This window comes from Neobacillus sp. S1227, assembly GCF_055385255.1.
The window spans coordinates 182,501-240,171 of the sequence record NZ_AP038276.1 but is presented as its reverse complement, the minus strand read 5'-3'; the positions used below and the strand labels follow the sequence as shown (position 1 = coordinate 240,171).

Here is a 57,671-nt window from a genome sequence, read left to right as displayed (position 1 = left end):
CTGCCTCATATTCTGCTTGAAATGCTTCTGATGCAATTCGTAGATTAATCTTTGCCATTTCCATGTATCCACGTCTCATGGATTCGCGAATTTGTCTCGTTTTTCGTTCGCGTAAATACATTTTTGTTGCTTGGTAGATAAACTCACTGCGGTTTACATTTTCCTGTTTTACGAAGCCATCTAATTCAGTTAATAGATGCTGCGGTAATTTTACCAAGATTTCCGTAGTTGCGCTGGATTCAGACACCCAACATACACCTCCACCATCACTACACACCATTTTTTTATCTATACCATATTTTATAATATCACTAAAAGCCCCTCGTGCATAGACTAAATATGATTCCTATTGTATTATAAGCCAACTAAACAAGCTTTTATGCACAAATTACCGCAATATCATAAATATGTTTCCTATGCATGATTTACACCTATATCAGGTAATTTTTTATCTCGACAATTCTTTCATTTTTTTTATAGATGCGCGGCACCCTGCTCGCAATGATACAAGGTATCTCGTAGTTAATGGTGTCAAGCTTTGCGGCAATTTCATTAACCGAAATTAGCTGGTCACCATCGCTGCCAATTAACGTGACGGTTGTGCCAACAGGAAACTCAAAAGGAAGACGAATCATACACTGATCCATACATACCCTGCCGACGATTGGCACGCGAAGTCCAGCGATAAGGACCTCTTGCCCTTGAAGCCTGCGAATCCATCCATCTGCATACCCGATTGGCAAGGTGCCTATCCATTCTTCCTGCTCACTTTCATATGTGGCCCCGTAGCTTACCTTGTTGCCTTTTGGCAGCTTCTTAATATGGACAAGCTTTGTCTTTAACGAAAAAGCCTCTTTTAGTGAAAAGGGAATTTCCTGTTCCATTTCCGGGGATGGGGTTAACCCGTACATCACAATTCCAAGCCTGACAGCATTGAAATAGGCCTTTGGAAACCGGATAGCCGCTGCACTGTTGCTGGCATGAATATACTTTGGCCGTTCATCCAATGTGCCAATCAGTGTTTCGAACTTGCTTAGCTGCTCATTGAAATAAGCAGTTTCCAACTCATCAGCTGTTGCGAAATGCGTAAAAATCCCTTCAAACAAAAATCGACTATCAGCTGCAATGGTTTGTTCAACTGCTTTTAATTCTTCGACAGTGCGGACACCGATCCGTCCCATTCCTGTATCCAGTTTCACATGGACCTTTAGCTGCTCATCTCTATTCAACTGATGCTTTGCTTCCTCGAGCCATTCCTTTTGAAAAACAGTCAGGGTGATATTATTTTGAACAGCCACTGAGGCGTCACATGGACGAGAAGCTCCTAAAACAAGTATGGGTGCTATTATCCCTTTTTTTCGCAGTGCAATTGCTTCATCTATAAAGGCTACCGCCAAATAAACCGCCCCTGCATTCAGTGCCGTTTCAGCCACTTGGATATCCCCGTGGCCATAGGCATTTGCTTTCACAACGGCAAAAAGGTCCACCCCATCAGGCAGTTGTTTTTTGACAGCTATGACATTCTCTGCAACACAATCCAAATCTACTTCTACCCATGTATCCCGATAAAAAGAGTCTTGTTCTCCCATGATTCCACTTCCTAAAAACATTAATGTCAGTTTATTATAGCATATAAATGAAACCTCACTGATTGGCAAGTCCAAAGGTACAGTTCTGAGATTAGTTTAATTTATAATTCCCTATTAGCACAAAAAACAGGCCCCTAAGAGCCTGCTGGTGTAAATTATTGGTCCCAATCAGCGCCAGGCGGAACACCTTCGCAGCTTGAAACCTTATTTATTTTACCGCTTCCCCTTGAACGGACTTAGCGATCTCGACCATCTCTTCTTTCGTCAGGTTTTTCGAGGCAATCATATAATCGACTCCACCCTGTGACCAGGTAATTGAATGGTCAGTAACAGCCCCAATCGTAATGCCTAGGTCCACCAAATCACCTTCTACATAAGTTGGGGTAGTTGAGGCCACCTTCGATTTCACCTTTTCCTGAACAAGGGTGAATGATTTTTTACCGTCATAAGTGAGGACAACTCGTTTTCCATCCTCAATCTTGACTGATTTTTCTTCAATCAGTTTTGTACCTTTAATTTCATATGTCGGATACTTAACTGTAAAGGCCTTGTCTCCTCCATCTGCCATCGCCGGCATATTAAGTTCTGCACGGGTCATGTTCTTCTTCATATCGAAGTCGTCCTTGTCAAAGCTAGCGTTGAATTTAACCTTTGTAAATTCAACTGTTACAAGGGCATTTCGGTCAGGGTCCATCACTTTAACGACTGCTGGTGACAAATCCTTTTTATTCAGCTTAATTTCTTGGATTGGAAGCATACTATTATTTTGATAGCGGGTTTTAGTTTCAAAAATGTAGTGTTCTTTTGTAGCAGAAAACTTGGCATCTTTATCAGCCACAATGTCTTTAATTAATGATTCATAAAGATAAGCCTGGCTGCTGTTTTGCGGCCAATCGCTTTGGAAGCGGAAGCTCTTTTTCAAGGCAGGTGTTAACACAAATACGCCTTCATTATTTCTTAAAATCATTTGGCTCTGGTCTTTTTCCGCATTTTTTAGGTTAACACGGTAAAAATTTGGATCCATATGCCAGATTTCCACATTGTAAACCTGAGAATCCGACCCCATTTTGAGAGTCATTTTTGCTTCAGCTTTATAGCTTGATAAGTCCTTTTGCTTTCCATTTAAATCTTTTATCACATCATCCTGTGATTTAGACCCGCAGGCAGCGAGCATGAAGATTGCGATCAGCCCCGTGATGAGCAGCACTAACTTTTTCCTCATTCCTTCAACCCCTTCTTGTCTCATTTCAGTGTATTGAGAAGAGAAAGGCAGGGATCAGGCATGATAACCAAAATGACCAAGCTGACCTTGTCTCTCCTTTTTCCCTATGAATATATGAGACAACCTTGGGGAATATGCTAACGGGGCTGACATGCTTTTTTTATTTAGTTACCCTCTTCAATCACAACTTGGGCAACAGCGTAATCCCTACTATGGGAAATGGACAAATAGGCACATACTTCCGGCTTTATAATGACTGGTTTGCCCAACTCATCCGAACTAATTTCGATGTCCAAAAAGGAAAGGTCTTTACCAATCCCCGTTCCAATCGCTTTTGAAAAGGCCTCTTTTGCTGCAAATCTTCCAGCTAAAAATTCGACCTTTCGACGCTCTGCTAATTCTGAAAATCTTTGTTTTTCGCCCGCAGTCAAAACCCGGTCGATAAATTTGGGCTGCCGGCTGATGATCTCGTGAACTCTTGAAAGTTCAATAATATCAATACCAATTCCTTTAATCATCGCTAATCTTCCTTCTATTTCATTTCCTGTCAGCATAATAGTGTACAAGATAAAATAATAGTCTATGATGGTAGTAAGAGGTGGAAAATAATGTTTACTCGAACTGAAAGTCTTCGCGAGTTTCTTCGCTTTTATCCGGTGGTTTCTATTATAGTGGTCATTCATCTCATTCTTTTTATCTGTACCATTATACCAATATTCCCAAACTCCTGGTTTATTGAAACCCTCTCCGGGGTCAATCTTTACATTATGGAGGGCGAGTATTGGCGGCTGATTACACCGATCTTTATGCACAGTGGTTTCTCCCACATGCTGTTTAATAGTTTTGCCCTTGTTTTATTCGGACCAGGGTTGGAGCAAATGCTCGGCGGCACACGATTTTTAATTGTTTATTTGGTTTCCGGATTGGCCGCCAATGTTGCCACCTTGCTGCTTGAGGCGCTCACCTATACACATGTCGGATCAAGCGGGGCGATATTTGGGCTGTTCGGCTACTATTTGGCCCTTACTTTTTTCAAAAAAAATACACTTTCCAAAGCAAATTCGCAAATAATCATCTCACTTACAGTTATCAGCTTAGTAATGACATTTCTTGAACCTAACGTGAATATTACCGCCCATCTTTTTGGGCTGCTGGGCGGGCTCTTGCTTGGGGCAGTTTCACGTCAAAAGTAAATGAAAACTCGCCGATTGGCAAGTCCGATAGGACGAAGACAGAGGCGTAGTTGAATTTATGCGTTAGGAAGGTATAAATTTGGAAAAATTTATACTTTTCTATTAGCTAAATGAAAACTCGCCGATTGGCAAGTCCGTTAGGCCGGTTCATGAGGAGCAGTTGAATTTATACTTTCTTATTAGCCAAGAATAGACAAGGAAGCTTCAACTGCGCGCTGCCTCCCTGTTTTTCTGGTCCTTAGAGTACCAGCCGAAAATCTTCTCTGCCTCGTTTTTTTCCATATCGATAACTGTCCCGCCGGCACCGCCTAATCCTGATTTCACATTGGCCTCAACGGTCCCCAAATCTTTAATTCGTTGAAAGTAACTTTCCCTTATTTCCAGGCTTTGAATTTTGTTTTTCTTCATAAAGACAGTGGTGCGGTTGGTGGTCTGAAATCTAAGGGTCAGCTGTTGACCATCCAAACTCCAGCCTGCAGCTTTATACTTAAGTATGGCCCAAAATGTAAATAAGCCAATTAGGAACAGCGAAAAGAGACCCCACATTTTGAAAAAAAAGATGGCTGCCGCCGCAATTGGAACCGGAATGAACCAGCTGCGGAAGATATAACGCCTTAACGCCCGCTTCGGGACTGGAGTGAAGAACGTCGTGAAATGATACTCCGGTAAGTAAGGGCCTATTACGGAAGACAATTCCCTTACCTTCATGATTGGCAGCAGGATGACATTTGCGCCATCCTTGTTCTCAATGGATCCCCCGGCACTTTCGACATACACAGTTCCATAGCCAAGCAATTGCCTTATTGGATTTTCACTGATTCTTATAGCTTGAATCCGGTTTAAAGGAATGGTGATTTGTTTTTTCTCAAGAAACCCTTGTGAAATAACGAAGTCTTTTTTTGTTTTAACTACCGTGAAATTCGCATATTTCAGCATCGTCATCACTAAAGCAATCAGCCATGCCAGAAAAAAGCCGACGAAAACAAGGACGGCAATCAGAAGGAGATTGTGAACCGCCAAATCTTCCAACCCGCCAAAGATCTTTTTAAAAGGGATGAAATCATCAAACTGGGAAAGCAGTGCGAATAAAGCAGATATCACCACCCCGATGCCTCCTGATGTTAACGATAAGAGCAATAATTGCGGTGTGGTTATTTTAAAAATCGGCTTGACCGCTTGGCAGCTAGCTGCTTCCAAATCACCCATTTTTGCTGCTGCGACATACTCTTGAATAAGCTTTGCCTCTTCCTTGGTAATGGCTGAAAGAACAGCCTCCGCTTCCTCATCTCCACTTGAGCCGGCGGTTTCAATCTGTACCTTTACAAGCCCAAACAGCTGCTGCAAAATGCCTTCTGTCAAATCGATGCTTTGGATTCGTTCAAAGGGGATATAACGTTTTTTGCGAATGAAAATCCCGTATTCAATTCGAAGCTCATTATTTTCAAATCGATAAGTATATTTTAACCAAGAAATTAGCCCAGAGATAAAAGTGAAAATAACTACAACAAAGCCGATACCAAGTGTAATTAATAGAGATTCCTTGCCTTCTCGCCCTCCTGAAAAAAATATTGCAGCTAAAGGGATGAAAAGGTTCCTTAATCTTTTTCCGGAATTAATGACGCTGGCGATGGGGTGAAGCCGTTTTGGCTCAGACATCATCTTCTGCCACTCTTGCCAATTTTGAAATATATAGTCGTAATTCTTCCGCTTCACTTTCCTCCAGGGCAGGGATTTCATGAGCGGCAGCCGCCGTATGGACGATGACCGATGCCAGCTTATATTTTCTTAGAATTGGTCCCTGTACAGTATCGACGTGCTGAACACGAACCATCGGTACGAGCGTGCGACTAATGATAAAAATCCCTTTCAAGAGTTCAATTTCTTCTTCGCGGACCTCGTACCGCCAGCGTTTCCATCTGATTGATGGGAATAAGAAAATATGTAAATAGGTTAATATGATGGCAAGCGCTACAAGGATACCGGACACCCAATTTGGTCCGTCAAATATATGTATTATTATGATGGCCGTTACATCTATTGCCCACTCTATGGCTGCTTTTATAACACCAGAAATGCGCCATACTTTCAGGGCTCTTTCCGATATGCGTTTTTGCGGTTCTGTCTGCATCCTATTCCCCCTCCCTTTAATAAGACACTTTTCCCCTCCCATAAACCCTTCTAGCCGTATGATTCTCCAAAGAAGAAGATGGAAATCTCCCACATACAAGTATACAAAGAAACGAATGGAAGCTCTACTATTCCATCAGAAAACTTGACTGATCCAGCCTTTTTAGTCCGCTGACTCCTTGAAGATCCCGAGAAAGTTGAAAGAGGGCGGCATCCTTTTGCTTCGCTTCAATCATGCAATGAATCTCGGGAACAGTCCCCTCGACACCCCTAAGGAACCGAAGAAACATTTCTGGGTCAACATAATCCGCATGAGCACGAAAGTCACGTTCGGACCGCGGGCTAGAAATATGCATTTTTATTGGCAGGGGAGAGCCCTTCCAGGTCTCCACCACTCGCCCCCAATCCTCCTGCCAATTTTCGTCCTCATGATTAGCCAGATGATGGTGATAATCAAACACCATGGGAATGCCCAGTTTTTCACAAAGATATAAGGTCTCTTTAACGGTAAATGTCGTATCATCATTTTCCAACATAATCATTCTTTGAATGGAGGGTGAAATATAGGCCCAGTTATGAATAAATAACTCGAGAGCCTTTTCCTTATCATCATAGCCGCCTCCGACATGAAGGACACAGCGATGTTCTGTGTCGATTTCCATTCCCTTCAGCAGTGCTTTATGCATAATAAGCGTCCTCAATGAGTTTTTTAAAATTTCTTTATCCGGTGAATTAAGAACTACAAAATGGTCAGGATGGAAATCAATTCTTAAAGGATGCTTCTTGATATATTGCGCAAGTTCTTTAAGAGGCTCCTTTAATGGTTTTATATAATTCCAATCGAGTAGCTCCTCATGGTTGGCAAGTGGTATGAGCCGCGAGCTTAACCGAAAAAAGTGAACTTGATTGGCATCATTATGTTTTAGGAGGCGGAGGCAATTATGTAGATTCGATTCAGCGATTCTCTCGAGCTTACGAATAGCTGCATCCCTGTCGTTAATTTTGCTAAATTGCGCAAATGTCATTGTTTGCGATGGTGATGCATTTTGAAGTTCCACACTCATGGCTACATATCCAAGACGTATAATCATGTTAAATCCTCCAAATGGTATTTAACATGTAGTCTTCCCTTTTTGCAAATATAAAAAAGCATGGACACAGTCAGCATCCATGCTTTAATACTTTATCTTAATATGTTTTTGATTTTGGTTTGCCGCCGCCGGTTCTTCTTTCACTGCGAGGTTTTACTGGAGCCTTTTTTCTGCGATCAGAATTATAGTTCCGTGAATCGTCTCTTCTTCGGCGATCTCCTCCACGGTCATGTGGTCTTCTTTCCTTTTTCGACGGAAGCGGAGCCTCTTCAGTCAATCTAACTGGTGTTGTATCAGGCTCTTTTGTCAGCATTTTCAACACTGCTGCAACAACCGTTGAAGCATCATTAGCTTCCAGTAACTCTTCTGCTGCATTCTTATAATAATGAAGATTGTTGGATTCAATCGTCTGCAGGATTTTATCAACAACTGCCCGTTGCTGGCCTTCCAATGCCTCATCAAGGGTTGGCGGCTTCATACGTTCCATTTTGCGCTTCGTTGTTTTTTCCACCACAAATAAATATGGCTTTTCACGTGGTGTGATAAAAGTCATTGCTACACCCGTTTTGCCGGCACGACCTGTACGTCCGATGCGGTGTACATAGCTTTCCGGATCCTGCGGGATATCAAAGTTATAAACATGGGTAACTCCCGAAATATCAAGTCCCCTTGCCGCTACGTCAGTTGCAACAAGAACATCGATAGTACCTTCTTTAAACTTACGTAAAACAGAAAGGCGTTTCGCCTGGCTTAAATCACCATGAATGCCTTCTGCAGTATAGCCACGAAGGTTCAAGGCTTCGGATAACTCATCGACACGGCGCTTCGTCCGCCCAAACACAATCGCTAATTCCGGTGATTGGATATCAAGAAGTCTGGTTAAAACATCAAACTTATTCTTTTCCTGCACTTCAACATAGTATTGTTCAATCAATGGAACCGTCATTTCCTTCGTTTTCACACGGACAATCTGCGGGTCCTTCATAAACTTTTCAGCAATTCGTTGGATTGGCCCTGGCATGGTCGCAGAAAAAAGTAATGTTTGGCGCCCTTCTTCCGGAACTCCTGCAAGGATAGATTCAATATCCTCGATAAATCCCATGTTCAGCATTTCATCGGCTTCATCCAGAATTACTGTCTGAATTTGGTCAAGACGCATGGTTTTTCTGTTAATATGGTCAAGAATCCTGCCTGGTGTCCCAACAATGATATGCGGCGCTTTTTTTAATGAACGGATTTGCCGTCCAATATCCTGTCCGCCATAAATCGGCAGAACCCGGACTCTTTTACCTGCACCTATTTTATAAAGCTCTTCGGATACCTGGATAGCAAGCTCCCGAGTCGGGGCAATAATAATCCCTTGAATCGCTTCTTGTTTTGTATCAATTTTTTCAACTAATGGAATCCCAAAGGCTGCGGTTTTACCCGTGCCTGTCTGAGCCTGGCCAATTACGTCTTTATTTGCCAAGCTTAATGGAATTGTCTCTGCCTGAATAGGAGTGGCTTCTTCAAAACCCATTCTAAGGACGGCTTTTAACGTAGCCTGGCTAATGCCTAAATCTTCAAACTTCGTCAATGTATTCTCTCCTTCATCTATTTAACAATATTTTTAATATCTAAAGCTAAATCTATTCGCCCGATACCGATCAAGTAACATCTTTATTTTACCAAAAAAAAGACATTCCTCCCAAGGAGTATGCCCATTTTTCACCAATCTTTAGACACATTGCTACTAATGATAACATTATCAATAGTATTATGCAAATAAAGTTTGGAGGGTTCATGCCTTATCGTTTAAGAATTACTCAAAAAATTCAGCACCTGAGAAAAGAGAATATTCCGCTTTTCACAGTGGCAAATATGATGTTTGGAATCCCTTATAAAGGTAATCCTTTTTTCCTTTGCACCAATCGTTCGATATAAATATTCCGCGCTTTTAGGCGGGACAATCCCGTCGGATTCCCCTTGGGCGATAAAGGTCGGCACCGTTACCTGATTCAGCATCGGCCGGATGTAGGAAACAAGCCGGCGAAATTCCAGCGTGGCCGCAATTGGTGTCTCAGTTATTTTTCTTTTATAGCGCAGGAAAAGCTCATTATTGCGGATACTGCCGGTAAATATATCCTTAATAAACATCTTTACATCAGCCGCGAGTTGTTTTGGATGAATATAGTAGGCAGCGGCACTAAGTAAAACGAGCTTGTCCACGGGATAATGTGCTGCAAGAAAGCTGGCGATCAAGCCGCCCATGGAAAAACCAACGATATACACTTCATCGCAAATTTCCAGAAGGTCCTTCAATTCTTCCTCGGCATGGCGGATCCATTCCTGGTAATGAACTCCTTTTAAGCGAAGGACATCACCATGTCCAGGCAGCGTAGGAACACGAAAAACCCATTCCGTACGGTTTTTTAAATACTCCACCAAGGGCTCCACTTCATATGGGGCGCCCGTAAAACCATGAATGCACAAGCAGCCTATCATCCCTTTGTCACCTGCCCAATGGCCAAAAGCGGATTAACATCAGGTCTGCCAGAGACTCAAGTAACCGCTCAGCCAATCCTTATTTTTGCAGCGCCTTGACAACTTCCTCCAATTTCATTCCTCTTGATGCCTTAACAAGCACTAGCGTTTGCCCATTTACATATTTATCTAACGACTGAATTAATTCCTCTTTATCAAGAAAAGCAAATACTCTATCCTCACCCAATACATTTCTTGCCCCCGCTGCAATATGGCTGCCAAGTTGTCCATAGGTGAACAGGAGCTCAATTTTGTCAGCATTTAACCCTTCACCAATTTGCAAATGATACTGCTCCTCCTGCGGCCCAAGCTCGAGCATGTCGCCGAGAACAAGGATTTTCCGCTCATAGCCCTGAAGGTTGGACACTAATTCAATGGCCGCCATCATAGACGTAGGGCTGGCATTATAAGCATCGTTAATAATTTTTTCCCCACGCTTTCCTTCCACAAGCTCCATCCGCATATTCGTCAGTTTGGTTGTTTTTAAGCCCTCATTTATTTCTTCAAAGGAAACGGAAAAATATCGGGCAATCAGCATCGCCGCGAGTGCATTTAAAATATTGTGTGTCCCTAAAACCGGCAATTCAAAGGTTTTATCAGAAGCATTAATTTTGAAGCTATTCCCATGTTCAAGCTGTGTAATCTCAGTTGGAAATAAATCATTTGCATCACTTCTGCCGAAGGTTTGAACTTGAACATCTCCTTTAAATTGATGAATGCGCTCCATCAACAGCGGCTCATCACCATGGAGTACAGCCAGTCCGCCTTTCCGAAGCCCCTGAAGAATTTCAAGTTTGGCTTCAGCAATCCCTTCTCTTGATCCAAGGTCAAGCAGGTGGGATTCACCGATGTTAGTAATGACAACGGCATCAGGACAGGCCAGTTTGGTAAGGAATTCAATTTCCCCGCGGCCGCTCATGCCCATTTCCAGGACAGCTATCTCCGTATCCTCATTTAAGCCAAGCACTGTTAAAGGAAGACCGAGATGATTGTTGTAATTACCTTCCGTTTTTTGGACCTTATATTTATGTGACAATAAACTTGCGGTCATGTCCTTTGTTGTAGTTTTCCCATTACTTCCTGTAATTCCCACTACTTTAACAGACAATTCCTGCCGATATTTGCGCGCCAAATCCTGCAACGCCGCAAGGCTGTCATCAACAATCAAAAGCGGCAGCCCTTGCGGCGGATTCGGGATATCTTTTTGCCAAAGTGCAGCGCCGGCACCTTTCATGATGGCTTCTTCTACATATTTATGGCCGTCAACCTTCTCACCTTTAAATGGAACAAATAGGTTGCCAGGTTCAATTTTTCTGGAATCAATCGTTACACCTGCAATAACGATGTCAAGATATGACGTGATATCATTTTGCGCAGAGACCATTTCGGCAATCTGTTTTAACGATCGTTTAATCATGATTAACTCCTCCACATATGTCTAATTTATAAAAATGGACACGGCAAAAACAGCCGTGTCAAATGTTGTTTTTAGCCTAAGCTAGCGCTAGCGTTTTAATTTTTAAAAAGTATATTTAATCTGTTGCTTTTCGGCATGTCTTTCTTTGGCTAGGTCCACAAGCCGCTCAATTAATTGCGGATATTCTACTCCGGTGTGCTTCCAGAGCAGCGGGAACATGCTAAATGGCGTGAAGCCTGGCATCGTGTTCACCTCATTAATTAACACCTTGCCATCTTGTGTTAAAAAGAAGTCAGCCCGGACCAATCCTGAACAGTCAAGCGATTTAAAGGCACGGATTGCCATGTCTTTCATTTCTGCATATACATCCTCAGGTATCTCCGCCGGAATAATCAAGGCCGTTTCCCCATCTTCATATTTCGCCTTATAGTCATAAAAGTCCTTTTTCGGGACAATTTCTCCAGCAACGGAGCATTCTGGTGTATCATTGCCAAGAACAGCAATCTCTACTTCGCGGGCAGTGACACCCTCTTCAATAATGACTTTTCGGTCAAATTGGAATGCCTCTGAAAATGCAGTATCAAGCTCAGCTCGGTTGCGGCATTTGCTGATTCCGACACTCGAGCCCAGATTGGCCGGCTTTACGAAGCATGGATAGCCAAGCTCCTTCTCCACCTGTTCGTAAGCTTCCTCTTTGGCGGCGTGCCATTCACTCTTAATAAAAGAAACATAGTTTACCTGCCCAAGACCTGCTTGTGCAAATATATTTTTCATCACGACTTTATCCATCCCCGCTGCTGAAGCCAAAACACCGTTTCCGACATACGGCAGGTTAAGGATTTCCAATAACCCTTGAACGGTTCCGTCTTCCCCATTCGGTCCATGCAAAAGCGGAAAAATGACATCAAGCGAAGCGTTCTCTTGGTTCTCTGATTGGAATAGAGCAGGCGATAAAGCAGCCGGCACTTGACTGTCAGCGGAATATGCCAGTTCCTTTACTGTTTCAGCCGGTTCCGTTAGCTGTGGACCTTTAATCCAGCGGCCTTCAACATTTATATAAATTGGGTGAATTTCAAATTTTTCAAGATCTAATGCTTTCATAACAGCAAGAGCCGTTTGTAATGACACCTGATGCTCTGCGGATTTTCCTCCGTAAAGCAATCCTAATTTTGTTTTCATTTTGAAAACCTCCATCTATTCATTCACATTTTATTTTATCACTTTCTTTAATCAGAAAGGAAATTCGATATACCTATGTTTACTTGTTTTTAAAATTATATTATGAAGCCCATAGTTTGTTTGTTTCCTCTTGGTTTTCCCACGACAAAATGAGGCTGACTTATAGGTCAGCCTCAAACAACGTTAAGCTTCCATTCTTTTGTTTTTTTGTCAAAGATAATTTTTGCATGATAAGGTTTAGTCCTAATATATTGATATTCCTCATACATATCATCCATATTGGCATAGTCGCCGATCACCCAAATCGGAATTTCAATTCGGGTCCGCTGGGCGTCCGCATCCCTGAACGAAATGCAAATTCCTTCCTTGATGAACGGCGTCAAGGATAGGAGGATTTCCTTATTCACCGGCGTGTATGTCCGTTTTTTCCGGAGTCCAAGCAGCGATTTTTCCGGTTTTATTTCCCCAAGTTTATCGGAAATCACTTCACTTAATAAATGGAAAAAATCCTTGAAGCTTCGGTAATATGTTTTATTAAACCAACCGTCATCATGAGCTAAATAAACGAAACGGTTGCCCAATTTATTGTAGAACGGGATTTTTAAGTGTTGTTTATGGTGGCCTAAGTATAATAATTCCGCCATTTCCTGACCAGAAAGCTCATTTAAAACATCTTCTTCCTGAAAATCAATCCAGCAGAAATCTCCATAACCGTAAACATCATCCGCAGCCAATTTGTTTATTCCTTCTTCTGGACAGTACTCGAGCAGGGTGTGCATGTTAAAATCAGCATCATCATAGCGGTGCTTAAGTAACAGCAGGTGATTTAACGACCCGGAAAAAGCTGCCGCAAATTCGGCGAATTCAATCCCATAGGATAAAACATACTGGTCTGATTGATTTAAATGTAAATAAATAAGGTCCTGTATGTCTTGATGATGCTTTTTCAACGCCAAACTCCTCCGTTCAAACACGTTTTATATTTTATTAGTCGCAGTTTCCATGAAACTTCCAAATGCTTATAGACAATACTTCCTCATTTTATCAAAAAATAGGAAAAATAGCTTATTTCATTTCTTTTACAAAAAATAATATTTGATTAATGATTTAACCTAAAGGTATTACCGATAATGACGTATACTATGGATTAATCCTTTTGACTATTCTATGTTATCCCACCTTTTATAATTTATAGCTGTTTGGACTAAGGAAAGGAATGATCAACCTTGGTTAAAGATATGACGCATGAGGAAATTAGTTTATATATCATCAAAACATTAACTGAAAATAAGAAGGCGGAATTTGAAGCTGTTATTGATGAGCTTCAGCCTTACGATGTCGCAGCAATTTACAAGAGTTTGCCGAAAAAACATAAAGGACGGTTTCTTCTTTATTTAAAAAATGACCTTCTTGCCGACCTAATGGAAGAACTGGATAAATCCGAACAGCTTGAATTGCTGAATATGCTGGGGATTGAGAAATCCAGCAAGGTCCTGGATTTAATGGCCAATGATGATTTGGCCACGCTTCTGCATGAATTGTCCCCTGAAAAAATAAATTCCCTCCTTTCGGAAATGGATACAAAGGAATCTAATGCCGTCAAGGATATCATGAGTTATCCTCCTGAAACAGCTGGAAGAATCATGACGGAAAGGTTTGTTTGGATTCGCAACTATTATACTGTCAGGGAAGCAGTTGATAAGCTCAAATCCTTTGCGGAATTTGCGGAAACGCTGAATTATTTATATGTCATTGACGAAGATAGCAAGCTGGTTGGAGTTGTATCCTACCGCGATTTACTGCTGGCCGGTGAAGGAGACAGAATTGAAAACATTATGTTTGAACGAGTTATTTCTGTTACCGTTACAACAGACCAAGAAGAAGTTGCCAAGACCGTTGAACGCTACGACTTTATCTCCGTACCAGTTGTCGATGAGGAGCATGTGCTGCTTGGGATTATCACGGTTGATGACGTCATTGATGTCGTAATAAAAGAAGCAAATGAGGATATCGAGAAGCTGTCTGCTTCAGGTAAAGCGATCGACTTTGATACAAAAACGCTCGTTGCCGCAGCACGAAGGCTTCCGTGGCTTATCCTGCTTCTGTTCATTGGGCTTATTTCGGGAAGAATCATTTCAAGCTTTGAAGACACGTTGAAGCAGGTAGTTGCCCTTACCTTTTTCATGCCGATGATTGCCGGAATGACCGGAAACACCGGAACGCAATCACTTGCTGTCGTTGTCAGAGGACTTATCTCTCACGATATAGATAAAAAGGTCATCTTTCGTTTAATTTTGAGGGAGCTTGGAGTGGGAATATCCATCGGCGCAACGTGCGCGATATTAATTTCTATCATCGCCTATATTTGGCAGGGCAACCTGACGTTAGGATTTGTAGTCGGCAGCTCACTGTTTTTCACTCTAATTATCGGAACGCTTGCCGGGACCATCATTCCCATTATTCTTTACCGTATAAAAATTGACCCTGCAGTGGCCTCAGGGCCGCTGATAACCACCTTAAATGATATTTTTTCCTTACTCACTTATTTCGGAATTGCAACGATGTTTCTTCATTATTTAATGTGAGACTGAAACTTTTCCTTCGATAGAATCGTTAAATAGTATGACAGATTTTACCTGCGGTGTTGTAGGGTTACCATTTCTTTGTTAGTCTGATATAAATTGTTAAAAAATAAGGTGTGGTCTATGGATAAAGAGATGAAAAAAGCGGACCGTTTTGATTGGACATTAACATTATTATTATTTCTTTTCTTTCTTATCAGCTGTCTAGCAATTTACAGTGCCCAATCGACCGGGCAATACGGAGAACGGAATTTCCTGATCATGCAGGTCTTTTGGTATGTGGTCGGCGCTGCCATTGTTTTGGGGTCCATTCTTTTCGACAGCTATCAGTACCGCAAACTTGCCTGGGTTCTATATGGCTTTGGGATTTTCCTGCTAATCCTGTTAGCAATTGCCCCGCCAAGTATTGCACCCGAGCGGAACGGCTCAAAAAACTGGTTTGTGATTAAAGGGATTGGGACCATCCAGCCCTCAGAGTTCGTCAAAATCTTTTTAATCTTGACCTTAAGCCGGGCAGTTGCCGCTCATCATGAAAAATATCTAGAAAAAACACTGACAACCGACCTGCTGTTGTTGCTTAAGCTTGGCTTTATTACCATAGTGCCTCTTGGTTTAATCGTGGTAGAAGACTTAGGGACAGCCCTGGTCATCTTGGCGATTTTGAGTGGTGTTATCCTTGTTTCCGGCATTTCGTGGAAAATCATCTTGCCCATTTGCAGCGTTGGTGCATCTTTTGTTGCCCTAATCTTTTATCTTGTGTTAAATAAACCGGAAATTCTTGAAAAATATCTACATGTGGAAACCTATCAATTTAATCGAATATATTCCTGGCTTGACCCGGCTAATCATTCATCCGGTTCCAGCTTTCATCTGCTGCAATCATTAAAAGCAATCGGGTCGGGGCTTATTTACGGCAAAGGCTTTACCAATGGGGCGGTCTATGTCCCCGAGGCCCATACTGATTTTATTTTTAGTGTGATCGGCGAGGAATACGGCTTTGTCGGCGGCAGTGTTGTCATTGGACTTTACTTTTTGCTTATTTACCATTTAATTAAAACGGCGCTGGATACGAATGAGCCTTTCAATACCTATGTTTGCACGGGCATTATCTGTATGATTACCTTTCATGTGTTCCAAAATGTCGGCATGACGATTCAAGTGCTCCCGATTACCGGAATTCCCTTGCCCTTTATCAGCTACGGCGGCAGCTCGCTGATGGGGAATATGTTTGCGATGGGTCTTGTCTACAGCATCCGTTATCATCATCGAAACTATATGTTTTCTGCAGAAAAATCATTAAGTTCCTGATTTCTATGTGGCAGCGGCTATTAAGCTGCTTTTCTTTTTAAATGGAATGTCTCGATGAAAAAGACCATATATATTTCTTTATGTGACAAACTATTATAAACTAATAAAAGTGAGAATTTTATTACATATATGTAGGTGTGCTATGGAAAATTTTATTTTTTCAGTGTTGGATTTTTTATCGCAGTTAGGCTATTTCGGGATTGCATTAGGTTTAATGATAGAGGTTATCCCAAGCGAGCTTGTATTAGGATATGGAGGCTACATGATTTCGCTGGGGAAAATTAATTTTGTCGGTGCTGTCATTGCCGGAACCATCGGCGGAACGATTGCCCAGTTGTTTCTTTACTGGGCAGGCTATTATGGCGGCAGGCCCTTTTTGGAAAAATACGGGAAGTACATCCTGATTAAAAAGAAGCATATTGATGTGGCCGAACACTGGTTTGAGAAATATGGAGTAGGCGTCATTTTTACAGCCAGATTCATCCCTGTAGTTCGCCACGCGATTTCCATTCCAGCGGGAATTGCCAAAATGTCCGCGCTAAAGTTCACTCTTTATACCGTGGCGGCGATTATCCCGTGGACCATATTGTTTCTTGTATTGGGCAAGACATTGGGTGCAAACTGGTCGCATATTAAAGAAGCCGCTCAGCCATACGTCATGCCGCTCCTGATCGCAGCTATCGTATTAGGAGTCATTTACTTTTTAATTAAAAAGACGAAGAAAACCACCGACTAGAGTCAGTGGTTTTTGTGTGTGGGGGGGGGGAATCTTGTAGAAGGACCGGGTTGGCAGGTATTATTTGATATATATTCCCCTAATAGCTGGTACCTTATCTTTCGGGACGGTTTCTATTAGACATTTCAGCCGAGGCCCCCTCTCAAAATGTCTTTTATACGATTTCTATCAGACATTTCACACCTAGACTTCTCTCATAATGTCTTTTAGACGGCTTCTATTAGACACTTCACCCCTAGACTTCTCTCATAATGTCTTTTAGACGGCTTCTATTAGACACTTCACCCCTAGACTTCTCTCATAATGTCCTTTAGACGGCTTCTATTAGACATTTCAGCCGAGGCCCCCTCTCAAAATGTCCTTTATACGATTTCTATCAGACATTTCACACCTAGACTTCTCTCATAATGTCTTTTAGACGGCTTCTATTAGACACTTCACCCCTAAACTACTTCTAAAATATCTTTTAAACAGCCCTGCCATTTATTGTTACCCCTTAGGATAGAACTTGATTTGTCTACGAAACCACCTTCAACCCCACCGCAGCACTCAAAACCATGGCAATGAACACTAGTCTCTTCCATTCCCTCGACTCTCCATAAAAGAACATGCCTAATAGGGCCCCGCCTGATGCACCAATACCAGTCCAAATGGCGTAGGCTGTACCCATCGGTAATGTTTTCATCGCATTAGCGAGAAGTAAGAAACTGCCGCCGAAGCCAAGAACTAATAATACAAAGGATTCCCAGTTTCGATCCCTATGCACTTTGTTAATCATCACCACACCAAACATTTCACAAAAACCCGCTAACAACAGAGAAACCCAAGCCATCAGGAATCAGCCCCTTCCTCAGCAGTATCTTTCGTTACTAATTTCAATCCTACAACCCCTGCCAGCAGTACAAGTATTAAAAGGATTTTTACTATATTAAACGGTTCCCCAAAAAAGAGAATATCCGAAATAACCGTACCGGCTGTACCTAATCCTACAAAAACTGCATATACCGTACCTACAGGAAGTTTATTCCCTGCAGCGATTAAAGCATAGAAACTGATAATAATTGACACAACCGTACCGGCCCATTCCCAAACATTATCAGCATGCTTTAATCCTACCACCCAAAACACTTCGAAAAATGCCGCAAGAAACACCTTTACCCATTGTAAATTCATTTCATTCACTCCCTCCCCAAATTTCAGAACAAACAAAAAAAGCCCGGAGATAACTGTTTATCAGTATCTCCCAGGCTTTTATCCCTCCGTGTACACAGAAAAGCGAAAGCCCCTTGACCAGGGGCTGAAGCTGGACAGCTATCCACTCTGTGCGTTTTCTCTCGGACCAGACCAGCGCACGCAATGCGCCACGGAACCCTAGAAAACTTTTCAGCTATTTAATTCATACCGCCATTATAGCACAATTTATTTATGAAATAGTTAGCAGTTTCGGCCATTTTTATCTACAGCATCACCTTATGTGGCGCTTTTTCTTTCATTTTGCGGCCTTCGAGTTCAAGCAGCTGCTGTTTAATCGGGGTATTGCTGCCTGCGTAGCCGGTCAAGCTTCCGCTTTTACCGATTACTCGATGGCATGGGATAATGATGGGCAGCTGGTTCGCCCGGTTGGCTTGTCCAACGGCCCTGACCGCTTTTGGATTGCCAATCGTTTCAGCGACATCCGCATAACTGCGAACTTCGCCATAAGGAATCCTAAGCAGTGCATCCCAAACTTTCTTGCGAAATTCAGTCCCCTCGACGGAAAGCGGTAAGTCAAAATCACGGCGCTGGCCGCCAAAATATTCATCCAATTGCCGGACAGCTTCCTGGCAAAGGGCTGTATCCTCTTGTAAATCAGGGTTTTCTTCCAAAAATTTAGCCCAATCCTCTTCAAACAATTCAATTCTTTTCAGACCAGTTTCGTCTGCAATAACGCGCAATGTTCCAACAGGTGATTGATAGACAGCAAAGCCTAAACTCATTGTAATCGCTCCCGGACCTTGTATTTAACTTTATTATACAAAAAATAAAGAAGACTTGCCTAAGCAAATCTTCGATTCGGTTTTTCCTTATTCATTTTTTCCTTATATATGAAAAAGACATACAAGAGCATTGAAACGAATACAGAGAATGCCGCCGCTTTATAGATGCTGCTATAGCCCAATAGATGGCCGATTTGTCCAAACACCATTGCTCCTATACCGATTCCCAAATCAAAAAAGGAGAAAAAGGTGGCATTGGCCATCCCTCTGCGGTTAATGGGGGTCTTTTCAATAGACCACGCCTGCAGGGCAGGTTGAACGGTGCCAAAGCCAAGGCCGTACAGGCCTGCTGCAGCAAATAGAATAGCGCTGTTTGGGAGCCATGATAACAATAGCATCGCCGCTAAAATTAATAACGTCCCGGGAATAAATACTGCCTGATGCCCCTTTCGATCGTAAACTTGGCCTGCAAAGGTTCTCGTTATCATTAAGGCAATGGCATAAATCAGAAAATACCATTGAATTCCTTCAATCTGTTTTTGAGCTGTGTAAAGGGGCAGAAATGAGGCAATTCCACCAAAGGTTACGGTTATAAAGAACATAAGCATAGATGGCTTTAGTGCGCTTTTCTCATATAAGTCAAGCATCGTCTTTGTCTTTTCCTGCTTATGATCCACCTTTTTATAGGTAATTTTCGATGACAATAATAAGGCAATCAGTCCAAGGCCTGCACAAATCAGAAAGAATACTTTAAACGGCAATATGCCGGCTAAAACCAAACCGAGCGCAGGACCAAAGGCGAGTGCCAGATTCCCAGATAACCCATAAAAGCCCATCCCTTCACCGCGCCTTGATGCTGGTATTAAATCGGTGGCAATCGTTCCCGATGCAGTAGTGGAAAAACCCCAACCAACCCCTTGGACAACACGCATCATAAATAAGAAGACAATGCTTGTCAAAAAGCCGAAGGAACCTACTGACAGAACAAAAATGGACAACCCCAATAAGTATACGAAGCCTCTCCCTTTTGTCTCCAGTGATTGCCCGGCAAAAGGGCGGAGAAGCAGTGCAGAAAAGGTAAAAATACCAACAACGAAACCAATTAGCTGGTCATTGCCGCCCAGTTTTTCCACAAAAAGCGGAATCGTCGGCAAAGTCATTTGAAATCCAAGGAAGATAAAAAAATTAGCGAGTATGATAAGGACAAAATCCTTTGTCCAAATCCTTTCTTTCGGTCTTTCCTGCTGATTATCCATAAAGATTTTTAGACGTCCTCTCTTATTTCTATGTTTCCCTATATTTAACGAAAAATCGTTTCTACATAGTAAGCAGAAACGATTTTTCACTTTTTATTTATTTTACTTGAGCGGCCGCTTGAACAACTCGTTTCATCGCTGAAATTTGCCCTAAGTGCATTGATTCATGGAAGATGGCAAAGCTCGTCAGTTCGCCGTACGTTTCTTGGCCAAGAAATGGTGTTTTTAGTTTCTCTGTAAAACTTTCAACCGGAATTTTCTGGATTCGTTCAAACTGTTCCTTTAATTGAACCGTCAATTCCTGAACAGAAGGGACATCACCGTTCCAATCGGCCGGCTTTGTACCGTTGCCAAATAGTTCTAAATAATTGGCCGGTAAATTAGCTGACTTTTTTGGAAAACCAAACATAAATTGTTCTGCAACAGTTAACACATGACCCACATGCCAGTGGATTGTATTATTAAATCCCTCCGGCTGGATATCTACAATATTTTCATCCAGCGCCTCTATATTTTTTAATAAGTATTTCCTCGCTGTTGTAAAACCTTTTAATAATACCTCACTCATCCCTTAGCCCTCCAATCATTAATCTAATTTTTATTTTATCCCATTTTTAACCAATGGTTAAGCAAAATGCATTACATTTCTTCAGGAGCTTCAATTCCTAAGAGACGTAAGCCTTCTTTGAGAACGACTGTTACAGAGTAGACAAGTGCCAGGCGTGAGTTTTGTTCCTCGCTCTCTTCAAGTACTTTAACCTCTGCATAGTATTTATTGAAGACTTGGGCAAGGTCGACGATGTATTTTGCCACTTGCGATGGATCATAATTTTCGCAAGCACGCTTAATGGCGTTGGAGAACTCCATTAACATGCTGATGACCTTCCACTCGTTTTCCCATGTGGTCAGATAGACGGCTGCCGGTGCCGATTCCGCCTTCCATCCAGCTTTTCGTAATATTGAGCTAGCTCTTGCAAACGTATACTGAACATAAGGGCCGGTTTCCCCTTCGAAACGAAGCATTTCCTCTAAGGAGAATTCAATATCGTTCATCCGGTTGTTTTTTAGGTCATGGAAAATTACTGCGCCGACACCGACCTGTTGGGCCACTCCATCTTTGTCCGCCAGGTTTGGATTTTTTTCCTCAATATTTTGCCGAGCCATCGCGATAGATTCGTTCAAAACTTCCTCTAGGAGGACAACCTTTCCTTTACGGGTCGACATTTTCTTGCCGTCTTTTAGCATCATCCCAAATGGAATATGAACCATTTTATCAGCCCAATCGAAACCCGCTTTATTCAATACCGCAATCAGCTGTTTAAAATGAAGGCTTTGCTCATGGCCGACGACATATAAGGATTGAGTGAAGTCGTAATTTTCTTTCCGGTAGATAGCAGCCGCTAGGTCACGGGTGGCATACAGCGTCGCTCCGTCTGATTTTTTTATTAGGCAGGGAGGAAGCTCCTCTTTGGTCAGTTCGACAACCTGGGCCCGATCAGATTCTACGAGCAGCTGTTTTTCCTCAAGAAGCTGGACAACACGGTCCATTTTATCATTGTAAAAAGCTTCTCCGGCATAGGAATCAAATTCCACGTTCATAAGCTGATAAATTCTTGAGAACTCCTTTAAGGACTCATCACGGAACCATTGCCATAAGGAGCGCGCTTCTTGATCGCCATCTTCAAGCTTTTTAAACCAGCCGCGTCCTTCGTCTTCAAGAGCCGGATTCGTTTCCGCCTCTGCATGGAATTTAATATACAAGGCAAGCAGTTCCTTGATAGGATTTGCCTTGACCTTATTCTCTTCTCCCCAGCGTTTATAGGCGGAAATTAGCTTTCCAAACTGGGTGCCCCAGTCGCCAAGATGATTGATTTTGACTGGCTTGTAGCCGCATTTTTCTACAATTAAGGCAAGGGCATTTCCAATAACAGTCGAACGCAGATGTCCCATGGAAAATGGTTTGGCAATATTAGGAGATGACATATCAATGGTGACTTTCCCGCCCTGGCCAAAATCATGGGCACCATATTGGCCTTTTTCAGTAATAATGTTGTTAATGATTTGTTCGGAGACAAGCTTTTTATTTAAAAACACGTTAAGATAGGCTCCGACCACTTCTACTTTTGCAAAAGTGGGGGACTGGATTTTTTCACATAGCTCTTGAGCAATTATATTCGGTGCCTTATGCTTCAGTTTCGCAAGTGAGAAACATGGAAAGGCTAAATCCCCATGGTCCTGATTTTTTGGTTTTTCAATTAGCTGCTCGATATTCTGGGAGGCTAATTTGCCATCTAATTCTTGATGCAAGACATCTGCAAGCTCTTTCTTAAAATTCATTTCCATTGACCTCCTTGTTTTTTCTATAAATGCAAAAAACCCCCGTCTCTATAAAAGAGACGAGAGTTTAAAATTCCCGCGGTACCACTCTAATTGTTCATACTGAACCGGCTTTGATCTTTGTTAACGGAGGATTCTCCGGCACCCCCTACTATTTTCAAGGGCGCTTCTCCAAAGTGCGTTTCATTATCTGCTCCGTATCAGGCTTCCACCACCCCTGACTCGCTTGGACTACCGAGATAACTACTCTCTTTTTCACCGAATTTATTCGCTTAATTATTGGTTATTATACTGGAAAGAAACGGTTTTATCCAGTCTCTGCTGATGTTTTTGATTAATTTTTCCGTTATGGAAATTCTATTCATAAAGGAGGGATTTTCATGGCGAGAAGAAACAAAATACTTGTCCCAGAGGCGAGAGGCGGGTTAGATCTATTAAAGGCTAAGGTCGTTCAGGCACAGCGTCCTGAGGATGCCAAATTCGAAGCAGCTGAAGAAGTGGGCGTTCCCTTGTCAAAAGGCTACAATGGCAAGCTAACCTCGGAACAGGCCGGCAAGGTTGGCGGCAGGCTGGGAGGCAGCATGGTCCGCGAACTCGTCAAAATGGCCCAGCAAAACCTAAGCAAAAAATAACCCAAAGTAATAGCACTGGGGTCTGTCTCCCCAGTGCTTATCGCGTTACTTTCCGCTTGGAAGCCCCTTCAACAAAAACACCTTCATAATTTCCGCAATTTGCTCAGAGCTTAACGGTTCATGGTTTCTTTCCCAATCCGAGACTAAGGCGATATACATTTTTAGCAAAAGAAAACTTGTTATTTCCAAGTTCACCGCTGGAATTGCTCCCTTAGCAATAGCCGTTTCAATTTTCCCCTTTAAATAACCGATAATTTCGTCCTCCACATGCTGAAGCATTTCTGAAACCGCCAACGTGCCCATTTCCGCCTCCTCTTGGACCAATTTAATCATTAATTGGTGCCTAGAGCGGAATTCTAGTAATCGATAAAGGGCCTGATGGACATTTTCCGTAAAGGGCAATTCCGGGTTAATGACAGAATCCGCCTCTGCAATCATTTCCTTCACTAAAGAAGAAATGATTTCTTCGAATAACTCTTCTTTATTTTTAAAAAATGTATAAATGGTTCCCTTTCCAACATTGGCTAGTTTGGCTACTTGATCCATGGTCGTTGCTTTATAGCCAAACAAGGAAAACGACTTAGTTGCTGCCTCTACAATCATCCTTCTGCGATCAGGTGCCATAGCGCACATCCTTCTCATTGACTAATTTGGTTCTACGGTCAATTAATATAATTTTACTATAGCACAGCCTGAACTCGGTTTCAATTTTTTCTGGCAGTTTTCTGGAAAGGTGTCAATCCCAGAAAATATGCCGATAAAAAACCGAAGGCGGTTTGCCTCCGGTTTTAATCTTCGTCTTTTTCACTGGATGCCTTTGGACTTTTTAATCTTCCGGCATCCTTTAATGCTTTTTTTATTATCAGTTCAATCTGGGCGTTCACACTACGGAATTCATCCTCTGCCCATTTCTCCAAGGCATCATATAATTTCTGATCAACGCGCAGTAAAAATCGCTTCTTATCGGCCACATCATCACTACCTTAATAAATCGATCCTGTATTAATTACTGGCTGACTTCCCTTATCCGCAACGATAGCAACCATCAAATTATTCACCATTTGCGCCTTCTTTTCTTCATCCAATTCAACAATTCCTTCATCCTTTAGCTGATCAATTGCCGATTTGACCATGGATACGGCCCCTTCAACGATGACCTTTCTCGCCGCCAGCACCGCTTTCGCCTGCTGTCTTTGCAGCATAGCATGGGCAATTTCACTCGAATACGCCAGATGCATAATTCTTGCTTCAATGATTTCCACACCGGCCAATTCCAAGCGTTTCTGGAGGTCCTTAGTCAATTCATCACCAACCTCATCCGAGTGCTGCCTTAGGGATACCTCATAATCATTGTTAACATTATCGTATGGGTATTGGCTGGCGATATGGCGCAGACCTGTTTCACTTTGCGTATGCACAAACGTTTTGTAATTTTCAACATCAAAAACCGCTTTTGCTGAATCAAATACTTTGTAAACGACAACCGCAGCTATTTCGATAGGGTTTCCTTCCAAATCATTTACCTTTAATTTATCACTATTAAAGTTTATTACCCTCAGGGATACCGTTTTTCTAATCGTTAAAGGAACTGTTAACCAAAACCCTTCAAGTTTGATAACTCCAAGATAACGGCCAAATAATGTAAATACCTTTGCCTGATTCGGCTGAATGACGGTGAACCCGGAAAGCAAGAGAAACAACACCATAACACATATCACTGCGAGGACAAAAGACATGAGACTTTCCGTTAAGGTAAATTGCCTAAACGAGAAAACCGCTGCTGCCCCGATTAACAGGAACAATATTACCCCCAAAAATCCATTTATCCTAAACATATCTTTTTCTCTCATCCCAACCGCTCCCCTTTTTTAAAAATTTTTCCATCTATATCACTATGATATCATTTTAGTATCAATTAAGGAAGGGATATTCTCCTATATTTGTTGATTTTTTGGGTAACATTTTTATCAGCTTTATAGTATAATCCTTTTATCTGTCTATTCGGAGGTATTTTATAAAAATGTCTATATCGGAAATTAATATTAATGCGTTTAGAATGATTAATGATTTGGGGAAACACTACGATTTCTTGAATCCCCCTTTTATATTCATAGCTGAATATACGGTTTATGTTTTAGCTTTAGCATTGGTGATGTATTGGTTTACAGGCAGACGGCAAAACAGAATGATGGTGATTTGTTCCGTTTTCACTTTAATGTTTGCTGAAATTCTTGGGAAAGCGGCGGGACTGCTTCATTCCAATAATCAACCCTTTGCCGAACTGGATCATGTTAATAAACTAATAGAAAAAACAGTCGATAATTCCTTCCCAAGCGACCATACAATGCTGTTTTTCTCCTTATGTGTGACGTTCTGGCTTTTCAGAAAAGGCTGGAGCTTCTTATGGATACTGCTGGCTGTGCTTGTCGGCACTTCACGAATTTGGGTAGGCGTCCACTATCCGGCGGATGTCCTAGTGGGAGCTGTCTTTAGTATTATTTCAGCCCTTGTTGTCTATCGTATCGTCCCTAAGATTGAAGCTGTTCAAAAATTGGCCGGTTTACACAAGCAGCGCCCGAATCCAACAAACTATAAAAATTTTTAAAGTTAAAAACCGCTTGGCTAAGTCCAAGCGGTTTTATTTGTACTATACTATTCAATCGTTCGATTAAAGCGGCTAAGCTAATGTGCTTTACTATTCAATCGTTTAATTAATTTTTGTAATAGGAGGAAATTCAGTATTAAAGGGGTACTCCTTTTTTTATGATATACTATTCAATCGTTTAATTAAAAACAGTAGTATACTATTCAAACGTTTAATTAACTTAAACAACAATATCTGCTCTTTGTAATTGTCAATATTTTTTGAAGGTTAACAAAATATTCATTTGTTGGGGCGATGGTTTATGGATTTTTTTATAAAATGTTATAGAAAGGATGTGTTCACGTGAACCTAAAACCACTTAAGGAATCGAAAAAATTAAAAATCTATCGTTCTCTAAATACAAGGATGGAACTGTCGCCAGATGAAAGGTGGAATTACAAAAAATTGAAAAGCGGGTTCGAAGGTGAGGTTTTTTTTCAATCTTTAACGGACAAGCTTCAATGCGACTGCTATGTGTTAAACGATTTATTATTTGAATTAAATGGAACAATATTCCAAATCGATTCATTGATTATTTTCCAAGAGATTATCTCGTTGAATGAAGTTAAAAATTTTACAGGGGATTTTTTTTATGAAGATGGTAAGTTCTATGATTCTAATGGAAAAGAACGAAAAGACCCCATAGTCCAATTGGAAAAATGCGAGTCTATGTTTCGCCAATTGCTGCAAAAGCTTGGCTTTAAATTCATTGTAATCGGAAAAGTTGTCCACGTGAACCCCGAATTTACCCTTTACCAAGCTCCTCTGAAGGTACCCATCATTTTTCCAACCCAACTTAATTCTTATATGCATAAATTGGAAGCGTGCCCGGCTGCGTTGAATAGCAAACATCGGAAACTCGTCGAAAAATTACTATCGCTACAGCTTGCGGAAAACCCTTATGCCAAATTGCCTGACTATGATTATGGCAAGATGCGGAAAGGGCTCACATGCGGGGGGTGTTGCTCGTTTGGTGTTTCCGTTAAAGGCCAGCTTTGTGTTTGCGATGATTGTGGGCACGAGGAAAAGGTGGAAGCGGCGGTGCTGCGGCATGTGGAGGAGCTGCAGCTACTGTTTCCGGATTTAAAGATTACGACTAATTTGGTGTTTGAGTGGTGTGGCGGGGAGGTGGATAAGAAGAGGATCTTCAGGATTCTGGTAAAGAGTTTTGAAATGGTCGGGGACAGAAGATGGGTCCATTTTGTACAAAAAAAACATTAGTGGCGATTTTTAACGGGTTCGGTTTTGAAGTACAAAATTATAAATAACATAGCAATTAACAACAAAAATAAGCAATAAATCATCAAACAATTAGCAATTGAATTAGTATAGAAAAGAGCATTGGCTTTATGCAATGCTCTTTTTAATATTCAATCATTTAATTTTTTATATGTTTTAACCATTGGACCGAAATTGTTTCAACCCATTCTTTAAATGTATTACAATTGTTAATCTTGTAAAGTGTATACTCTGGATAGTTATCGTAAGGAGTAATGAAATCAAAAAAATGGTCAGAGGCATACATAAGAACTTCACTAGATTGAATATGGTACATCGTAACATTCCCATTCGCTTCGAAAGCAAATGATATATAATCATCGGGCTTTATTTTTACTTCTACTCCTTCTTCCTGACATATTTCATTAAATAAGTCTTCAAATCCGTTGAAACCAATTTGTGTATCTTCATAGGTTAAAGCGTTATTTAAATTCATCAGCCAAGTATCTTCAGGTTCATTCCATCTTTCAGTTATCCCACCAAAATTTTTTAATAAAAGGATATGGTCAGGATGAAGGGGCTTATCAACTTTTATTTTGGGTTCTAAACAAAGCCAACCAAATGACTGAGAAGCTAAATTTGTCCAACCATATAGTTCGTAATTTTGACCTTCGTATTTAATTTTTGTAATTCGTGCTTTTTTGAGTAATTTTGTTAAGGAAGGAAATTTGTCTTCAAATTCTTTAGAACAAATAAATGATTTTTTCTCAATTACTTCTATTTTTTCGTTATCGCTAAAAAACCAAGATATATCGGTCAAAAAGTCTGCCAAATCTTTATTCATACAATTCACCCACTATTATCTAAGATACAATACATCATTAATATTAAATTTTTTAGTTACAAGTCCTAGTCGCTGTGCAGGTGTAGCGATAGTTTCTGTTTTCCCTTCTTTTGTCTTATACGCTAAACAGAAATTGTAATATGTCCGAAGGATTGTTAAAGCCATTTGAGCATATTTAGGATTGAAATTAGAGTAAATATAGCTCTTACCATCGCCACGAGCGGTTGTCAGTGGTCGTTCTAAAATAGATAATCTTCTACGAATATGTTGGATAAATGTATTTGTGGCATTGTCATTTACATTTAAAATTAGTGTCGCAACATCTTTTGGTTCAAGAGAAGAGAGGTCTGTGGTGCAATCAACGGAACGATAACCTCTATCAGGTGTAGCTAAAGGGTGTTCAACTGGATTATCTGCATATTCGTTATGGGAACTTGTTCCATCAGAAACCTCTTTATGAAACCGATGTGTTTCAAATAAATCCGTTAAATAAAGGTATGCCAATTTCCGTAAAGAGTTTGTCCCTAAATCTCTTAAAGAACCCCATTCTAATAAATTCGCTTTGGCTTCTTTAAATTCCTCGTATGCTTTTTTACGAGATTTTGTTTTGTCCGTTTGGCATAAGAAGAGGTGCCCATCAGTCCGGCGAATTTCTTGTGAGAAAACACGATGGATTGAATTGATTAAAGACCTGTCTTCATCAGTTATAAAACGCCATTCTGAAGCCTTTACAAGCTGTTTAATCAGCCAAAAGTGAGCAGTGGTGGTATAAGCAGCCTGAACGTGTAATCCATCAATGTATTTCTCCCTATGTTCCATTTTAAGAAGTTCTCGATGATATTCCGATTGCGTTTGTGTATCACTTTTTGATGGTGGCTGCGGATAATGCGAATATTCATCAAAACGGGCGTGTTTCTTGGCGAATTCGCTTAAATGGTCTACTTTCAACAATACTGTATCAAGAGCGATGTCATTTAGGGTAATATCCCAATCATAAGCCACATCACATCTAAACACATACCTCGATAAAGCATCAGCAGTGACAACCACACTGGTAGGTAATTGGAGTTCTTCAATTCCATCAAATTGAGAACTTCCTTGTCCCTTTTTTCGAACATTGTTTAGATAGTAAGTCATCTTGTCGGTGTTTAGCCACATTTCCTTAAATTCTTTATTTTTTAAGGAGATAGTTTCGTGCTTTTCCAAAAACTCCAAACATCTTCGGTATAGGATTTCGAGCTTGTCATAATATGTTCCTCTGCCAATCTCTAAGATTTCACAAGTTCTACTTACAGGCGTTCGATTAAGCAGAAGTTTTGCGAACATCGGCATTATCTCACTACGCTTTTGATGGTAGGTAGATGATTGTCTTTGGTTCGGAAGAACATTGGTGAACTTCTTACACACCTTACATTGGTATCGTTGAGAGTTTGCGGTACTTTTCCCCCTCTTGTAAAAAGATTTTGGTTCTTTAAAAGGGGTTAAATCAGAAGCGTCACAACCATCCTTATGAAACTCATAGTCTGGCTCTATGTCCTGAACCGTTTGTATTCGGACCAATCGTTCAATTTCTTCAGCAACAGACCAATTTGAAATGGTCGTTGTACGAGTATTCAATACTAAGTTGCTTGTTGGATTTGTTGGGTCTGGATTGCATTTCAACATTCTATCCGTTCCTGATGCATCCAACTTGTATCGACTTGGCTTTCCTTTAACATCATCAAATTTCTTCTGTGGCAAACCATACCATTTACAAAAAGGGTTAAGGCAATGATTGTACTGAAATAGATGTGTTTGTCCATTCCAAGCAAATTTCACTGGCTCAAATAACAATTCTCTGTATTTCGTTCCAAATTGTTTTGGTGTCAGCTTGTCGTAATCCTTCAAACGGTTCGTTAGCTCATTATTTGATAAAGGAGAATGAACTGTAACTAAATTATCATCCTTTGTAGCTAACCGTTTTAACTTAGCCAATCACATTTTCCTCCAATACACCTTCTAATTCTAATTGCTTTATGATGCGGCGATTATTCCTTTTCTTTTCAATCCATTGAAGGAAGTCCTTGTCATCAAGGATGTTTAGGAGGAACTTATCGACTACTTCACTTTCACTATATTCCGTGTATTCAGCATAGTATTTAACAATGGCTCTGGTCCGTTCTGATAATAGCCAATCGACTTTTTCAGCATTCTTGTTTTTTGGTTTAATAAAGTTCATCCTTATTCACCTCGATAAATTGACCTATGTTTTAGCAATGTATTTAGAACTAATATTAGCACACAATTCGAACATATGACATTGAACATTGTCACTCTGTTAATTAGTATGCTAATTTTGGTGCTAATTTATACACAAATTACCAATAAACCTTATTAAATCAACAAAAACAATAGGTCCAAATCATATGCGATTTGGACCTAAAATATATATTCTAATTAAGTTTTTGTACTCTTAAACCGAACCCGTTAGGCGATTTTTATTTTGGTTTTTTTCTGAATAGGTATTTTTAATAAACTTGTATAAGTCAACAATCCCCTATTTTAGGGGATTTCGTTTAAAAATGCCTTCTATTAGACATTATCTCTTCTCACCTTTGCGTTTTGTCTTTTAGAGGGCTCCTATTAGACATTTCACTTCTGCTCCACTAGCGTTTTGTCTTTTAGAACCCTTCTATTAGACATTTCACTCCTGCTCCACTAGCGTTTTGTCTTTTAGAACCCTTCTATTAGACATTTCTCCTCTCGCCTCGGGCGGTTTGGGTCTTCATCAATCTTATGAAGGACATTACCCTCCTTTACTTGAGTCTTTATTGACCTAAAAAATAAAAAAACAGGCAGCCACTCCACACCAAGCGGCTGCCAAAAATACTCATAGATACAACCCCGCCAAAAAGATGCCCAAAGCCTTCTGATAAATTTCATCAAACTGCGAGAGCGGGAGCGGGTTCACCCCATGGCCAAGTTCGACGGTAAACCCTGGCCGTTGCCAATCCTGAATGAACCAGTCTTTGTAGCCGGCATAGCTCTCGAGGATTTTAACAGATTTATACCCGCTTACCCTGCTTAACTCATTGACCATACTCTCGGATTCTGGCGGCTCCAAGTTCTCAAAGCCCCAATAGATTTCCTCGCCCTGGGTATGAAAGGCAAAGACTCTGGCATAATCGCGTTCCCGGGTTAAGTCTGCCATCACGATAGCTTCCGGTTCTGACAACGGCTTTTCGCTGCCATAATCGCGCGGCCCCGGCTCTTTTGGATTCCGCTCCCGTTCCAGCTCCCAGCGCGCCGGGAATTGATCGTTCAAGTCTACGCCCCTAATATTCGCTTTCCAGTCCGTAAAGTCGGTATTTCCCTTATTTAGTTCAACGACTCTGTTTTTCCATGTAGCATTTTCCGGCGGTCCGTGCAATACAAGATCGACACCATCCGGATTGACCATCGGCACCACCGATAATGAAGTTTGCTGATACAGGCCGGACATCTCAAGGTCGCGGATCGGATTTTGATTAGTCAGTGACAACAGGTAATCATTTAAAAATGTCATTAACACCGCTGTCGTGATCCACTCATTGGCATGGAAGGATGCATTATAATGAATTCTCTTTGAACCATTTCCTATCCGCAGTTCAGATAACTCGTTTCCAAGAACAGACTTCCCGATTGAGTTCACCTGAAAAAATGGATAAACGTTCTGTAATTGCTCGATATCCTTCATCATTCGGCTGAAATCATAGGTTTGCTTGCCTTGGACCAATCTCCAGGTAATTCTAATTGGCACTTTAATCATTTGCCCAATTTGCAGCTGGTTTGGGTTAATATGCTGATTAACAAGTAATAATGCATCCACATCCAGATTCCGATGGCGGGCTAACGCCCATAAGGAATCCCCCTGTTGGACCTGGTAGTCCTGTGCGACAAAACCGGGAATCCGTATCGACTGGCCCGCAGATATTTTATTGGGGTCAATCCCCCGGTTTGAATCCAAGATAAGCTGTAAATCTAGATGAAACAATTGGCTGTAGTACCATAACGAGTCCCCACGCCTAACGATAATATCCATGTATGCCTCCTACAGCTAAAAATTGGTATCAATAAAAATGTATGCTGGCATTTCTGAAATATTAATTTGCACCAGCTATTTATGCACAGCAAGATGCGCGAAGTGAAAATGGTCAAAGGCGTGGAGACCATCTTCCCTGTTGGAAAAATATAAATCTTCGATATTAGCAGGAGCCAGGTTTTCATACAGGAGCATATTACAACCCTGCAGTTCGAGGTCCAGTTCCAACGGGTCAAAGCCTGTTTTCATTGGTTCTCCCGTTTGCGCGGTAATTTGCCGCATCTGAATTAGCCTTTTGGAGGCAAACAGGTCGTCAAACGCAGCATCATCCAGGTAATCGAATACGAAAGAAGTTCCATTAATGGACATACCTGAAATGGTCGTCAAGAGTTGAAAAAAGTCTTTTTTCTCGAGGTACATCACTACACCAAGCAAACTAAAAAAACTTAACTTTTGCGGATCATAGCCGGTTTTCTTAAGTTCATTCTGGAGTGAATTGTGTTTAAAATCTACGGGGACAAATTTTACGTTGGCTGGCAAGTCCATGCCTAGTTCTTGAAGCCGATTTTGTTTAAAAGCCTGGGTTGCGGGATGGTCGACTTCATAGATGGTGAAATCTTCGGGTATATCCATTTTCGACTGTCTTAACGAAAAGGTATCAAATCCGGCACCCAAAATCACATATTGCCGGACACCACGTTCAATTGCTGACATTAGCGCATCCTCTGCATATCTTGCCCTGCTGACCAATTGCGGAACAGTCTGATTATTCATGACCCAGGCTAATTTTTCCTCAAAGGTAGTCAATTTTGTTCCCGGATCAAAGAAAGCAATGGCGTTGGCCCAGTTGGAGGCAATCAATTGCTTTTCCTCCTCAAACAAAAGTGCATTGGCCATATTGTCTTGAAAAATTGGCTGGCTCGATTCTGCTGCATGGTAGCCTCTGGCAAAGCAGCTTACTAACGCGGTCAAACTTTCTTTTGCTTTTTCCAAATCAATTCCCCCTTCTTTTAAAAAAAGAAAAACTCCCAGCAAATAATCGCTAGGAGTTAATAGTAAGCTATCTATCATTTTACGTCAATCGGACAAATAAATATTATAACATAAAAATTTTTATTTGTCAATATCTATTTTATTTAAATTCAAATGGGGCTGACAAAGGTACATCGTCGAAAATCTTCCCTGGATTTAAGATATTGTTAGGGTCAACCATTGTTTTTATTCCCTTCATAATGGAAAGAGTGTCGCCGTGTTCCTCTTGAAGGAATTTCTTCTTGCCGAGTCCAATTCCGTGCTCACCTGTACAGGTTCCCCCTTTGGACAGGGCATACTGAACGATTTGCGTATGAACCTCCTCGACCTGTTTCATGTGCTCTTCATCCTGCGTGTCCACCGAAAAGACGGCATGGTAATTCCCATCGCCGACATGGCCGAAAATAACAGCATCAATTCCATACTGGTCAACAATTTTTCTAGTATGTTGCAGGGCATCGGAAAGCTCTGATAACGGTACGCATACATCCGTTACCATATGTCCCTTACCAGGATTCGCGGCGATGATGGCCAGAGCAGCCTGGTGGCGTGCCTCCCAAAGCTGTGCTCTTTTAATGGAATCGTTTTCGAATTCAAAGGTGACACATTGCTCATCCATGATAATTTCTTGGACGATTTCGAGGCTGTTCATGACTTCCGGTTCACTGCCGCTAAATTCCATAAACAGCGTCGGTTCCTCCCGATATGATGTATTTTTAAAAGCATTAACAGCTTCGATTGTTTTTTGATCAACGAGTTCAATCTTCCCCATCGGCAGGCCTGCTTTTAGAAGTACAGTGGCCGCTTTTCCAGCTGCTTCAATCGATGGGAAAGTTGCCTTGATATCAATGGTTGTCTCAGGGATGCCTTGCAGTTTCAGGATAATTTCTGTAAATACACCCAGGGTACCTTCCGAGCCCACAAATAAACCAGTTAAGTTGTATCCCGCCGATGATTTATAGGAGTATCCCCCAGTGTGAATGGTCGAGCCATCCGCCAAGACTAGCTCTAGTCCGAGAATCTGGTCCCGCATGACTCCATACTTAACTGTATTCGTCCCGCTCGCGTTGGTGGCCGTCATGCCGCCTATCGTCGCATCTGCTCCCGGGTCGACCGGAAAGAAGAGTCCATACTTTTTCAACGCTTGGTTTAGTTGATTTCTCGTAACCCCCGGCTGAACCGTGACAATAAAATCATCGGGGCGAACGGAGATAATTTCATTCATCATCGTAAAATCAAGACTAATGCCTCCATTTAAAGGGATGATATGCCCTTCAAGGCTCGATCCCGCCCCAAACGGAACAACAGCAACCTTATTTTCATTAGCAAACTGCATGATACGGCTGACCTCTTTCTTAGAAGACGGGAAAACCACCACATCAGGCATCCGCGGCGAGTGATACGATATCCCCTTACTATGCTGCTCCAACAGCGCCCCGTTCACACTAACCCGCTCAGCATCCCCAACAATCCTTAACAACTCATTATAAAGCCACACAACCTCGCCCCCTCACAAACTCATACATTCACTAATTCACAAACTTTCCACCCACGGCGGACAAATGTCCGCGCGCAGATCCTGACGCCATATTAATTCACCCTATCGAATTATCGCCCTTCCAGGATGAATAGTTCTGGATTTCTGATAAGGGCGCCAATTTCCTCCATAAATGCGTTGGCAGGGGCCCCGTCGATGACACGGTGGTCGAAGGTGATGGACATGCCCATGACTTGACCAATGACGATTTGGTCATCCTCGACGATTGGCTTTTTCTTGATGCTGTGTATACCCAATATGGCGACTTCTGGATAGTTGATGATTGGAGTGGCAAACCAGCCACCATTTCCGCCTGTACTTGAAATGGTAAATGTACTGCCCGAAAGCTCATGCGGTTTTAATTTTCTTTCTCTCGCCCGCTTTGATAGATCTTGAAGTTCTGCAGCTATTTCCAAAATCGTCTTTTGGTCAGCATGTTTGATGACCGGGACGAGCAAGCCGTCATCCGTAGCCACGGCAACCCCAATATGAATGTTTTTCTTATAGATAATTTCCAGCTTCTCATCGTCTACCGCTGCGTTAAAGATAGGATGCCGGCTCAGTGCCTTCGCGGCTGCCTTCACGAAAAATGGAAGATATGTAAGCTTGACCCCAGCCCCTTCTGCATGCGGCTCTAGCTGTTTCTTTAATTCAACCAGTTTGGTGACAACGACTTCGTCCATCCCGCTGCAGTGGATGGCTGTAGATTTCGAGATTTTCATGTTTTGGTAGATTTTTTTCCTTAATCCCCGGATTGGCGCCCTTACTTCCTCTTCCGGCCTTGCAGCTGTATCTCGTTCTGACGGAGACTTAAGTTGCACAGATACTGACACTGCCTCCCGCAACTCAAATGCGGCAACAGTCGCCGCTGCCTCCTTCTCCGCAAGCGTCTTGAAGTTCCTGACGTCCTCTTCCGTCACTTTTCCGCCCTTACCTGTTGGCAAGACCTCGGTAATATCGATACCTAGTTCCCTTGCCAGCTTTCTGACAGACGGCGCTGCAATAACACGTTTCTTTGGTGAAATACCCGCAGATTTCGGGTGTAAATCTTGTTGTGTAAATGAATTGTTTTGTGTGGAGACTTGTTTCGTGTGTTCAAATTGTGTGGATTCTCGGTGTATGGTATCTATCCCGTTTGAGCCCTGCTGGATGGATTCATGTTGTCCGGTCGTTTTACCAGCTGACACCAGCACTCCCGCTCCGGCCTTTACGTCCTCAAGAACTGTGAATAAAACTTCGCCGACCTTAACGACCTCTCCTGCTTCCGCGCCGAAGGATTGCACCACTCCTCCAACTGGTGACGAAATTTCCACTACAGCCTTATCGGTTTGCACCTCTACGATGTTCTCATTTTCTTTTACATAATCACCGGCTGCCTTAAACCACGTCAAAATTTCTGCTTCGTGTAAGCCTTCGCCAATATCAGGAAGACGGAATTCATAAGCCATATTTTTATGCCACTCCCATTTTTAAATAATTAATGTGCTAATACCTCTCTAATCCCTTGGCTGATTCTGTCTGCATTCGGAAGCCAGTCTTCTTCCACTGATGGCACCGGATAAGGTGTGTCAAAGGATGCTACCCTAAGAATTGGCGCCGACAGATGGAACAATGCCTTTTCGTTAATCATGGCGGAAATTTCGGCCCCTGGCCCGCCGGTTTTTACCGCTTCATGAACAATCAAAGCACGTCCAGTTTTTTGCACTGAAGCAATGATTGTTTCCTCATCAATCGGTGCAATCGTCCGCAGGTCGATCACCTCGATTGAAACAGACTCCTCCTCCCACTGTTCGACTACCTTACTAACAAGCGGGACGGTCTGCCCCCACGTAATCACCGTCAGGTCCTCGCCTTCTTTTACAACCCTGGCCTTGCCAATCTCAATCAAGTAGTCCTCTTCCGGCACCTCCTGCTTAAAGGCACGGTAAAGCTTCATTGGCTCCAAAAATAAAACAGGGTCATTATCGCGGATAGCTGCGGTTAACAGCCCTTTTGCATCGTAAGGAGAGCTAGGCATCACCACTTTCAGCCCCGGTGAATGCAAAAATAAACCTTCTAAACTATCAGAATGCAGCTCCGGAGTCTTGACTCCCCCGCCATACGGTGCTCGGACAACCATAGGCGCCCCCAGCACCCCGCCAGACCGGAAGCGGAGTCTAGCTGCCTGTGCTGCCATTTGATCCATCGTTTCATAAATAAACCCGAAGAACTGGATTTCCGCCACCGGCCGCAAGCCCCTTGCTGCCATGCCGACTGCCGTGCCGACGATAGCCGACTCCGCAATTGGCGTATCTACTACTCTATCTTCTCCAAAAATAGCCTGCAGGCCATCTGTTGCCCGGAACACACCGCCATTTTTCCCGATATCCTCACCCAGGCAGATAACCCGTGGGTCTCGTTCCATTTCCTTTTTCAAGGTAAAATTAATAGCCTCTATCATTGTCATTGCGGTCATTATTTCAAAACCCCCTCTGATGAAACAGATTGCTGCTGCTCAGTAAGCTGGCTCGTCTTTTTCTCGTAAACGATTTCAAAAATATCTTCTACTTTGCTTTTCGGAGTATCTGCAGCCAGTTCAAAGGCCTCTTTGACCTTTTGTTCCGCTAATTCAAATTCTCGCTGTTCCAGCACATCATTCCAGATTCCCTTTTCAACCAAAAATGCCTTTATTCGCTTGAGCGGATCCTTGGCAAGCCACTCTTCTACATCACTCTTATTCCGGTATTTTGTCGGATCGTCCGCTGTTGTATGCGGTCCCTGTCTGTATGTAACAGCTTCAATTAAAACAGGCTGTCCACTTCGTGCCCGTTCTAACGCCTGCTTCATAGTCGCATAAACCGCCAGGACATCGTTGCCATCTACCTGAATTCCGGTGATTCCATAGGCAATCGCCTTTTGGGCAATCGTCCCGCTTGCTGTTTGTTTTGATCTTGGAACACTGATGGCCCACTGGTTATTCTGAACGAAAAACACCATTGGAAGCTTGTAAACGCCGGCAAAATTGAGGGCCTCGTGGAAATCCCCTTCGGAGGTGCCGCCGTCACCGATATAGGTAACACTGACACTGTTTTCCCCTTGGTATTTACCTGCCCAAGCCCCGCCTACAGCATGAAGGCACTGCGCACCGATGATAATTTGTACTGGAAAAACATTTGCTCCTTCAGCATCAGTTCCCTTTAAATGCCCCATCGTATAAAGGAAAAAGTTTTTCATCGGGAACCCATGAACAAATAGCGCTGCCCCTTCCCGATAGCTTGGATAAATCCAATCCTGCTTCTCAAGTGCGAAAGCACTGCCAACTTGTGATGCTTCCTGCCCGCTTAACGGTGCATATGTACCAATTCTCCCCTGCCTCTGAAACTTTAAGGCTCTTTGGTCAAATACTCTTGCCTGTACCATCCATTTGTACATCGCAATTAACTCGTCATCACTTACCTCGGGCGCCCCGATCGTCAGCTTTCCGTTTTCATCCAAATACTGAACCCTGTTGACTGGCAATTCATTCGGTTCAATCCACATATAATTCCCTCCTTTTAAAAATCCCCCTAATTCCATCTGCTGGCATTTGCCCATGCTTGCGACTAGCATATATGCCCTATATATTTTTGTCAATATAGTTGTTAGAAGGTTCAGAAAATAAACTTATCTTTAAATAAGCAGAAGCACTGCTGTACTCCTGCCTAAATTGTTATTTATTTTGATTTAATTGTTTAATAAATTCCCTCATAAAGCCAGGCAGGTCTGGCCAGGCATGGCCGGAAACGAGATTTCCTTGAACATGGAGATGGTTTTGAATATAAGTCGCTCCTGCCGCTTCCACATCCGGTTTGCAGGCAATATAGGCAGTTAACTCGCGGCCTTCCATATACTGGCGTACAGTTGTTAGAACGAGACTAGCATGGCAAATGGCACCGACTGGTTTGTTTGCCTCAAAGAAATGGGCAACGATTCCCGGCACATTCTCATTTAAGCGAATATATTCCGGTGCCCTTCCTCCTGGAATAATCAGCCCGTCAAATTCCTCAGGATTTACATCCTCAAAAGCAGTTTGGGCTTCTATTAAGTATCCTTTGCTTTCCGTATAAGTATCCCAGCCGATAAAATCATGAACGACCGTCTGCAGCTTCTTTTTCGAAGGAGCTGCGATTTGCACTTCAAACCCTTCTTCCAAGCAGCGAAAATATGGATAATAGACCTCCAGCGCTTCTACAGCATCCCCTGCTAAAATCAGTACCTTTTTCGACATTGAAAATTCCTCCTCTCTAAAAATAGGGCCTTTGCCCTTTACTTATATATTCTGAATCTCAAATTCTATTTCCTTCCAATTCGATGTTTTTTAACAATTAAAAAGAGCAAGAGTTTGTTCACCTGCCCTGCTTTACACCTTTCCAACCATTCCCTTTCGCCGCCAATAAAAATAAAAAGCGCAGAATAGGATAAGTGCCAACAAAATAATGTAAATACTGTATTTAGATAAATATCTCTCAACCAAGATCCAGTCCTGCCCAAGTTTTTTTCCTAACGTAATGAATGTAAAAGTCCACAATAATGCACCGCTATAGGCATAAACGGTAAACTTTTTTAATGGATAACTGTTTATGGCGGCCACGTAAGCTACTAAGTGGCGGATTCCTGGAATAAAATAGCCGACCAATAAAAGAGGCGGGCCAAATTTTTCAAAAAGCCTTCTGGTTCGATTGATTTTGGTTTCAGTAATGTGTATTTTTGGACCATATTTCAATAACAGAGGAAGCCCGAATTTATATCCAATCAAGTAGCTTAGCGAAATTCCTCCTGCTGCACCGACGAAAGCGCAGATCAATGAGTTTAAGTAAACCATTTTTCCTTCATAGATGGTATAACCAACATAAGTTAAGAGAATCTCATCGGGTATTGGGAGCCCGATGATGCCGCCAATTAATGCGATAATGATGCCAAAATAGCCATAATGCATAAGCAGATAATCAATATGGTGCTCCACTCTCATCCCCTCCTATAGAAGGTAGATTTTAAAAAAATCAACATTCTTTATATTGATATTAAACCGCATAAATCATTCCTTTAGCAATTTCCTTTAATCACTTAATCAAACCCTGAATAGTTTTGCCAATATTTAGGGTACTCTATTTTTTAAAAAGAAGAAGGTGATGGATATGAACGTTTTCTACCATAATAGGCCATTATTTTTCAGGATATTACTTCTTTCCGTTACATTTGTGATGACTTTGTCCTTTACTCAATCTATTAATGGCCAAGAATTGAATCATATGAACTTACACTATGGTACGGACGTGAAGCAAACATTAGACATTTATGCACCAAGTGGTAAAGAGAGCATAAATCACCCGGTTATCATTTATGTTCATGGCGGCGGCTGGATGCGCGGTGATAAATCCAATGTATCGGATAAGCCTTCTTTTTTCACAAACAAGGGGTATGTATTCGTATCCGTTAATTATCGGCTCCATCCTCATGCAGCCTACCAAGACATGGCGAATGATATTTCCACCGCGGTAAAATGGGTTTACGACCGTGCTGACCAATATCATATTGATAAAACCCGGATTAATTTGATGGGTCACTCTGCAGGCGGTCATTTGGTCATGCTCATCGGTACAGACTATAGCTATTTACAGCATGCGGGGATACCAGCAAACACGGTACAATCCATTGTCGACCTAGATGGACCAATCGACTTAGTGAAGTTTCTCCCTAAAAATGAGCAATATAAAGAGGTTTTTGGACATGATCATCAAGCATGGGCAGAGGCATCCCCTGCTGCTAATGCAGGTAATCAACACTTGCCACCCATGTTGTTGGTTACCCAAAACAGAAATAATGTTTTCGATTTTATAGAAAAAACAAATAACGCCGGCAATACGGCAGATATGTTTGTAATTGATTCATTAACACATCGGGAGATTACTAAGCTGCTTGGTTCAAATAATAACTCGGCTGAAGCGATGAATTTGACTAAGGCAGTGGAGGATTTTCTGAAGAATTATAACTCAATGTAAGAGTGCTTTCGGATAAAAGGTAGGCTAAAGCTTACCTTTTCTTTGTTATTATTTACTCTTTTAGATATTGAGGCAGATGAATCGTCCCCACGTCTCAAAGATTTACATTGTCTTTACTTTAGATTTACATTCCCCTAATAAAGGATTAACAATTTGCAGGTATTCTTGAATGGGGGTGTATTATGAAAACGAAAGTACTTGTTGTCGATGATGAACAGTCTATTGTGACGCTTCTTCAATATAATCTGGAGCAGGCAGGTTTTGAAGTTATAACAGCGATGGATGGTGAAGAAGGAAAACTGTTAGCAGAACAGGAGTCTCCGGATATTATCGTTTTAGACGTAATGCTTCCAAAATTTGATGGAATGGATGTATGCAAACAGCTTCGTCTGGAAAACAACAAGACTCCTATTATCATGTTGACAGCAAAAGATGATGTATTCGATACAATCTTAGGGCTTGAGCTTGGCGCCGATGATTATATGGTAAAGCCATTCAGCCCGCGGGAAGTAATTGCCAGAGTAAAAGCGATCTTAAGAAGAATCCAGGCACAAGCGGAACAATCTTCCGAAAAGACTAATGAGGAGCGGCAGGAAATAGTAATAGGTAATCTAGTCATCCATCCTGAACGATATGAAGCCTACCTTCAGAAAAAACCGCTATATTTAACATTAAAGGAATTTGAATTGCTTCTATTTCTAGCCCAAAATAAGGGCCGGGTGTTAACCCGGGAACAGCTGCTCAGTGCTGTTTGGAATTATGACTTTGTAGGGGATACTAGAATTGTCGATGTAAACATCTCGCATTTACGAGAAAAAATAGAAGAGGATACAAAACGGCCAGTTTATATTAAAACGTTACGTGGACTGGGCTATAAACTTGAGGAGCATAAAGACGAATGACCATATTTAGGACAAGGGTAGTAATGGCATTAATTACCCTAATCAGCTTCGTATTAGTGGGTTTAGGAATATTGCTTGGCGAGCTGCTTAAAAGCTTCTATATAGAATCAATGAGCGATGGCCAAAAAATGAAAATCATATGGGGCATTGCCTTATTCCTTGTCATTGCCGTAGTGGTCATCATTTTTCTTGGAATAAGAATTACCTCAAAGTTTACAAAACCAATTGTTGAAGCAACAGATGTCGCTATTGAACTTGCCAAAGGAAATTACCGGGCAAGAACAAACGTAGATCGGCTGGACAAAATAGGTATGTTGGGCACATCCCTTAATAGACTTGCCCAAAACCTCCAAGAACTTGTTAAATCCCAAGAAATGCAACAGGAGCAGCTTAAGGTATTGATTGAAAATATGGGAGCGGGTTTGGTCCTAATTGATAGCAGGGGATACATTAATTTAATAAATAAAGGATTTATTGATATCTTTCAAGTAAGCCAAGCCGATTATTTAAATAAGCTTTATTACGAAGTCATCGATCAGGAAGAAATCCGTGATTTAGTGACCGAGGTTTTTCGGCTAGAACAAAAGGTCAGTAAACAATTACTCATTCCATTATTAATTGAAAGAAGATATTTTGTTGTATACGGCGTTCCCATTATTGGAACAAACCATGTTTGGAAAGGTGTTGTGCTCGTCTTTCATGATATTACAGAAATTAAAAAGCTCGAGCAAATGCGAAAAGACTTTGTGGCAAATGTTTCACACGAGTTAAAAACCCCGATTACCTCGATAAAAGGTTTTACTGAAACTCTCTTGGATGGTGCGATGAACAACCAAGGGACGTTAGAATCCTTCCTTTCCATTATTTTAAGGGAAAGTGAACGGCTCCAATCACTCGTACAAGACCTTTTAGATCTGTCAAAAATAGAGCAGCAAGGCTTCAGGTTAAACATACAGGAAATAGATTTATATAAGTTGCTTGAAGACGTCGTTACACTCCTTAAAGGGAAAGCAGAAGAAAAAAACATTAACCTAGAGCTTATTTGTCCAGAGGAACAAGTACAAATTAGTGCGGATTTAGATCGGCTAAAGCAAGTGTTTATCAATTTAATTGGCAATTCCATTACCTATACACCAAGCAATGGAAATGTAGGAGTAATCCTTCTGGATCACGGTGAATCTGTGCGTGTTCATGTTAAAGATACAGGCATAGGAATTAAAAAAGAAGAAATTCCCCGTATTTTCGAGCGGTTTTACCGTGTTGACCGTGCCAGAAGCCGGAACTCCGGCGGAACTGGGCTTGGCCTGGCCATCGTTAAACATTTAATCGAAGCCCATCATGGTCAAATCAGTGTAATAAGTACTCCTGGTGAAGGAAGCGAATTTATTATTGAACTAAAAAAATAATCGTTTTTTATTATTGCTGAAACAGTTCACTTTGCTGAACTGTTTTTTTCTATGGTTCCATTTGAGATAAGGTTTAACCTAATCTTTTCATTCCCTTTACAAAACTATAATACGTGCTTAACAAGTATTTTGTTTAATTGAATAGGAGAGTTTAACTTTTCTATTATACGAGGAGGGTCATACTAATGAAAAAGATGTACTTTGGAAAAAAATATCCTACTTTAGCTCTTGCTCTATCATTAACAGTTCCTGCCTTAACACCAGCTGCAGCTGCATCCAATGATCATGTAAAAATTGATTCTGTTAAGTTTAATGGAATGCCAGCACCTACTACTATTGATAAAATGGTAAAAACGTACACAGAAGCATCGGTAGATGTAAAATACAGCAATGGTGAAGTAAAGAACTTCCCGCTTACTTATCAGAAACTATTTAAATCTGAAGATAAAGTGGCTATCAATAAAGGCGAGCTGATTCCTGCTGGTACTCCGATTGATGTAAACGGAAATCCAATCATGGATACTAGTGTAGAAGGGCAGCAAACGTACTATGTATCCGATGCTCCCGATTCCAATAGTTTATTAAAGCCAATTGCTGGAAAGCAATATATGGTAACTCATTATGAATACCAAACGATTGATGCTGCTGGCAAATCCGCATACGGAATTGTTCCTGCATCTATGTCCCTGACAACTCTTGACCAAAATAATAAAACCGGTGAACTAACACAGAAACAGGTAAAGAAGATTGATTTTTCAAGCGTAAATGGTTTATGGATTCCTTGTAACGGTTCCCTTTCACCTTGGAATACCCATTTAGGTTCTGAGGAATATGAGCCGGATGCCCGCAGTTTTGAATTAGATTCAACATCCCCTGCCAGAACTCAAGTAGAAAGCTTTGCAAAGCTTTATTTCGGAGATGCTTCTAAAGCAAATCCATATTTCTATGGATTCATTCCTGAAATTACTGTAAACAAGGATGGTTCTACATCGGTCGAAAAACATTACAGTGCCGGACGTTTTTCGCACGAAATAATGAAGATGATGCCGGATAAGCGCACTGCCTTCTTCGGAGATGACGGATCCTATACGACGTTGTTTATGTATGTAGCAGATAAAACGAAGGATTTATCCGCTGGTACACTCTATGCAGCGAAATTCCACCAAACCGGTACTGAAAATGGCGGAGCAGGTGATTTGGAATGGATTAATCTTGGCCATTCAACGGATAAGGAAGTCAAAGCCATTATTGACAGCGGTGTTAAGTACAGTGATATTTTCGAAACATCTGATGTACCAAAAGAAGGCTTTAAAGCTGTTAAGCAATATTCATACGGGAAAACTGAATACTTGAAATTGAAACCTGGTATGGAAAAAGCTGCTGCGTTTCTAGAGTCCCGCCGTTATGCAGCAATGCTAGGAGCTACAACTGAGTTTAACAAAATGGAAGGCGTAACCCTAAACGAAAAGGACAAGAAAGTATACGTTGCGATTTCCGACCAAAGCAAAGGTATGGAGGCAAACTACACGGATCCGGCTGATGATATCCGTCTTCCAAAAATTAAATCTGGTGTTACCTATCAATTGGATTTAACAGCTGGACAAAAAGACAGTCAAGGCCAAAAGATAAACAGTGAGTATGTTGCGGCTAAAATGTCTGGGCTTATTGCCGGGAAGGACATGCCATCTGCAGATGCATATGGAAATACAGCAGATGTGAATTCAGTAGCCAATACAGATAATTTAAGTTATTCCGAAGCACTAAGAACATTGTTCATTGGTGAAGACAGCGGAATGCATACCAATAACTTCGTATGGGCCTATAATGTTGATACAAAGGAATTATCAAGAGTTTTATCAGTACCTGCAGGGGCTGAATCAACTGGTTTATTTGCAGCAGATAATCTAAAAGGACACTCATATATTATGAGCAATTTCCAACATCCTGGTGATGAATTAGATACGAAGAACATTACTGCCGTGGATAAAGCGGAATTAATAAAGGCAACGGAAAAAGAAATCGGTATTAATCGTACTGGTGGGGTTGGTTATATTTCCGGACTGCCTTCACTAGAAGATTTGAAAAAATGATTATGATTTATAAATAGTAAGGAATATTCTAAGGTTTAGACCCGGTAATCTATTGATTCCCGGGTTTTTTTACATAGTTAGATAACAACAACACACGCCAAAACTATTATTTTGTAGATAAACAATGTATTAATAGCGGTAATTAAAGAAGGACTACTAGGGATTTTGTTTCTCTGTTATCTGTGTATTCTTACTTCTCAGTAATGCCCGTTTATCCTTTGCCATTTCCTTTTCATTGCCAATCTGCCCCCCTTACAGTTACAGCAATCCTGAAAGCGATGAATGTAAGGGTGTTGATTGGTTTCATGCAGAGCATTGTTCTATGCGGAATGGAATGGAATCTCATTACCGCTTAAAAGTATTAAACTTTATGGTAGGCATAAAGGATTCACCAAGGCGAGGAACACCTCGGACCTATTTTTTATCCCCTTCTAGGTGAAGCCAGCTAATATATACAAAAGCATTGTTTGGGAAGTCTAATGGGTTCCGTTTTGAGGTGCTTTTCTAAATGCGTGCCAAAATGACAGTCGTATTGGCATCGTTATTGGTATTTGAAAAAGTAAAACTCTCTATAGTAATTGGCGAGTTTCATTATTAAGAATACAATTACCTTATTTATAAAAAATCTCACCTACTTGTGAAGCGGTTCACCGTAATGCATCAAAATGAGGTTCTTTTGGATTTTTGAGATAAAACACACTTCCTTTCCAATAAGATGTCTTTTTCCTTAATCGAGTAATCAGCAAAAGTAAAATAAGCGGGGATTTTTCGGTTGATTGCAGAATGGAGCTCGTTTTGGGGTTAATAAGGGGAGAACTTCCGATTATGCAAAGAAAACCTCCCATTTTCGATCTTTTCGAGTCAATAGGGGGAATCTCTCCGTCTCTATTTAAGCCTTTTTTATAATAGTTACTCATTAAGCGGAATTTTTCCGTCTATTTATCAGCTCGGGTACTTAACCCGATCCCCCACCGATAAGTGCGGACCCGCTTGATCCTAGATGCGGGAATCGGCAGCTTTTTATCGACTTATAGATCATTAAATAGATAAAAAGAGGTAAATGCTTGCGCACTTACCTTTTTTATCTACATTATAGATTTTTTTGTTTTCCTTCAGCGTCACGTTCTACTTTCATTTTCGTAACAGGAAGGTAACCTTGTTCTTTTAATAAAGTGGTTTGAACATCGTCACTCATTAGGTAGTCAAGGAATGCTTTGGCGATTTCAGTTGGCTCACCTTTAGTATAAGAGTGCTGGTATGCCCACACTGGGAATTTGCCAGATTGTACGTTTTCTGCAGTTGCTTCAACACCATCGATTGCAAGAGGAGTTACAGTGTCATCAGTGAAGTAAGAGAATGCAAGGTAACCAATAGCGCCGTCTGTTTCGTTAATAATCTTTTTAACCGTGTTTGAAGAATCCTCAGTCACGCCTTCTGCAGGAGTTGCGCCGTCAAGAGCAAACTTATTGAAAATGGCACGAGTACCTGAAGAGTCAGGACGGTTTACAAGAACGATTTTTTGATCTTCGCCGCCAAGTTCTTTCCAGTTTGTGATTTTACCAGTGAATACTTTAATTAAGTCATCTTTTTTAATATCTTTAATTCCAACATTAGGGTTAACAGCAGCAGTCATTCCTACAACAGCTACTTTATGGTCTTTAAGTTCGCTTGCTTGATCAGGAATTTTTTCTTCAGCAAATACATCCGAGTTACCAATTTGAACTGATCCTTCAGAAACTTGTGATAAGCCTGTACCAGAACCGCCCGCATTTACTTGAATATCAACCTTAGGATTTTCAGCCATAAATTCTTCTGCTGCCGCTGCTACTAATGGCTGCATGGCAGATGAACCAGAGATAACTAATGAACCTGAAAGTTCTTTCTTTTCCTCAGTTTTAGGTGTTTCTTTGCCAGTATTCCCCTCTGTCTTTTCTGTAGAAGCCACGCCCCCACATGCCGCCATGAATACCATTAATGCAGCAAATAATGTAAGAAGGCTTAGTTTTTTCAAGCTTTTCATTGAATTGGTTCCTCCTCAGGAAGTTTGATTATATTTATTTGCCTTACACATATTAAGATAGGACATTAGTATTAATCCAGTATAAATAGAATGTAAAAGTTATGTAAAAAATGGAGGGCGGTGTTCTTCTGTGTTCGAAATCCATCCCCATTTTCAACATGCTATGGCATAAAAAAAGACGACTCTTTTGCTTCAAAAACTGAAGCAAAAGAGCCGTCCCCATTCCCTACTCCACTGTTACCGACTTCGCGAGGTTGCGCGGTTTGTCGACGTCGCAGTCACGGTGAAGGGCTGCGTAGTAGGCAAGGATTTGTAATGGTATGACAGAGATAAGTGGTGTTAATAATTCGTGCACTTCCGGAATGACGAAGCTATCATCATCCATGTTGAGACCGTTCATTGAGATAATGCATGGGTTGGCGCCGCGGGCCACAACTTCCTTCACATTGCCGCGAATGCTTAAATTCACGCTTTCCTGTGTCGCAAGAGCAACGACCGGAGTACCTTCTTCGATTAAGGCAATCGTTCCATGCTTTAATTCTCCGCCGGCGAAGCCTTCTGCTTGAATATAGGAAATTTCCTTAAGCTTTAAGGCACCTTCTAGGCCGACATAAAAGTCGATTCCACGGCCAATGAAGAACGCATTCCGTGTAACTGAGAAAAACTCACGGGCAATCACTTCAAGTATTTCTTTTGAATCACATAGAACATCCATCGCATTTGCAACCAAGCCTAGCTCATGAATCAGGTCAAAGCCAACTTCTAAACCACGGCTCTTCGCTGTTACTTCAGCTAAAATTGCCAAAACAGCAAGCTGGGCTGTGTATGCCTTCGTAGATGCTACGGCGATTTCCGGGCCGGCATGCAACAATAAAGTATAATCTGCTTCACGTGATAATGTCGAACCAGGCACATTCGTAATCGTCAACGCTGGGTAGCCCATTTCTTTTACCTGAACCAACACGGCACGGCTGTCGGCAGTCTCACCGCTTTGTGAAATAAACACAAACAATGGCTTTTCAGATAAAAGCGGCATATTGTAGCCAAATTCACTGGAGATATGAACCTCGACCGGAATCTTAGCCATTTTTTCAATGAACTGCTTACCCACAAGTCCAGCATGATATGAAGTCCCTGCGGCAATGATATAAACTCGGTCCGCAGCATTTACAGCATCAATGATGTCGCGGTCAATCATAAGCTTGCCCTGCTCATCTTGATAATGTTGAATGATTTTACGAATAACAGCAGGCTGCTCATCAATTTCTTTCAACATATAGTGAGGGTATGTTCCCTTTTCAATATCGCTGGCATCAAGCTCGGCTGTGTATGGCGCACGGCTGATGACTTCTCCATCTAAGTTTTGAATGGTCACATCACTTTTTGTTACAATGACAATTTCCTTATCCATTAATTCAACAAACTGATCGGTTACTTGAAGCATTGCCATCGCATCGCTTGCGACCACATTGAAGCCGTCCCCTAGGCCGACAAGCAGCGGGCTCTTATTTTTTGCTACATAAATGATGTTGTTGTCTTCTGCATCCAAAAGCGCTAGAGCATACGAGCCATGCAAAAGTGCCAATGTTTTGCGGAAAGCCTCTAATACGCTCAGACCTTCATTCGCAAACTTCTCGACAAGCTGCACAATGACTTCTGTATCGGTTTCACTTTTGAAAGAAATATCCGCTAAATATTCGCGCTTTAGCAGATCATAGTTTTCGATGACGCCGTTGTGAACAAGCGTAAAGCGGCCGGATGCGCTTTGATGCGGGTGGGAATTCCCCCTGCTTGGAACCCCGTGTGTTGCCCAACGTGTATGGCCGATTCCCACGTGTGCCAATACATTTTCATCGACAATGCTGCGAAGGTCGGCGATGCGTCCTTTTTCCTTAAAAATTTGAATCCCGTCTTCGTTTTTAACAGCTATACCCGCTGAATCATAGCCTCTATATTCAAGCTTTTCTAAACCTTTTAGCAAAATTTCTTTCGAATCTAGATTTCCAATATATCCAACAATTCCGCACATATTTATTCTTTTCCTCCCTGATATAGGGGGCAAGAAGCTTTGGAGGCGTACCTGCCCCCTTATCTCTGTTTTTTTATAGGTATCTGTCTATACCTTTTTCAACATTATCTTAGTATGTGCATTTTCTCCCCTTTGTGCACCGAGTTGCCTCCGTGTTTTAAGGAAGAAATTGACGGTTGTGCATTTCAACCGGGAGGTATCCGCCGAACATTTCGATAATCCTCCACCTCGTCAACTAGCCAAACCCTCTTTCGGCTAGTTCTGGCGCTTTTGTAGAACAACTTTCCTGCCGCTGCCCCCCTTCCAATAACATTGCTTTTAGTAAACAAAGCAAGTTAATAGTACATGATACACATTGGTTCGTCAACTTAAAACTTTATGGCAAAATTTAAATCATACATAATAAAATATGCATAAGGGCTTAATAGGTTCCCTTATGCATATAACGACTTTTATTCTTCGTTTAAACCCATTTCTGCTTTAACAACAGAAGCAATGCGGTTTACATATTCTTCACAAAGCTCTTCTGAAGATGCTTCTGCCATCACGCGGACAAGCGGTTCTGTTCCTGACGGCCGGACAAGGATACGACCGTTTCCAGCCATTTCGCTTTCCACCTGTTCAATAATTTCTTTAACCTTTTCATTATCGGTTACATGGTGTTTATCTGTAACCCTGATATTGACAAGTTTTTGCGGGTACTTTTTCATTTCTGCCGCGAGTTCGGAAAGCTTCTTCTTAGTTGCTTTCATAATATTCACCAACTGCAGGCCTGTTAATAACCCATCACCAGTCGTATTATAGTCAAGGAAAATAATATGACCGGATTGCTCACCGCCGAGGTTATAGTTATTTTTCTTCATTTCCTCAACAACATAGCGGTCGCCCACTGCCGTAGGAACACTTTGAATGGCTTGACTTTCAACTGCTTTATAAAAACCAAGGTTGCTCATGACGGTTGAAACAATGGTATTATGCTTTAATCGGCCCTGTTCCTTTAGGTATTTTCCACAAATATAAAGGATATGGTCCCCATCAACGATGTTCCCATTTTCATCAATCGCAATTAAGCGGTCGCCGTCTCCGTCAAAGGCCAAACCAACATCTGCCCCTTTTTCCTTTACTAAAGCAGCCAGCGCTTCCGGATGTGTTGAACCTACGCCCGCATTAATATTTAAGCCATTGGGAGCTGCTCCCATCGTTGACAAATCCGCATCCAAATCTGCAAATAAGTGCATCGCAAGCGACGAGGTTGCCCCGTGGGCACAGTCCAATGCCACATGGATTCCGGAGAAGTCTTCATCCACCGTATTCTTTAAATATTGCAGGTATTTTTGGCCGCCTTCGAAATAGTCCATGACAAGACCAAGGTCGGCACCTGTCGGCCGCGGCAGCTGGTCCTCTGGCAGGTCCATTAAATCTTCAATTTCCAATTCCTGCTCATCAGAAAGCTTAAAACCGTCCGGACCGAAAAATTTAATCCCGTTATCTGCAACCGGATTATGAGAGGCAGAAATCATGACACCTGCCTGTGCTCCTAAAGCTTTAGTCAAATAGGCAACACCTGGTGTAGAAATAACACCAAGGCGCATGACTTCTGCTCCAATCGAAAGCAACCCGGCAACAAGCGCGCCTTCTAGCATATGCCCGGAAATCCGAGTATCACGTCCAATTAAAACCTTTGGACGGGCATGTTCCTTTGTCAACACATATCCGCCAAACCGGCCTAGTTTAAAGGCCAGCTCCGGAGTTAATTCGCTGTTTGCGACTCCACGTACTCCGTCGGTTCCAAAATATTTTCCCATTTCTTTATCCGCTCCTTCTATATCTATTGCTCCAAATTAAGCATTGTTTGTTATTGTTATTTTTGCTGTAGATTTATCAGGCTTATAATTAACATTCGGCGGGCCGTCAACATGAATATTCACTTCATGATTTCCTTCCGGAAGGCTGGAGAGATCAACATATGCGTTAAAATCATCCGGCCCTAGACCGCTTAAGGCAGTGCTTGGCCCATTTACGATTAAATTAATCACCTTGTTTCCCGGGTCGGTAATGTCCGCTATCAAATTGGGCCCCAAGCCTTTAATCTTAAGCGGAATTCCAGATACGGTTGTTTCCGCCTGCTTGCTAACCTTTACAGTGGCTTTTACCATTTGCGGGGTTACCTTTGAGATGCCATTTGAAATAATAACAGGCAAATCCAATGTCGTATTATCATTTATTTTACTAACATCCACTTCTACCCTGACATTCTCGGTATTTCTTAATATATCTTCATCACCCGTAATAACAGCCTCCGCTGTATCTAGGTCAATAGATTCTATTGTCACGCCGGATGGCGGAGAACCTTTTCTAACTATATTGATAGGTACCGTTTTTGCTGTTTCTTTGATTGGGAGTGTAACCTTAACTGTTTCCGGTTCCACCGTTACATCCAGTTTATTTAAATCCTTATCAAGAACCTGAATCCGAGCCGTTTTTGTCGTGGTTTCCTTCAGCTTTTCTTTTTCCTCAAGGACGGCCTTAACAAACGTAATTCGGTCGATTTCACTTTTAGCTCCTGTAATTTTTACTTTTTTCGGTTCCACTACTGGGGTTCCAGCAGCATATCCATCTTCTACTTGGCCCGGGTTAAACTCTGCCTCTACCTTAAATTCCTTTGTTATTTTTTCTTGTATAGTTACATAAACGGAGTTCGGCTTAATAGAAGCCTGCAATTTATCGGATAAATCCTTAACCTTCAGCTTCACCTTCTGCCGTCCTATTTTGGCATTGGTTAAATCCACATAAACCTCGAAGTTTCTTAATGCCTTGGCCGATTGAATATGGGTGATCGGCCCTTTGAGGCCTACATCGACTGTATATGGTATTCCCGTAACAACTAGATTTTCAGTATCATAATAAATCTTTACTGGAATATCTTTTATGGTCTCACTCGTTTTCTCTCCAGGCACATATACTTCTTTGCCGGCATGTGGAACCGAGGAGTATAACAAAACCGCCAATAAAAGTGCCAAGATTTTTATAAACCATCGAGTATCCATTAATTTATCCATTGCTTTTTCCCCTCCAGTTCCAACGAGCTGAAGAAGCTTGTTTTGTTTTGTGCTGATCCATCAGTTCATTTGTTAGTAATTCGCGAAATTCATCCGCTTTTAAATCACGGTGCAATTCGCCATTTTTGGTAAGCGAAATGGCGCCTGTTTCCTCTGATACGACAACCGTGATACTGTCCGTCACTTCGCTTATTCCTAAAGCCGCCCTATGCCGTGTTCCCAATTCTTTTGAAATAAAGGGGCTTTCCGATAAAGGCAGATAACACGCAGCTGCCGCCACATTATTTCTTTGGATAATGACTGCGCCGTCATGAAGCGGTGTATTCGGAATGAAGATATTGATTAGCAATTCGGAAGAAATTCTTGAATTTAATCCAATTCCGGTTTCTATGTAATCGCTCATCCCCGTTTCTCTTTCAATCGAAATTAGGGCTCCAATCCTCCGTTTCGCCATGTAATCTGTTGCTTTAATAATGGCTTCCACTGTTTTCTCCTGATCCTCATCTTCAGGATTATTTGACCTCGAAAAAAATCGGCCTCTTCCCAACTGTTCAAGGGCCCTTCTAAGCTCTGGCTGGAAAATAATGATAATGGCCAGAAATCCGTAGGTAATGACCTGCTCCATCATCCAACTCAAGGTGGTCAGCCCGAAAAAGTCACTGGCGACTTTCACAAGCAGAATAACAAAAATTCCTTTTAAAAGCTGAACCGCTTTGGTTCCTTTAATAATATTAATTAATTTATAAATGACATACCAGACAAGGACAATATCAATCGTACTCGATATATACTTCCAGAATGTCCAATCGGCAAACGGCATGGTTTTTCCTCCGTAAATTTGCTAGTAAAACAATATAACCAATATATTATATCACAAACTAAACTTGTACTTATTATATGTTACTGTTTAAAAAAAACAAATCACTCGATTTTGAGTGATTTGTTATTTATTTAGTTTCCGTCCGGTCAAAAACACCTACTACTTCTTTGGCTGTATTTTTCATCTGATACCAGATCCAATCAAACACTTCATTTACCACTTCAATATCGCCCGTAACATGGCCTGCAGAAGCAAGGTACTTTTCTCCATTGATGACGGTCGCATCTCCCTGGATTTCCCCCTCTATTCTGAGTGTTCCATTTCGGACAACAACGTCACCCTTGACGACTTCTCCCTTAGGGACAATGACCGTATTGTTTTTGACAATTAAATTTCGTTGTTTAGTCACAGAGAACTCCCGCTCATGATTCCAGGTTGACATCAGGCTGCCACCCATTAAGACAACAAATAGGGATGCAGCAGTCAAAATTGGGTGATTCTTAAACCAGCGTGTCATTAGTACCTTCTTCTTTTCCTTCGGCAGACGTGCCAAAACATTAGCTGTAAAATTGGCTGGTGCCTGCATATTTGAAACGCTTTTGACAAAAGCGATCGTTTTCTTCAGTTCGTTAAAAATCGTTTCACAGTCTTTGCAGTTTTGGAGGTGTAATCGTAGAACCTTCTCCTTCTCTGAATCAATTTCTTCGTCCAAGTATTCGTGCATGAGTTCGATGATATGGTCTGGACACATTTTTGTTTCACCTCTTTTTTTACACATACCTTAATTGTTGTTTTAGCGCTTCCCGTCCGCGGTGAATTCTTGTTTTGACCGTTCCAACCGGCAGGTCGAGAATTTCACTTATTTCATTTAAAGACAAATCCTCCATATATTTTAATACGATGGCTGACCGATATTTTTCAGGGAGTTTTAAAATTTCCTTTTGAACCGTCTCTTGCAGTTCCATGCTTTCTAATTCCTTTTCCGGCAGTTCGGTGTTAGATGGAATCTGCGAATACATCGACAGCCCTTCCGTTCCGGCCACCTCTGCATCTAAATAATGGTCCGGTTTCTTTTTACGCATCCGGTCGATACAAAGATTGGTGGCAATTCGAAAAAGCCACGTGGAGAACTTTAAATCTTGGTTAAAGGATTTTATATTCACATAGGCGCGGATGAAAGCTTCCTGTGCTGCATCCTCAGCCTCATGCCGGTTCCCAAGCATTCGAAAACAAAGCTGAAAAACACTGTTTTTATATATTTCAACAATTTCCCCAAATGCGTCTTGGTCGCCTTTAATGACTTGTTTTATTCTCTTTTTTACTATAGCTTCCATTAAATTACCTCAGCTCCAATGCTGCTACCCGATATACGTATCGTTAGCAAAAAGGTTTCGTTTTAGGTAAAAAAAGTTCTCAATATCTATAATTTTAACAAAAAATTACTAAAAATTGCTAAAAGAATTCATAGAGGTATTAATAGTAATGTTACATTGGAATTATGAACGTTTTGTGGAGGAATGATAAATGAATTGTAAAAATTCGTTCTTGCGTTATGAAAAAAGCAGCAGCTACCGGGGGTAGCTGCTGCTGCACCATTTTTAAAGAAGTTTTTCACCGAATAACGATCCCATCAATCCGACAGCGATGGAGGCGGTTTTATTTTTTTCGTCGAGAATTGGATTTACCTCAACAAATTCTGCGGAGGTAACTAATTTTGACTCCTCAAGCATTTCCATAGCAAGATGACTTTCGCGGTAGCTGATTCCACCCATTACTGGTGTCCCTACGCCTGGGCATTCGCTTGGATCTAGACCATCGAGGTCAAGAGATAAGTGGACACCATCTGTTCTTTCTTTGAGATAAGCGATTGTTTCTTCCATTACCTTTGCCATTCCCAGACGGTCAATTTCGTGCATGGTGTAAACCTTGATGCCTCTTTCTTTAATTAAAATCCGTTCTCCTTCATCAAGGGAGCGTGCTCCGATAATGACGACATTCTCAGGTTTCACCTTTGGTGCATAGCCGCCGATATTTGTTAATAATGGGTGGCCTAAGCCAATGCTGACTGCAAGAGGCATACCATGGATATTTCCGGATGGGCTTGTTTCAGCCGTATTTAGGTCACCGTGGGCATCGTACCAGATGACACCCAGGTTTTGATAATGCTTGGCCACACCGGCTAATGTGCCGATGGCAATGCTGTGATCGCCGCCAAGAACAAGCGGGAACCAGCCTTCATTAACGGCTTCGTCAACCTTTTCTGCAAGTAGAGCATTTTTTTCTGCAACCAGGTCTAAGTTTCTTAGATTGGATTCTTTATCGACGACAACCTCTGGTCTTCCAATTGGAATATCTCCCATGTCGTGAATTTCTGAAAATAGCGGCTTTAGGCGTTCGTTGATACCAGCATATCGAATGGCACTTGGTCCCATATCAACCCCGCGGCGCATTTGCCCAAGGTCCATTGGCATTCCAATAATCGAAAGTTTCTTTTTCATTATGTCTCCTCCTAATTGTCTATGCCTCTATTTTAACCGCTTTCATAATGATGACTCAACTCGACAGAAATTTGTATATATATGCGCTGGACGGGGCGGTGAGAGGTGCGGGTGGTGGAACCCTTTATAGAAAATTGGTTGAATAAAAAAGGGGGAACCTTTCTTTAAAATTGGCCTATTAGACAATTCAAGTACGATTGACGGTGGAATGTCCTCTAGACGGCTTCTATTGGACCAGTTCAAGTCCTGATTGATGGCAAAATGACCTTTACACGGCTTCTATTGGACAGTTCAGGATCTATTCGATAGAAAAATGTTCTTTAGACAGCTTCTATTTGACAATTTGAACCCCGATTAGAAGCGCAATGTCCTTTTTAACTGCTTTTATTGGACAATTTAGGCCGTGGTGATACTGAAATGTCCTTTAGGCAGCCCCTATTAGACAGTTCAAGCGCTAGTCGATGGAGAAATGTCTTTTAGACAAGTTATATGGAGAAAATAAAAAACCCGAGGATACAATATCCTCGGGTTTTTCGTAAGAGTTATGAGCCATGAAGGACTCGAACCTTCGACCCTCTGATTAAAAGTCAGATGCTCTACCAACTGAGCTAATGGCTCACTACAATGGCTGGGCTAGCAGGATTCGAACCTACGAATGACGGAGTCAAAGTCCGTTGCCTTACCGCTTGGCTATAGCCCAATAATGTGATACTTCTAGCTTGTCCAAATATCGAAAAGATATAAATGGTGGAGGGGGACGGATTCGAACCGCCGAACCCTGAGGGAGCGGATTTACAGTCCGCCGCGTTTAGCCACTTCGCTACCCCTCCACAAAAAGTGGTGCCGGCTAAAGGACTTGAACCCTCAACCTACTGATTACAAGTCAGTTGCTCTACCAATTGAGCTAAGCCGGCGTAATAATATGGTGGAGGATGACGGGATCGAACCGCCGACCCTCTGCTTGTAAGGCAGATGCTCTCCCAGCTGAGCTAATCCTCCAATAAGTGGTGACCCCTACGGGATTCGAACCCGTGTTACCGCCGTGAAAGGGCGGTGTCTTAACCGCTTGACCAAGGGGCCATATTATATAATAAAAATCAGGTAAGCTTCCAAGCGGGCTCGAACCGCTGACCTCTTCCTTACCATGGAAGTGCTCTACCTACTGAGCTATGGAAGCACAGCTATCTTTGTTGATAAAAATAAAATGGCTCCGCAGGTAGGACTCGAACCTACGACCGATCGGTTAACAGCCGATAGCTCTACCACTGAGCTACTGCGGAATAATGAAATGCCTGGCAGCGTCCTACTCTCACAGGGGCTTTCGCCCCAACTACCATCGGCGCTGAGAAGCTTAACTTCCGTGTTCGGGATGGGAACGGGTGTGACCTTCTCGCCATTGCCGCCAGACCATATATCAGACACTTTTTTATTATAATGCCTTTTTAATATTTTTCAAGAGGAAATTTCAAATTTTTTCATTCCCTCAAAACTAGATAATACAGAAGAAGTATGATAAGAACGAGTTCGCCAAATTACATTGTTCATTGTCTAGCTCCAGCGTCCAGCAACTAGTGTCCTTCGGTCTTTTCCCTACGATAAGTCAACATCGATTCGCTTGCGCTCATCGTGTTTCCTTTAGCTAATCAGAATTTATTACTAAATTCTGAACGCATAAGTTCAACTACGCCTCTGTCTGCGCCTAACGGCTTGCCAATCGGCGAGTTTACACTTATCTCAGTCAAAGCCCTCCAGGCCATACGTTGCTAACCGGCCGCTTCCGCTTTTCGATTTGGTTAAGTCCTCGATCGATTAGTATCAGTCAGCTCCACACGTCACCGCGCTTCCACCTCTGACCTATCAACCTGATCATCTTTCAGGGATCTTACTAGCTTGACGCTATGGGAAATCTCATCTCGAGGGGGGCTTCATGCTTAGATGCTTTCAGCACTTATCCCGTCCGCACATAGCTACCCAGCGATGCCTTTGGCAAGACAACTGGTACACCAGCGGTGCGTCCATCCCGGTCCTCTCGTACTAAGGACAGCTCCTCTCAAATTTCCTGCGCCCACGACGGATAGGGACCGAACTGTCTCACGACGTTCTGAACCCAGCTCGCGTACCGCTTTAATGGGCGAACAGCCCAACCCTTGGGACCGACTACAGCCCCAGGATGCGATGAGCCGACATCGAGGTGCCAAACCTCCCCGTCGATGTGGACTCTTGGGGGAGATAAGCCTGTTATCCCCAGGGTAGCTTTTATCCGTTGAGCGATGGCCCTTCCATGCGGAACCACCGGATCACTAAGCCCGACTTTCGTCCCTGCTCGA

At 41.8% G+C, this 57,671-nt stretch carries 52 protein-coding genes, 8 tRNA genes, 2 rRNA genes, 1 riboswitch and 1 other annotated feature (2 of these 64 running past the window's edge); of the genes, 12 read left to right on the top strand and 50 right to left on the bottom strand.

Annotation, left to right across the window (positions count from 1 at the left end):
• The 4 genes from ACZ5AE_RS01295 to acpS all read right to left on the bottom strand — a co-directional run.
• Positions 1-247 carry the 5' portion of a CopG family ribbon-helix-helix protein gene (locus ACZ5AE_RS01295; RefSeq protein ID WP_213120931.1) on the bottom strand. It extends 35 nt beyond the left edge of the window, so the window shows 247 of its 282 coding nt (coding positions 1-247); its start codon is at positions 245-247; its stop codon lies off the left edge, out of view.
• A gap of 184 nt (positions 248-431) precedes the next feature.
• The gene (gene alr, locus ACZ5AE_RS01290; RefSeq protein WP_464568768.1) at positions 432-1,589 is read right to left on the bottom strand and encodes an alanine racemase; all 1,158 of its coding nucleotides are present in this window, start codon (positions 1,587-1,589) and stop codon (positions 432-434) included.
• 208 nt (positions 1,590-1,797) lie between these two features.
• A complete protein-coding gene (locus ACZ5AE_RS01285) occupies positions 1,798-2,811 on the bottom strand; it encodes a LolA family protein (RefSeq protein WP_464568766.1) in 1,014 nt (337 codons plus the stop codon).
• A 164-nt stretch (positions 2,812-2,975) separates the two neighbouring features.
• Positions 2,976-3,329 carry a holo-ACP synthase gene (acpS, locus tag ACZ5AE_RS01280; RefSeq protein ID WP_464573502.1) on the bottom strand — a complete coding sequence of 118 codons (354 nt, stop codon included), beginning with the start codon at positions 3,327-3,329 and terminating at the stop codon, positions 2,976-2,978.
• 288 nt (positions 3,330-3,617) lie between these two features.
• Between acpS and ACZ5AE_RS01275 the strand changes: the two genes are divergently transcribed.
• Complete coding sequence (locus ACZ5AE_RS01275; protein WP_464568764.1) at positions 3,618-4,004, top strand: rhomboid family intramembrane serine protease; 387 nt, start codon at positions 3,618-3,620, stop codon at positions 4,002-4,004.
• 204 nt (positions 4,005-4,208) lie between these two features.
• Here the strand turns inward: ACZ5AE_RS01275 and ACZ5AE_RS01270 are convergent, their stop codons facing one another.
• From ACZ5AE_RS01270 to ACZ5AE_RS01250, 5 genes are all read right to left on the bottom strand, one after another.
• The gene (locus ACZ5AE_RS01270; protein ID WP_464568762.1) at positions 4,209-5,663 is read right to left on the bottom strand and encodes a PH domain-containing protein; all 1,455 of its coding nucleotides are present in this window, start codon (positions 5,661-5,663) and stop codon (positions 4,209-4,211) included.
• Positions 5,653-6,132, bottom strand: coding sequence for a PH domain-containing protein (locus ACZ5AE_RS01265; RefSeq protein ID WP_464568758.1), 480 nt, complete (start codon positions 6,130-6,132; stop codon positions 5,653-5,655). Before ACZ5AE_RS01265 ends, ACZ5AE_RS01270 begins: the two co-directional genes overlap by 11 nt.
• A gap of 127 nt (positions 6,133-6,259) precedes the next feature.
• Positions 6,260-7,222: a UV DNA damage repair endonuclease UvsE gene (gene uvsE, locus ACZ5AE_RS01260; protein WP_464568756.1), complete on the bottom strand. Its 963-nt coding sequence runs from the start codon at positions 7,220-7,222 to the stop codon at positions 6,260-6,262.
• 97 nt (positions 7,223-7,319) lie between these two features.
• On the bottom strand, positions 7,320-8,798 hold the full coding sequence (locus ACZ5AE_RS01255) for a DEAD/DEAH box helicase (RefSeq protein WP_464568754.1): 1,479 nt from the start codon (positions 8,796-8,798) through the stop codon (positions 7,320-7,322).
• Positions 8,799-9,016: 218 nt separating this feature from the next.
• Complete coding sequence (locus ACZ5AE_RS01250; RefSeq protein WP_464568751.1) at positions 9,017-9,706, bottom strand: alpha/beta hydrolase; 690 nt, start codon at positions 9,704-9,706, stop codon at positions 9,017-9,019.
• Between ACZ5AE_RS01250 and ACZ5AE_RS01245 the strand changes: the two genes are divergently transcribed.
• Positions 9,683-9,805: a hypothetical protein gene (locus ACZ5AE_RS01245; protein WP_464573760.1), complete on the top strand. Its 123-nt coding sequence runs from the start codon at positions 9,683-9,685 to the stop codon at positions 9,803-9,805. The two genes, ACZ5AE_RS01250 and ACZ5AE_RS01245, sit on opposite strands and share 24 nt — an antisense overlap.
• Here the strand turns inward: ACZ5AE_RS01245 and ACZ5AE_RS01240 are convergent.
• From ACZ5AE_RS01240 to ACZ5AE_RS01230, 3 genes are all read right to left on the bottom strand, one after another.
• Positions 9,786-11,162 (bottom strand): UDP-N-acetylmuramoyl-tripeptide--D-alanyl-D-alanine ligase, encoded by a 1,377-nt coding sequence (locus ACZ5AE_RS01240; protein ID WP_464568749.1) that lies wholly within the window; start codon positions 11,160-11,162, stop codon positions 9,786-9,788. The genes ACZ5AE_RS01245 and ACZ5AE_RS01240 overlap by 20 nt on opposite strands.
• 102 nt (positions 11,163-11,264) lie before the next feature.
• Positions 11,265-12,341 (bottom strand): D-alanine--D-alanine ligase, encoded by a 1,077-nt coding sequence (locus ACZ5AE_RS01235; RefSeq protein WP_464568747.1) that lies wholly within the window; start codon positions 12,339-12,341, stop codon positions 11,265-11,267.
• A 173-nt stretch (positions 12,342-12,514) separates the two neighbouring features.
• Positions 12,515-13,291 carry a hypothetical protein gene (locus ACZ5AE_RS01230; RefSeq protein ID WP_464568745.1) on the bottom strand — a complete coding sequence of 259 codons (777 nt, stop codon included), beginning with the start codon at positions 13,289-13,291 and terminating at the stop codon, positions 12,515-12,517.
• 288 nt (positions 13,292-13,579) lie between these two features.
• Here ACZ5AE_RS01230 and mgtE point away from each other — a divergent pair, with 288 nt between their 5' ends.
• The 3 genes from mgtE to uptA all read left to right on the top strand — a co-directional run bounded on the left by mgtE (position 13,580) and on the right by uptA (position 16,967).
• Positions 13,580-14,926, top strand: a complete 1,347-nt coding sequence (gene mgtE, locus ACZ5AE_RS01225; RefSeq protein ID WP_464568743.1) for a magnesium transporter — start codon at positions 13,580-13,582, stop codon at positions 14,924-14,926.
• Positions 14,927-15,046: 120 nt separating this feature from the next.
• Entirely contained in the window at positions 15,047-16,231 is a 1,185-nt protein-coding gene (locus tag ACZ5AE_RS01220) for an FtsW/RodA/SpoVE family cell cycle protein (RefSeq protein ID WP_464568741.1), read from the top strand.
• A gap of 142 nt (positions 16,232-16,373) precedes the next feature.
• Entirely contained in the window at positions 16,374-16,967 is a 594-nt protein-coding gene (uptA, locus tag ACZ5AE_RS01215) for an undecaprenyl phosphate transporter UptA (RefSeq protein ID WP_464568739.1), read from the top strand.
• A gap of 517 nt (positions 16,968-17,484) precedes the next feature.
• Here uptA and ACZ5AE_RS01210 read toward each other — a convergent pair.
• From ACZ5AE_RS01210 to argS, 6 genes are all read right to left on the bottom strand, one after another.
• Positions 17,485-17,799, bottom strand: coding sequence for a DMT family transporter (locus ACZ5AE_RS01210; RefSeq protein WP_464568737.1), 315 nt, complete (start codon positions 17,797-17,799; stop codon positions 17,485-17,487).
• Positions 17,799-18,140 (bottom strand): DMT family transporter, encoded by a 342-nt coding sequence (locus ACZ5AE_RS01205; protein ID WP_464568735.1) that lies wholly within the window; start codon positions 18,138-18,140, stop codon positions 17,799-17,801. The genes ACZ5AE_RS01210 and ACZ5AE_RS01205 overlap by 1 nt, the downstream gene beginning before the upstream one ends.
• 65 nt (positions 18,141-18,205) lie before the next feature.
• Positions 18,206-18,353: riboswitch (guanidine-I (ykkC/yxkD leader) on the bottom strand.
• Between the two features lie 71 nt (positions 18,354-18,424).
• On the bottom strand, positions 18,425-18,943 hold the full coding sequence (locus ACZ5AE_RS01200; protein WP_464568733.1) for a methylated-DNA--[protein]-cysteine S-methyltransferase: 519 nt from the start codon (positions 18,941-18,943) through the stop codon (positions 18,425-18,427).
• Between the two features lie 59 nt (positions 18,944-19,002).
• Positions 19,003-20,199, bottom strand: coding sequence for an MFS transporter (locus tag ACZ5AE_RS01195; RefSeq protein WP_464568731.1), 1,197 nt, complete (start codon positions 20,197-20,199; stop codon positions 19,003-19,005).
• Between the two features lie 97 nt (positions 20,200-20,296).
• Complete coding sequence (locus ACZ5AE_RS01190; protein ID WP_464568729.1) at positions 20,297-20,767, bottom strand: DinB family protein; 471 nt, start codon at positions 20,765-20,767, stop codon at positions 20,297-20,299.
• 71 nt (positions 20,768-20,838) lie between these two features.
• A complete protein-coding gene (gene argS, locus ACZ5AE_RS01185) occupies positions 20,839-22,536 on the bottom strand; it encodes an arginine--tRNA ligase (RefSeq protein ID WP_464568726.1) in 1,698 nt (565 codons plus the stop codon).
• Between the two features lie 52 nt (positions 22,537-22,588).
• Positions 22,589-22,804: a binding site (T-box leader), on the bottom strand.
• A 112-nt stretch (positions 22,805-22,916) separates the two neighbouring features.
• Here argS and ACZ5AE_RS01180 point away from each other — a divergent pair.
• The gene (locus ACZ5AE_RS01180; RefSeq protein ID WP_464568722.1) at positions 22,917-23,168 is read left to right on the top strand and encodes a small, acid-soluble spore protein, alpha/beta type; all 252 of its coding nucleotides are present in this window, start codon (positions 22,917-22,919) and stop codon (positions 23,166-23,168) included.
• 45 nt (positions 23,169-23,213) lie between these two features.
• Here the strand turns inward: ACZ5AE_RS01180 and ACZ5AE_RS01175 are convergent, their stop codons facing one another.
• From ACZ5AE_RS01175 to ACZ5AE_RS01165, 3 genes are all read right to left on the bottom strand, one after another.
• Positions 23,214-23,792 (bottom strand): TetR/AcrR family transcriptional regulator, encoded by a 579-nt coding sequence (locus tag ACZ5AE_RS01175; protein ID WP_464568720.1) that lies wholly within the window; start codon positions 23,790-23,792, stop codon positions 23,214-23,216.
• A gap of 164 nt (positions 23,793-23,956) precedes the next feature.
• The gene (locus ACZ5AE_RS01170; protein ID WP_464568718.1) at positions 23,957-24,139 is read right to left on the bottom strand and encodes a type II toxin-antitoxin system antitoxin; all 183 of its coding nucleotides are present in this window, start codon (positions 24,137-24,139) and stop codon (positions 23,957-23,959) included.
• A 12-nt stretch (positions 24,140-24,151) separates the two neighbouring features.
• A complete protein-coding gene (locus tag ACZ5AE_RS01165) occupies positions 24,152-25,018 on the bottom strand; it encodes an SPFH domain-containing protein (RefSeq protein WP_464568716.1) in 867 nt (288 codons plus the stop codon).
• Positions 25,019-25,188: 170 nt separating this feature from the next.
• Here ACZ5AE_RS01165 and ACZ5AE_RS01160 point away from each other — a divergent pair, with 170 nt between their 5' ends.
• Both ACZ5AE_RS01160 and ACZ5AE_RS01155 read left to right on the top strand, forming a co-directional pair.
• Positions 25,189-25,773 carry an undecaprenyl-diphosphatase gene (locus ACZ5AE_RS01160; protein WP_464568713.1) on the top strand — a complete coding sequence of 195 codons (585 nt, stop codon included), beginning with the start codon at positions 25,189-25,191 and terminating at the stop codon, positions 25,771-25,773.
• A 342-nt stretch (positions 25,774-26,115) separates the two neighbouring features.
• Positions 26,116-27,033: a nuclease-related domain-containing protein gene (locus tag ACZ5AE_RS01155; RefSeq protein WP_464568710.1), complete on the top strand. Its 918-nt coding sequence runs from the start codon at positions 26,116-26,118 to the stop codon at positions 27,031-27,033.
• 157 nt (positions 27,034-27,190) lie between these two features.
• Here ACZ5AE_RS01155 and ACZ5AE_RS01150 read toward each other — a convergent pair whose 3' ends face one another.
• From ACZ5AE_RS01150 to ACZ5AE_RS01100, 11 genes are all read right to left on the bottom strand, one after another.
• Complete coding sequence (locus ACZ5AE_RS01150) at positions 27,191-27,874, bottom strand: hypothetical protein (protein WP_464568707.1); 684 nt, start codon at positions 27,872-27,874, stop codon at positions 27,191-27,193.
• Between the two features lie 15 nt (positions 27,875-27,889).
• Positions 27,890-29,848, bottom strand: a complete 1,959-nt coding sequence (locus ACZ5AE_RS01145; RefSeq protein WP_464568705.1) for a transposase — start codon at positions 29,846-29,848, stop codon at positions 27,890-27,892.
• Positions 29,841-30,092, bottom strand: a complete 252-nt coding sequence (locus ACZ5AE_RS01140; protein ID WP_464568703.1) for a hypothetical protein — start codon at positions 30,090-30,092, stop codon at positions 29,841-29,843. Before ACZ5AE_RS01140 ends, ACZ5AE_RS01145 begins: the two co-directional genes overlap by 8 nt.
• A gap of 651 nt (positions 30,093-30,743) precedes the next feature.
• Complete coding sequence (locus tag ACZ5AE_RS01135; protein WP_464568701.1) at positions 30,744-31,934, bottom strand: M14 family metallopeptidase; 1,191 nt, start codon at positions 31,932-31,934, stop codon at positions 30,744-30,746.
• Positions 31,935-32,009: 75 nt separating this feature from the next.
• Entirely contained in the window at positions 32,010-32,927 is a 918-nt protein-coding gene (locus tag ACZ5AE_RS01130) for a class I SAM-dependent methyltransferase (RefSeq protein ID WP_464568699.1), read from the bottom strand.
• Positions 32,928-33,066: 139 nt separating this feature from the next.
• Positions 33,067-34,464: an FAD-binding oxidoreductase gene (locus ACZ5AE_RS01125; RefSeq protein WP_464568697.1), complete on the bottom strand. Its 1,398-nt coding sequence runs from the start codon at positions 34,462-34,464 to the stop codon at positions 33,067-33,069.
• A 110-nt stretch (positions 34,465-34,574) separates the two neighbouring features.
• Positions 34,575-35,951, bottom strand: a complete 1,377-nt coding sequence (locus ACZ5AE_RS01120) for a dihydrolipoamide acetyltransferase family protein (RefSeq protein WP_464568695.1) — start codon at positions 35,949-35,951, stop codon at positions 34,575-34,577.
• Between the two features lie 29 nt (positions 35,952-35,980).
• Positions 35,981-36,958 (bottom strand): alpha-ketoacid dehydrogenase subunit beta, encoded by a 978-nt coding sequence (locus ACZ5AE_RS01115; protein WP_464568693.1) that lies wholly within the window; start codon positions 36,956-36,958, stop codon positions 35,981-35,983.
• A complete protein-coding gene (gene pdhA / locus ACZ5AE_RS01110) occupies positions 36,958-38,022 on the bottom strand; it encodes a pyruvate dehydrogenase (acetyl-transferring) E1 component subunit alpha (protein WP_464568691.1) in 1,065 nt (354 codons plus the stop codon). The genes ACZ5AE_RS01115 and pdhA overlap by 1 nt, the downstream gene beginning before the upstream one ends.
• Positions 38,023-38,191: 169 nt before the next feature.
• A complete protein-coding gene (locus tag ACZ5AE_RS01105; protein ID WP_464568689.1) occupies positions 38,192-38,749 on the bottom strand; it encodes a DJ-1/PfpI family protein in 558 nt (185 codons plus the stop codon).
• Between the two features lie 132 nt (positions 38,750-38,881).
• Complete coding sequence (locus ACZ5AE_RS01100) at positions 38,882-39,484, bottom strand: DedA family protein (protein ID WP_464568687.1); 603 nt, start codon at positions 39,482-39,484, stop codon at positions 38,882-38,884.
• A 172-nt stretch (positions 39,485-39,656) separates the two neighbouring features.
• On the opposite strand from ACZ5AE_RS01100, the gene ACZ5AE_RS01095 reads away from it, so the two are divergent.
• The 4 genes from ACZ5AE_RS01095 (at position 39,657) to ACZ5AE_RS01080 (ending at position 44,918) form a co-directional block, all read left to right on the top strand.
• Positions 39,657-40,520 carry an alpha/beta hydrolase gene (locus ACZ5AE_RS01095; RefSeq protein ID WP_464568685.1) on the top strand — a complete coding sequence of 288 codons (864 nt, stop codon included), beginning with the start codon at positions 39,657-39,659 and terminating at the stop codon, positions 40,518-40,520.
• 182 nt (positions 40,521-40,702) lie between these two features.
• The gene (locus ACZ5AE_RS01090) at positions 40,703-41,422 is read left to right on the top strand and encodes a response regulator (RefSeq protein WP_464568683.1); all 720 of its coding nucleotides are present in this window, start codon (positions 40,703-40,705) and stop codon (positions 41,420-41,422) included.
• Positions 41,419-42,828 carry a two-component system histidine kinase PnpS gene (gene pnpS, locus ACZ5AE_RS01085; protein ID WP_464568679.1) on the top strand — a complete coding sequence of 470 codons (1,410 nt, stop codon included), beginning with the start codon at positions 41,419-41,421 and terminating at the stop codon, positions 42,826-42,828. Before ACZ5AE_RS01090 ends, pnpS begins: the two co-directional genes overlap by 4 nt.
• A gap of 185 nt (positions 42,829-43,013) precedes the next feature.
• Entirely contained in the window at positions 43,014-44,918 is a 1,905-nt protein-coding gene (locus tag ACZ5AE_RS01080; RefSeq protein ID WP_464568675.1) for a PhoX family protein, read from the top strand.
• Positions 44,919-46,008: 1,090 nt separating this feature from the next.
• On the opposite strand, the gene ACZ5AE_RS01075 is transcribed toward ACZ5AE_RS01080, so the two are convergent.
• The 18 genes from ACZ5AE_RS01075 to ACZ5AE_RS00990 all read right to left on the bottom strand — a co-directional run.
• Positions 46,009-46,938 carry a phosphate ABC transporter substrate-binding protein gene (locus ACZ5AE_RS01075; RefSeq protein ID WP_464568671.1) on the bottom strand — a complete coding sequence of 310 codons (930 nt, stop codon included), beginning with the start codon at positions 46,936-46,938 and terminating at the stop codon, positions 46,009-46,011.
• 226 nt (positions 46,939-47,164) lie between these two features.
• Positions 47,165-48,967 carry a glutamine--fructose-6-phosphate transaminase (isomerizing) gene (glmS, locus tag ACZ5AE_RS01070; protein WP_464568669.1) on the bottom strand — a complete coding sequence of 601 codons (1,803 nt, stop codon included), beginning with the start codon at positions 48,965-48,967 and terminating at the stop codon, positions 47,165-47,167.
• Positions 48,968-49,419: 452 nt separating this feature from the next.
• On the bottom strand, positions 49,420-50,772 hold the full coding sequence (gene glmM, locus ACZ5AE_RS01065) for a phosphoglucosamine mutase (RefSeq protein WP_464568667.1): 1,353 nt from the start codon (positions 50,770-50,772) through the stop codon (positions 49,420-49,422).
• 36 nt (positions 50,773-50,808) lie between these two features.
• Complete coding sequence (locus tag ACZ5AE_RS01060; RefSeq protein WP_464568665.1) at positions 50,809-52,026, bottom strand: CdaR family protein; 1,218 nt, start codon at positions 52,024-52,026, stop codon at positions 50,809-50,811.
• Positions 52,019-52,846 carry a diadenylate cyclase CdaA gene (gene cdaA / locus ACZ5AE_RS01055; RefSeq protein ID WP_464568663.1) on the bottom strand — a complete coding sequence of 276 codons (828 nt, stop codon included), beginning with the start codon at positions 52,844-52,846 and terminating at the stop codon, positions 52,019-52,021. Before cdaA ends, ACZ5AE_RS01060 begins: the two co-directional genes overlap by 8 nt.
• A 127-nt stretch (positions 52,847-52,973) precedes the next feature.
• Positions 52,974-53,624 (bottom strand): zf-HC2 domain-containing protein, encoded by a 651-nt coding sequence (locus ACZ5AE_RS01050; protein ID WP_464568661.1) that lies wholly within the window; start codon positions 53,622-53,624, stop codon positions 52,974-52,976.
• The gene (sigW, locus tag ACZ5AE_RS01045; RefSeq protein WP_213120988.1) at positions 53,617-54,180 is read right to left on the bottom strand and encodes an RNA polymerase sigma factor SigW; all 564 of its coding nucleotides are present in this window, start codon (positions 54,178-54,180) and stop codon (positions 53,617-53,619) included. The genes ACZ5AE_RS01050 and sigW overlap by 8 nt, the downstream gene beginning before the upstream one ends.
• 264 nt (positions 54,181-54,444) lie before the next feature.
• Positions 54,445-55,344: an arginase gene (gene rocF / locus ACZ5AE_RS01040; RefSeq protein ID WP_464568659.1), complete on the bottom strand. Its 900-nt coding sequence runs from the start codon at positions 55,342-55,344 to the stop codon at positions 54,445-54,447.
• Positions 55,345-55,889: 545 nt separating this feature from the next.
• Positions 55,890-55,962 (bottom strand) — tRNA-Lys (locus ACZ5AE_RS01035).
• Positions 55,963-55,969: 7 nt separating this feature from the next.
• Positions 55,970-56,044 (bottom strand) — tRNA-Gln (locus tag ACZ5AE_RS01030).
• Between the two features lie 45 nt (positions 56,045-56,089).
• Positions 56,090-56,174: transfer RNA gene (locus tag ACZ5AE_RS01025), tRNA-Tyr, on the bottom strand.
• Positions 56,175-56,182: 8 nt separating this feature from the next.
• Positions 56,183-56,258: transfer RNA gene (locus ACZ5AE_RS01020), tRNA-Thr, on the bottom strand.
• A 9-nt stretch (positions 56,259-56,267) separates the two neighbouring features.
• Positions 56,268-56,343, bottom strand: a tRNA-Val gene (locus tag ACZ5AE_RS01015).
• 6 nt (positions 56,344-56,349) lie between these two features.
• Positions 56,350-56,424: transfer RNA gene (locus tag ACZ5AE_RS01010), tRNA-Glu, on the bottom strand.
• Positions 56,425-56,448: 24 nt separating this feature from the next.
• A tRNA-Thr gene (locus tag ACZ5AE_RS01005) sits at positions 56,449-56,521 on the bottom strand.
• 28 nt (positions 56,522-56,549) lie between these two features.
• Positions 56,550-56,624: transfer RNA gene (locus ACZ5AE_RS01000), tRNA-Asn, on the bottom strand.
• A 10-nt stretch (positions 56,625-56,634) separates the two neighbouring features.
• Positions 56,635-56,751: ribosomal RNA gene (gene rrf, locus ACZ5AE_RS00995) — 5S ribosomal RNA — on the bottom strand.
• A 382-nt stretch (positions 56,752-57,133) separates the two neighbouring features.
• A 23S ribosomal RNA gene (locus tag ACZ5AE_RS00990) occupies positions 57,134-57,671 on the bottom strand; it runs 2,398 nt beyond the window's last position.

Bases quoted from the DNA above. Each gene is read 5' to 3' on its own strand.
- alr (WP_464568768.1), bottom strand. From the start codon at position 1,589: ATGGGAGAACAAGACTCTTTTTATCGGGATACATGGGTAGAAGTAGAT.
- ACZ5AE_RS01285 (WP_464568766.1), bottom strand. From the start codon at position 2,811: ATGAGGAAAAAGTTAGTGCTGCTCATCACGGGGCTGATCGCAATCTTC.
- acpS (WP_464573502.1), bottom strand. From the start codon at position 3,329: ATGATTAAAGGAATTGGTATTGATATTATTGAACTTTCAAGAGTTCAC.
- ACZ5AE_RS01275 (WP_464568764.1), top strand. From the start codon at position 3,618: ATGCACAGTGGTTTCTCCCACATGCTGTTTAATAGTTTTGCCCTTGTT.
- ACZ5AE_RS01270 (WP_464568762.1), bottom strand. From the start codon at position 5,663: ATGATGTCTGAGCCAAAACGGCTTCACCCCATCGCCAGCGTCATTAAT.
- ACZ5AE_RS01265 (WP_464568758.1), bottom strand. From the start codon at position 6,132: ATGCAGACAGAACCGCAAAAACGCATATCGGAAAGAGCCCTGAAAGTA.
- uvsE (WP_464568756.1), bottom strand. From the start codon at position 7,222: ATGATTATACGTCTTGGATATGTAGCCATGAGTGTGGAACTTCAAAAT.
- ACZ5AE_RS01245 (WP_464573760.1), top strand. From the start codon at position 9,683: ATGAATGCACAAGCAGCCTATCATCCCTTTGTCACCTGCCCAATGGCC.
- ACZ5AE_RS01250 (WP_464568751.1), bottom strand. From the start codon at position 9,706: ATGATAGGCTGCTTGTGCATTCATGGTTTTACGGGCGCCCCATATGAA.
- ACZ5AE_RS01240 (WP_464568749.1), bottom strand. From the start codon at position 11,162: ATGATTAAACGATCGTTAAAACAGATTGCCGAAATGGTCTCTGCGCAA.
- ACZ5AE_RS01235 (WP_464568747.1), bottom strand. From the start codon at position 12,341: ATGAAAACAAAATTAGGATTGCTTTACGGAGGAAAATCCGCAGAGCAT.
- mgtE (WP_464568743.1), top strand. From the start codon at position 13,580: ATGACGCATGAGGAAATTAGTTTATATATCATCAAAACATTAACTGAA.
- ACZ5AE_RS01220 (WP_464568741.1), top strand. From the start codon at position 15,047: ATGGATAAAGAGATGAAAAAAGCGGACCGTTTTGATTGGACATTAACA.
- uptA (WP_464568739.1), top strand. From the start codon at position 16,374: ATGGAAAATTTTATTTTTTCAGTGTTGGATTTTTTATCGCAGTTAGGC.
- ACZ5AE_RS01210 (WP_464568737.1), bottom strand. From the start codon at position 17,799: ATGGCTTGGGTTTCTCTGTTGTTAGCGGGTTTTTGTGAAATGTTTGGT.
- ACZ5AE_RS01205 (WP_464568735.1), bottom strand. From the start codon at position 18,140: ATGAATTTACAATGGGTAAAGGTGTTTCTTGCGGCATTTTTCGAAGTG.
- ACZ5AE_RS01200 (WP_464568733.1), bottom strand. From the start codon at position 18,943: ATGAGTTTAGGCTTTGCTGTCTATCAATCACCTGTTGGAACATTGCGC.
- ACZ5AE_RS01195 (WP_464568731.1), bottom strand. From the start codon at position 20,199: ATGGATAATCAGCAGGAAAGACCGAAAGAAAGGATTTGGACAAAGGAT.
- ACZ5AE_RS01190 (WP_464568729.1), bottom strand. From the start codon at position 20,767: ATGAGTGAGGTATTATTAAAAGGTTTTACAACAGCGAGGAAATACTTA.
- argS (WP_464568726.1), bottom strand. From the start codon at position 22,536: ATGAATTTTAAGAAAGAGCTTGCAGATGTCTTGCATCAAGAATTAGAT.
- ACZ5AE_RS01180 (WP_464568722.1), top strand. From the start codon at position 22,917: ATGGCGAGAAGAAACAAAATACTTGTCCCAGAGGCGAGAGGCGGGTTA.
- ACZ5AE_RS01175 (WP_464568720.1), bottom strand. From the start codon at position 23,792: ATGGCACCTGATCGCAGAAGGATGATTGTAGAGGCAGCAACTAAGTCG.
- ACZ5AE_RS01165 (WP_464568716.1), bottom strand. From the start codon at position 25,018: ATGAGAGAAAAAGATATGTTTAGGATAAATGGATTTTTGGGGGTAATA.
- ACZ5AE_RS01160 (WP_464568713.1), top strand. From the start codon at position 25,189: ATGTCTATATCGGAAATTAATATTAATGCGTTTAGAATGATTAATGAT.
- ACZ5AE_RS01150 (WP_464568707.1), bottom strand. From the start codon at position 27,874: ATGAATAAAGATTTGGCAGACTTTTTGACCGATATATCTTGGTTTTTT.
- ACZ5AE_RS01140 (WP_464568703.1), bottom strand. From the start codon at position 30,092: ATGAACTTTATTAAACCAAAAAACAAGAATGCTGAAAAAGTCGATTGG.
- ACZ5AE_RS01135 (WP_464568701.1), bottom strand. From the start codon at position 31,934: ATGGATATTATCGTTAGGCGTGGGGACTCGTTATGGTACTACAGCCAA.
- ACZ5AE_RS01120 (WP_464568695.1), bottom strand. From the start codon at position 35,951: ATGGCTTATGAATTCCGTCTTCCTGATATTGGCGAAGGCTTACACGAA.
- ACZ5AE_RS01115 (WP_464568693.1), bottom strand. From the start codon at position 36,958: ATGACCGCAATGACAATGATAGAGGCTATTAATTTTACCTTGAAAAAG.
- pdhA (WP_464568691.1), bottom strand. From the start codon at position 38,022: ATGTGGATTGAACCGAATGAATTGCCAGTCAACAGGGTTCAGTATTTG.
- ACZ5AE_RS01105 (WP_464568689.1), bottom strand. From the start codon at position 38,749: ATGTCGAAAAAGGTACTGATTTTAGCAGGGGATGCTGTAGAAGCGCTG.
- ACZ5AE_RS01095 (WP_464568685.1), top strand. From the start codon at position 39,657: ATGAACGTTTTCTACCATAATAGGCCATTATTTTTCAGGATATTACTT.
- ACZ5AE_RS01090 (WP_464568683.1), top strand. From the start codon at position 40,703: ATGAAAACGAAAGTACTTGTTGTCGATGATGAACAGTCTATTGTGACG.
- pnpS (WP_464568679.1), top strand. From the start codon at position 41,419: ATGACCATATTTAGGACAAGGGTAGTAATGGCATTAATTACCCTAATC.
- ACZ5AE_RS01080 (WP_464568675.1), top strand. From the start codon at position 43,014: ATGAAAAAGATGTACTTTGGAAAAAAATATCCTACTTTAGCTCTTGCT.
- ACZ5AE_RS01075 (WP_464568671.1), bottom strand. From the start codon at position 46,938: ATGAAAAGCTTGAAAAAACTAAGCCTTCTTACATTATTTGCTGCATTA.
- glmS (WP_464568669.1), bottom strand. From the start codon at position 48,967: ATGTGCGGAATTGTTGGATATATTGGAAATCTAGATTCGAAAGAAATT.
- glmM (WP_464568667.1), bottom strand. From the start codon at position 50,772: ATGGGAAAATATTTTGGAACCGACGGAGTACGTGGAGTCGCAAACAGC.
- ACZ5AE_RS01060 (WP_464568665.1), bottom strand. From the start codon at position 52,026: ATGGATAAATTAATGGATACTCGATGGTTTATAAAAATCTTGGCACTT.
- cdaA (WP_464568663.1), bottom strand. From the start codon at position 52,846: ATGCCGTTTGCCGATTGGACATTCTGGAAGTATATATCGAGTACGATT.
- ACZ5AE_RS01050 (WP_464568661.1), bottom strand. From the start codon at position 53,624: ATGTGTAAAAAAAGAGGTGAAACAAAAATGTGTCCAGACCATATCATC.
- sigW (WP_213120988.1), bottom strand. From the start codon at position 54,180: ATGGAAGCTATAGTAAAAAAGAGAATAAAACAAGTCATTAAAGGCGAC.
- rocF (WP_464568659.1), bottom strand. From the start codon at position 55,344: ATGAAAAAGAAACTTTCGATTATTGGAATGCCAATGGACCTTGGGCAA.